General features: G+C 64.5%; 55 protein-coding genes. 40 read left to right on the top strand and 15 right to left on the bottom strand.

Annotated features, from left to right (window positions below):
• From AAHE99_RS23620 to AAHE99_RS23575, 10 genes are all read left to right on the top strand, one after another.
• A partial coding sequence (locus AAHE99_RS23620; protein ID WP_342119931.1) for an ammonium transporter occupies positions 1 to 1,344 on the top strand: 1,344 nt, incomplete at its 5' end.
• 152 nt (positions 1,345 to 1,496) lie between these two features.
• Positions 1,497 to 2,795, top strand: coding sequence for a glutamate--cysteine ligase (gene gshA / locus AAHE99_RS23615; protein ID WP_342119930.1), 1,299 nt, complete (start codon positions 1,497 to 1,499; stop codon positions 2,793 to 2,795).
• Between the two features lie 53 nt (positions 2,796 to 2,848).
• Positions 2,849 to 3,799: a glutathione synthase gene (gene gshB, locus AAHE99_RS23610; RefSeq protein ID WP_342119929.1), complete on the top strand. Its 951-nt coding sequence runs from the start codon at positions 2,849 to 2,851 to the stop codon at positions 3,797 to 3,799.
• Positions 3,800 to 3,801: 2 nt separating this feature from the next.
• On the top strand, positions 3,802 to 4,203 hold the full coding sequence (locus AAHE99_RS23605) for a PTS sugar transporter subunit IIA (protein WP_342119927.1): 402 nt from the start codon (positions 3,802 to 3,804) through the stop codon (positions 4,201 to 4,203).
• Between the two features lie 13 nt (positions 4,204 to 4,216).
• On the top strand, positions 4,217 to 4,486 hold the full coding sequence (locus AAHE99_RS23600; RefSeq protein WP_342119925.1) for an HPr family phosphocarrier protein: 270 nt from the start codon (positions 4,217 to 4,219) through the stop codon (positions 4,484 to 4,486).
• An 18-nt stretch (positions 4,487 to 4,504) separates the two neighbouring features.
• Positions 4,505 to 6,253, top strand: coding sequence for a phosphoenolpyruvate--protein phosphotransferase (ptsP, locus tag AAHE99_RS23595; protein WP_342119938.1), 1,749 nt, complete (start codon positions 4,505 to 4,507; stop codon positions 6,251 to 6,253).
• 20 nt (positions 6,254 to 6,273) lie between these two features.
• Positions 6,274 to 7,431: a homoserine O-succinyltransferase MetX gene (gene metX, locus AAHE99_RS23590; RefSeq protein ID WP_342119923.1), complete on the top strand. Its 1,158-nt coding sequence runs from the start codon at positions 6,274 to 6,276 to the stop codon at positions 7,429 to 7,431.
• On the top strand, positions 7,428 to 8,036 hold the full coding sequence (gene metW, locus AAHE99_RS23585; protein WP_342119921.1) for a methionine biosynthesis protein MetW: 609 nt from the start codon (positions 7,428 to 7,430) through the stop codon (positions 8,034 to 8,036). Before metX ends, metW begins: the two co-directional genes overlap by 4 nt.
• Positions 8,033 to 8,926 carry a M48 family metallopeptidase gene (locus AAHE99_RS23580; protein WP_342119919.1) on the top strand — a complete coding sequence of 298 codons (894 nt, stop codon included), beginning with the start codon at positions 8,033 to 8,035 and terminating at the stop codon, positions 8,924 to 8,926. The genes metW and AAHE99_RS23580 overlap by 4 nt, the downstream gene beginning before the upstream one ends.
• Position 8,927: 1 nt before the next feature.
• Positions 8,928 to 9,836, top strand: a complete 909-nt coding sequence (locus AAHE99_RS23575; RefSeq protein ID WP_342119918.1) for a pseudouridine synthase — start codon at positions 8,928 to 8,930, stop codon at positions 9,834 to 9,836.
• Positions 9,837 to 9,885: 49 nt separating this feature from the next.
• Here AAHE99_RS23575 and AAHE99_RS23570 read toward each other — a convergent pair whose 3' ends face one another.
• A complete protein-coding gene (locus tag AAHE99_RS23570) occupies positions 9,886 to 10,908 on the bottom strand; it encodes an AraC family transcriptional regulator (protein ID WP_342119916.1) in 1,023 nt (340 codons plus the stop codon).
• 91 nt (positions 10,909 to 10,999) lie between these two features.
• Here AAHE99_RS23570 and AAHE99_RS23565 point away from each other — a divergent pair, with 91 nt between their 5' ends.
• Positions 11,000 to 11,977, top strand: coding sequence for a 2Fe-2S iron-sulfur cluster binding domain-containing protein (locus AAHE99_RS23565; protein ID WP_342119913.1), 978 nt, complete (start codon positions 11,000 to 11,002; stop codon positions 11,975 to 11,977).
• Positions 11,974 to 13,110: an alkane 1-monooxygenase gene (locus tag AAHE99_RS23560; protein WP_342119910.1), complete on the top strand. Its 1,137-nt coding sequence runs from the start codon at positions 11,974 to 11,976 to the stop codon at positions 13,108 to 13,110. Before AAHE99_RS23565 ends, AAHE99_RS23560 begins: the two co-directional genes overlap by 4 nt.
• On the opposite strand, the gene AAHE99_RS23555 is transcribed toward AAHE99_RS23560, so the two are convergent.
• The 4 genes from AAHE99_RS23555 to AAHE99_RS23540 all read right to left on the bottom strand — a co-directional run bounded on the left by AAHE99_RS23555 (position 13,088) and on the right by AAHE99_RS23540 (position 15,752).
• Positions 13,088 to 13,489 (bottom strand): hypothetical protein, encoded by a 402-nt coding sequence (locus AAHE99_RS23555; RefSeq protein ID WP_342119909.1) that lies wholly within the window; start codon positions 13,487 to 13,489, stop codon positions 13,088 to 13,090. The two genes, AAHE99_RS23560 and AAHE99_RS23555, sit on opposite strands and share 23 nt — an antisense overlap.
• Positions 13,434 to 14,195 (bottom strand): DUF4386 domain-containing protein, encoded by a 762-nt coding sequence (locus AAHE99_RS23550; RefSeq protein ID WP_342119907.1) that lies wholly within the window; start codon positions 14,193 to 14,195, stop codon positions 13,434 to 13,436. The genes AAHE99_RS23555 and AAHE99_RS23550 overlap by 56 nt, the downstream gene beginning before the upstream one ends.
• 1 nt (position 14,196) lies before the next feature.
• Positions 14,197 to 14,820 carry a PEP-CTERM sorting domain-containing protein gene (locus AAHE99_RS23545; RefSeq protein WP_342119905.1) on the bottom strand — a complete coding sequence of 208 codons (624 nt, stop codon included), beginning with the start codon at positions 14,818 to 14,820 and terminating at the stop codon, positions 14,197 to 14,199.
• 161 nt (positions 14,821 to 14,981) lie between these two features.
• A complete protein-coding gene (locus AAHE99_RS23540; RefSeq protein WP_342119903.1) occupies positions 14,982 to 15,752 on the bottom strand; it encodes an exodeoxyribonuclease III in 771 nt (256 codons plus the stop codon).
• Positions 15,753 to 15,800: 48 nt separating this feature from the next.
• Here AAHE99_RS23540 and pyrE point away from each other — a divergent pair, with 48 nt between their 5' ends.
• The 6 genes from pyrE (at position 15,801) to AAHE99_RS23510 (ending at position 20,206) form a co-directional block, all read left to right on the top strand.
• Positions 15,801 to 16,457: an orotate phosphoribosyltransferase gene (gene pyrE, locus AAHE99_RS23535; RefSeq protein ID WP_342119900.1), complete on the top strand. Its 657-nt coding sequence runs from the start codon at positions 15,801 to 15,803 to the stop codon at positions 16,455 to 16,457.
• Positions 16,458 to 16,530: 73 nt separating this feature from the next.
• On the top strand, positions 16,531 to 16,905 hold the full coding sequence (locus AAHE99_RS23530) for a hypothetical protein (protein ID WP_342119897.1): 375 nt from the start codon (positions 16,531 to 16,533) through the stop codon (positions 16,903 to 16,905).
• Positions 16,905 to 17,105: a hypothetical protein gene (locus AAHE99_RS23525; RefSeq protein WP_342119895.1), complete on the top strand. Its 201-nt coding sequence runs from the start codon at positions 16,905 to 16,907 to the stop codon at positions 17,103 to 17,105. The genes AAHE99_RS23530 and AAHE99_RS23525 overlap by 1 nt, the downstream gene beginning before the upstream one ends.
• A 4-nt stretch (positions 17,106 to 17,109) precedes the next feature.
• Positions 17,110 to 17,874: a prolipoprotein diacylglyceryl transferase gene (locus AAHE99_RS23520; RefSeq protein ID WP_342119893.1), complete on the top strand. Its 765-nt coding sequence runs from the start codon at positions 17,110 to 17,112 to the stop codon at positions 17,872 to 17,874.
• A complete protein-coding gene (locus AAHE99_RS23515; protein WP_342119889.1) occupies positions 17,871 to 19,322 on the top strand; it encodes a radical SAM protein in 1,452 nt (483 codons plus the stop codon). The genes AAHE99_RS23520 and AAHE99_RS23515 overlap by 4 nt, the downstream gene beginning before the upstream one ends.
• On the top strand, positions 19,319 to 20,206 hold the full coding sequence (locus tag AAHE99_RS23510) for an alpha/beta fold hydrolase (RefSeq protein WP_342119887.1): 888 nt from the start codon (positions 19,319 to 19,321) through the stop codon (positions 20,204 to 20,206). The genes AAHE99_RS23515 and AAHE99_RS23510 overlap by 4 nt, the downstream gene beginning before the upstream one ends.
• On the opposite strand, the gene gatB is transcribed toward AAHE99_RS23510, so the two are convergent.
• Genes gatB through gatC form a run of 3 tightly spaced genes read right to left on the bottom strand, consistent with a single transcriptional unit; the run spans position 20,203 to position 23,465 of the window.
• On the bottom strand, positions 20,203 to 21,663 hold the full coding sequence (gene gatB / locus AAHE99_RS23505; protein ID WP_342119884.1) for an Asp-tRNA(Asn)/Glu-tRNA(Gln) amidotransferase subunit GatB: 1,461 nt from the start codon (positions 21,661 to 21,663) through the stop codon (positions 20,203 to 20,205). The genes AAHE99_RS23510 and gatB overlap by 4 nt on opposite strands.
• A gap of 14 nt (positions 21,664 to 21,677) precedes the next feature.
• Entirely contained in the window at positions 21,678 to 23,153 is a 1,476-nt protein-coding gene (gene gatA / locus AAHE99_RS23500) for an Asp-tRNA(Asn)/Glu-tRNA(Gln) amidotransferase subunit GatA (protein WP_342119881.1), read from the bottom strand.
• A 12-nt stretch (positions 23,154 to 23,165) separates the two neighbouring features.
• Positions 23,166 to 23,465, bottom strand: coding sequence for an Asp-tRNA(Asn)/Glu-tRNA(Gln) amidotransferase subunit GatC (gene gatC / locus AAHE99_RS23495; protein WP_342119879.1), 300 nt, complete (start codon positions 23,463 to 23,465; stop codon positions 23,166 to 23,168).
• Between the two features lie 239 nt (positions 23,466 to 23,704).
• Here gatC and AAHE99_RS23490 point away from each other — a divergent pair, with 239 nt between their 5' ends.
• From AAHE99_RS23490 to AAHE99_RS23465, 6 genes are read left to right on the top strand one after another with little or no spacing between them, the layout of a single operon-like run.
• Positions 23,705 to 24,748, top strand: a complete 1,044-nt coding sequence (locus AAHE99_RS23490) for a rod shape-determining protein (RefSeq protein WP_028102363.1) — start codon at positions 23,705 to 23,707, stop codon at positions 24,746 to 24,748.
• A 46-nt stretch (positions 24,749 to 24,794) separates the two neighbouring features.
• Complete coding sequence (mreC, locus tag AAHE99_RS23485; RefSeq protein ID WP_342119874.1) at positions 24,795 to 25,829, top strand: rod shape-determining protein MreC; 1,035 nt, start codon at positions 24,795 to 24,797, stop codon at positions 25,827 to 25,829.
• Complete coding sequence (mreD, locus tag AAHE99_RS23480) at positions 25,826 to 26,338, top strand: rod shape-determining protein MreD (RefSeq protein WP_342119873.1); 513 nt, start codon at positions 25,826 to 25,828, stop codon at positions 26,336 to 26,338. Before mreC ends, mreD begins: the two co-directional genes overlap by 4 nt.
• A 2-nt stretch (positions 26,339 to 26,340) precedes the next feature.
• Positions 26,341 to 28,407: a penicillin-binding protein 2 gene (gene mrdA / locus AAHE99_RS23475; protein WP_342119871.1), complete on the top strand. Its 2,067-nt coding sequence runs from the start codon at positions 26,341 to 26,343 to the stop codon at positions 28,405 to 28,407.
• Positions 28,408 to 28,416: 9 nt separating this feature from the next.
• Complete coding sequence (gene rodA, locus AAHE99_RS23470; RefSeq protein WP_342119870.1) at positions 28,417 to 29,532, top strand: rod shape-determining protein RodA; 1,116 nt, start codon at positions 28,417 to 28,419, stop codon at positions 29,530 to 29,532.
• Positions 29,529 to 30,491, top strand: a complete 963-nt coding sequence (locus AAHE99_RS23465; protein WP_342119868.1) for a septal ring lytic transglycosylase RlpA family protein — start codon at positions 29,529 to 29,531, stop codon at positions 30,489 to 30,491. Before rodA ends, AAHE99_RS23465 begins: the two co-directional genes overlap by 4 nt.
• On the opposite strand, the gene AAHE99_RS23460 is transcribed toward AAHE99_RS23465, so the two are convergent.
• Genes AAHE99_RS23460 through argS form a run of 7 tightly spaced genes read right to left on the bottom strand, consistent with a single transcriptional unit; the run spans position 30,478 to position 36,674 of the window.
• A complete protein-coding gene (locus AAHE99_RS23460) occupies positions 30,478 to 31,170 on the bottom strand; it encodes an SPOR domain-containing protein (RefSeq protein WP_342119865.1) in 693 nt (230 codons plus the stop codon). The genes AAHE99_RS23465 and AAHE99_RS23460 overlap by 14 nt on opposite strands.
• A gap of 16 nt (positions 31,171 to 31,186) precedes the next feature.
• Positions 31,187 to 31,987 (bottom strand): type III pantothenate kinase, encoded by an 801-nt coding sequence (locus AAHE99_RS23455; protein WP_342119862.1) that lies wholly within the window; start codon positions 31,985 to 31,987, stop codon positions 31,187 to 31,189.
• Positions 31,984 to 32,796, bottom strand: a complete 813-nt coding sequence (locus tag AAHE99_RS23450) for a biotin--[acetyl-CoA-carboxylase] ligase (protein WP_342119860.1) — start codon at positions 32,794 to 32,796, stop codon at positions 31,984 to 31,986. The genes AAHE99_RS23455 and AAHE99_RS23450 overlap by 4 nt, the downstream gene beginning before the upstream one ends.
• A complete protein-coding gene (locus AAHE99_RS23445) occupies positions 32,793 to 33,566 on the bottom strand; it encodes an SDR family oxidoreductase (RefSeq protein WP_342119858.1) in 774 nt (257 codons plus the stop codon). The genes AAHE99_RS23450 and AAHE99_RS23445 overlap by 4 nt, the downstream gene beginning before the upstream one ends.
• A 3-nt stretch (positions 33,567 to 33,569) precedes the next feature.
• Complete coding sequence (locus AAHE99_RS23440; RefSeq protein WP_342119856.1) at positions 33,570 to 34,241, bottom strand: thiol:disulfide interchange protein DsbA/DsbL; 672 nt, start codon at positions 34,239 to 34,241, stop codon at positions 33,570 to 33,572.
• Positions 34,242 to 34,253: 12 nt separating this feature from the next.
• Entirely contained in the window at positions 34,254 to 34,949 is a 696-nt protein-coding gene (locus tag AAHE99_RS23435; RefSeq protein WP_342119854.1) for an SPOR domain-containing protein, read from the bottom strand.
• A gap of 15 nt (positions 34,950 to 34,964) precedes the next feature.
• A complete protein-coding gene (argS, locus tag AAHE99_RS23430; RefSeq protein WP_342119851.1) occupies positions 34,965 to 36,674 on the bottom strand; it encodes an arginine--tRNA ligase in 1,710 nt (569 codons plus the stop codon).
• 206 nt (positions 36,675 to 36,880) lie between these two features.
• Here argS and rsmB point away from each other — a divergent pair, with 206 nt between their 5' ends.
• The 16 genes from rsmB (at position 36,881) to AAHE99_RS23350 (ending at position 55,912) form a co-directional block, all read left to right on the top strand.
• Positions 36,881 to 38,608 carry a 16S rRNA (cytosine(967)-C(5))-methyltransferase RsmB gene (gene rsmB / locus AAHE99_RS23425; protein WP_446728952.1) on the top strand — a complete coding sequence of 576 codons (1,728 nt, stop codon included), beginning with the start codon at positions 36,881 to 36,883 and terminating at the stop codon, positions 38,606 to 38,608.
• 82 nt (positions 38,609 to 38,690) lie between these two features.
• Entirely contained in the window at positions 38,691 to 39,206 is a 516-nt protein-coding gene (locus AAHE99_RS23420) for a DUF4390 domain-containing protein (protein ID WP_342119850.1), read from the top strand.
• Positions 39,207 to 41,492 carry a sensor histidine kinase gene (locus AAHE99_RS23415; protein ID WP_342119848.1) on the top strand — a complete coding sequence of 762 codons (2,286 nt, stop codon included), beginning with the start codon at positions 39,207 to 39,209 and terminating at the stop codon, positions 41,490 to 41,492. It begins immediately after the preceding gene.
• A 100-nt stretch (positions 41,493 to 41,592) separates the two neighbouring features.
• Entirely contained in the window at positions 41,593 to 42,309 is a 717-nt protein-coding gene (locus tag AAHE99_RS23410) for a response regulator (protein WP_342119845.1), read from the top strand.
• Entirely contained in the window at positions 42,306 to 42,674 is a 369-nt protein-coding gene (locus tag AAHE99_RS23405; protein WP_342119843.1) for a GTPase, read from the top strand. Before AAHE99_RS23410 ends, AAHE99_RS23405 begins: the two co-directional genes overlap by 4 nt.
• A gap of 69 nt (positions 42,675 to 42,743) precedes the next feature.
• Positions 42,744 to 43,001 carry a BTH_I0359 family protein gene (locus AAHE99_RS23400; protein ID WP_342119841.1) on the top strand — a complete coding sequence of 86 codons (258 nt, stop codon included), beginning with the start codon at positions 42,744 to 42,746 and terminating at the stop codon, positions 42,999 to 43,001.
• Positions 43,002 to 43,057: 56 nt separating this feature from the next.
• Entirely contained in the window at positions 43,058 to 44,797 is a 1,740-nt protein-coding gene (locus tag AAHE99_RS23395; RefSeq protein ID WP_342119839.1) for a GGDEF domain-containing protein, read from the top strand.
• A 12-nt stretch (positions 44,798 to 44,809) separates the two neighbouring features.
• Entirely contained in the window at positions 44,810 to 45,199 is a 390-nt protein-coding gene (locus AAHE99_RS23390; protein WP_342119837.1) for a YybH family protein, read from the top strand.
• Positions 45,199 to 45,585, top strand: coding sequence for a diguanylate cyclase (locus AAHE99_RS23385; protein WP_342119836.1), 387 nt, complete (start codon positions 45,199 to 45,201; stop codon positions 45,583 to 45,585). The genes AAHE99_RS23390 and AAHE99_RS23385 overlap by 1 nt, the downstream gene beginning before the upstream one ends.
• 167 nt (positions 45,586 to 45,752) lie before the next feature.
• Positions 45,753 to 46,415, top strand: a complete 663-nt coding sequence (locus AAHE99_RS23380) for a response regulator transcription factor (protein WP_342119835.1) — start codon at positions 45,753 to 45,755, stop codon at positions 46,413 to 46,415.
• A complete protein-coding gene (locus AAHE99_RS23375) occupies positions 46,415 to 47,749 on the top strand; it encodes a sensor histidine kinase (RefSeq protein WP_342119833.1) in 1,335 nt (444 codons plus the stop codon). Before AAHE99_RS23380 ends, AAHE99_RS23375 begins: the two co-directional genes overlap by 1 nt.
• 75 nt (positions 47,750 to 47,824) lie before the next feature.
• Positions 47,825 to 51,421, top strand: a complete 3,597-nt coding sequence (locus tag AAHE99_RS23370) for a choice-of-anchor L domain-containing protein (RefSeq protein WP_342119829.1) — start codon at positions 47,825 to 47,827, stop codon at positions 51,419 to 51,421.
• A 72-nt stretch (positions 51,422 to 51,493) separates the two neighbouring features.
• Positions 51,494 to 52,279: a class II glutamine amidotransferase gene (locus AAHE99_RS23365; RefSeq protein WP_342119827.1), complete on the top strand. Its 786-nt coding sequence runs from the start codon at positions 51,494 to 51,496 to the stop codon at positions 52,277 to 52,279.
• A 55-nt stretch (positions 52,280 to 52,334) separates the two neighbouring features.
• A complete protein-coding gene (locus AAHE99_RS23360) occupies positions 52,335 to 53,618 on the top strand; it encodes an EAL and HDOD domain-containing protein (protein ID WP_342119825.1) in 1,284 nt (427 codons plus the stop codon).
• An 80-nt stretch (positions 53,619 to 53,698) separates the two neighbouring features.
• A complete protein-coding gene (locus tag AAHE99_RS23355; protein WP_342119823.1) occupies positions 53,699 to 54,613 on the top strand; it encodes an ABC transporter ATP-binding protein in 915 nt (304 codons plus the stop codon).
• A gap of 9 nt (positions 54,614 to 54,622) precedes the next feature.
• A complete protein-coding gene (locus tag AAHE99_RS23350) occupies positions 54,623 to 55,912 on the top strand; it encodes an ABC transporter permease (protein WP_342119821.1) in 1,290 nt (429 codons plus the stop codon).
• Positions 55,913 to 55,950 lie beyond the last annotated feature (38 nt).

The raw sequence follows: 55,950 nt of genomic DNA, 5'->3' as shown, positions 1-55,950 counted from the left end.
CCAGCCGCCGCGCCGGCGCCGGTCGCACAGAAGGGCGACACCGCCTGGATGTTCGTGGCGACCCTGCTGGTGATCATGATGACCATCCCGGGCCTGGCCCTGTTCTACGGCGGCCTGGTACGCTCAAAGAACATGCTGTCGGTGCTGCTGCAGGTGTTCTTCGTCTTTGCGCTGATCATTGTGCTGTGGTGCCTGTACGGCTACTCGCTCGCCTTCACCGAAGGTAATGCCTTCTTCGGTGGCTTTGGCCGCGCGCTGCTGGCCGGCATTTACGACCCGGCCAAAGGCTTTGCCATGGCTGCCACCTTCAGCAAGGGCGTGGTGATTCCGGAGTTCATCTTCGTCGCCTTCCAGGGTACCTTCGCCGCGATTACCTGCGGCCTGATCGTGGGTGCTTTCGCCGAGCGCGTACGTTTCTCCGCCGTGCTGGCCTTCATGGTGCTGTGGTTCACCTTCAGCTACCTGCCGATCGCCCACATGGTCTGGTTCTGGACCGGTCCTGACGCGATCACCGACGCCGCTACCGCCGCCACCGAGGGCGCCAAGGCTGGCTTCATCTTCCAGAAAGGCGCGCTGGACTTCGCCGGCGGCACCGTGGTGCACATCAACGCCGCAATTGCTGGCCTGGTGGGCGCCATCATGATCGGCAAGCGCGTCGGCTACGGCCGCGACTCCATGGCGCCGCACTCGCTGACCATGACCATGATCGGCGCATCGCTGCTGTGGGTGGGCTGGTTCGGCTTCAACGCCGGCTCCGCGCTGGAAGCGGGCGACATCGCCGCACTGGCCTTCGTCAACACCCTGCTGGCAACTGCCTGCGCTACCGTGTCGTGGGTGTTCGGCGAATGGATCGCCAAGGGCAAGCCATCCATGCTGGGCGCAGCGTCCGGCGCGGTGGCCGGCCTGGTGGCGATCACCCCGGCGGCCGGCTTCGTCGGCCCGATGGGTGCACTCGCAATCGGCCTGCTGGCTGGTATCGTCTGCCTGTGGGGTGTGAACGGCCTGAAGCGCCTGATCGGCGCCGATGACTCGCTGGATGTGTTCGGCGTGCACGGCGTGGGCGGTATCCTGGGCGCGGTGCTGACCGGCGTGTTCGCAGCGCCATCGCTGGGCGGCCAGGGCATTTTCGACTACGTTGCCAACAAGGCAAGCCCTGACTACTCGATCGGCGGCCAGGTGATCACCCAGCTGACCGCTGTGGGCATCACCATCGTCTGGTCGGCAGTGGTGGCTTTCGTTGCCTACAAGCTGGTCGACATCGTGATCGGCCTGCGCGTACCGGAAGAGGAAGAGCGCGAAGGCCTGGATATCACCAGCCACGGCGAATCCGCTTACCACGCATAAACATTTGTCCACATTTGTTCCTGACCCCAGGACGGACAAAAGTTGCTGAAAGCGCCCTGCGGGGCGCTTTTTTTGTTCAAAAGTATCTTTTATTTGCGAGTTTTGCCCCAAAATGGAGAGTCTGCGAATACCAACATAAGCAAGGAAGCAACATGGTGCCCCACCTCGTCACGGCCCTGACCGGGCCGTTACTGGATCTTGAAGAAAAGATCATTGCCGCTACCCCAGCCATCGAACGGTGGTTCCGCCTGGAATGGCAGGAGCATACGCCGCCGTTCTATGCCTCGGTGGACTTGCGCAATGCCGGCTATAAGCTGGCGCCGGTGGATACCAACCTGTTCCCGGGCGGCTTCCACTTCCTGGCCAATGAAATGGCGCCGCTGTCGGTGCAGGCGGCCATGGCGGCGATCGATAAATACTGCCCGGATGCGCGCAACCTGCTGCTGATCCCGGAGGTGAAGCCGCGCCATCCAACCTATTTCCAGGGCGTCTCGAAGCTGATGCAGATTTTCCGCCAGACCGGGCTGCATGTGCGCCTGGGCTCGCTGGACCCGTCGGTGACCCAGCCAACGCCGCTGGCGCTGCCTGACGGCAATATGCTGGTGGTGGAGCCGCTGGTGCGTTCGCCCAATGGCCGCCGCCTGGGGCTGAAGGATTTCGATCCTTGCACCATCCTGCTGAATAACGACCTGTCGGCCGGGATTCCGGACATCCTGACCAACCTGCATGAGCAAAGCCTGCTGCCGCCGCTGCACGCGGGCTGGGCGATGCGCCGCAAGTCCAACCACTTCAACGCCTACGATGAGGTGGCGAAGAAGTTCGGCAAGCTGATCGGGGTCGATCCGTGGATGGTCAATCCTTTCCACGCCAAGTGCGGCGGGGTGGACCTGGCGACCGGCGAGGGGCAGGAGTGCCTGGCTTCTTCGGTGGATGCGGTGCTGGCCAAGATCCGCAAGAAGTACAAGGAATATGGCATCAAGGAGAAACCGTTTGTCATCATCAAGCCGGATGCTGGTACTTATGGCAAGGGCATCATCACCATCCGCGATGCGGCGCAGCTGAAGGAGCTGTCCGAGGAGCAGCGCGCGCGCATGACGGTGATCAAGGATGGCAAGGCGGTGACCGACCTGAATATCCAGGAGGGCGTGCCGACCTTTGAAAGCATCAAGGAGGCGTTCGCGGAGCCGGTGGTGTATATGATCGACCGCTACGTGGTGGGCGGCTTCTACCGGGTGCATGGCGAGAAGGGGGCGGACCAGAACCTGAACGCGCCGGGCTCGCAGTTCGTGCCGCTGGCGTTCGCGCAGCAGCATGCGGTGCCGGATGTGAAGGCCAAGCCGGGGACGGCGGCGCCGAACCGGTTCTACGTCTACGGCGTGGTGGCGCGGCTGGCACTGCTGGCGGCTTCGCTGGAGATGGAGCGGACGGACCCCGATCCGGAGGTCTACTAAACGCCCGCGCCGCAGATCGGCTAGAATCAGTTGTTACATTTTTGGACTAATCCATGAAAATCGCCTTCCTTGCCGACCCGCTGTCCAGCTTCAAGATCTACAAGGACTCCACTTTCGCCATGATGGCGGAGGCGGCGCTCCGGGGGCATGAGGTGTATGCCTTCCAGCAGCGCCACATGGCGCTCAAGGAAGGCAAGGTCACGGCCCATGTCGCGCGCATCCACCTGACCGGCGATGCGCACGCCTGGTACAAGGCCGACCCGTCGGAGGACACCAGCCTGGCCGCCTTCGACGCGGTGATCCAGCGCAAGGATCCGCCGTTCGACATGGAATATGTCTACGGCACCTACCTGCTGCAGCTGGCGGAAAAGCAGGGCGCTAAGGTGTTCAACAAGCCTTCCGCCGTCCGCGACCACAATGAAAAGCTGTCGATCGCCCAGTTTTCGCAATTCACTGCGCCAACCCTGGTCACCAGCGACGAAACCCGCCTGCGCGACTTCCAGGCCGAACACGGCGACGTGATCCTGAAGCCGCTGGACGGCATGGGCGGCGCCGGCATCTTCCGCGTGAAGGCCGATGGCCTGAACCTGGGCTCCATCATCGAGACCCTGACCCAGCTCGGCACCCGCACCATCATGGCGCAGCGCTACATCCCGGACATCGTCAAGGGTGACAAGCGCATCCTGCTGATCGACGGCAAACCGGTGCCATTCGCCCTGGCGCGTATCCCGCAGGCCGGTGAAGTGCGCGGCAACCTGGCCGCCGGCGGCACCGGCGTGGCGCAGCCGCTGTCGCAGCGCGATCGCGAAATCGCCGAGGCGCTGGGTCCGGAATTGGCCTCGCGCGGCCTGTTGCTGGTAGGATTAGACGTGATCGGCGATTACCTCACCGAGGTAAACGTCACCAGCCCGACCTGCTTCCAGGAGATCACGCAGCAGACAGGCTTCCAGGTCGCGTCCATGTTCATCGACGCGGTGGAAGCACGGGCCGGCAAGCAAGGATAAACATGGTAGGCATTTTATTGATGACACATGCGCCGCTGGGCCAGGCTTTCCTGGCTGCCGCTGCGCACGTGTTCCGGGCCCCGGTCGAAAAGCTGGAGGCGATCGATGTGGTGGCGGACCAGGACCTGAACGAGGTGCAGCAGCTGGCGAGTGAGGCGATCAAGCGGCTCGACAGCGGCTCCGGCGTGCTGGTCATGACCGATATCAAAGGCGGCACGCCCGCCAATTGTTGCAACAAACTGGCCGATGCGGGCCAGGTCGAGGTGGTTGCGGGCATCAGCCTGCCGATGCTGCTGCGCGCCATCACCTACCGTACCGATACGCTGGATGTAGTAGTGGAAATGGCTTTGGCCGGCGCCCAGAATGGCGCCGTCAAGGTGGAGAATCGTATCCGAGTCAACTAAACAAAACTAAAACATGATTCAGCAAGAACTTGAAATTATCAACAAGCTCGGATTGCATGCACGTGCTTCTGCAAAATTCACCCAGCTGGCCGCGAAGTTCCAGAGCGATGTCTGGCTGTCGCGTAACGGCCGCCGTATCAACGCCAAGTCCATCATGGGCGTGATGATGCTGGCGGCGGGCAAGGGCGCCAAAGTCCTGCTGGAAGCGGACGGCCCCGATGAACAGGATTGCATCAACGCACTGGCCGCACTGGTCAACGACAAGTTCGGCGAAGGCGAGTAAATGCGGGACGGCAGCCCGATGGCATCGTTCTCCCTCCACGGCATTCCGGTATCGCGTGGCATCGCGATTGGCCGCGCGCACATCCTTGCGCCGGCGGCGCTCGACGTCAAACATTACCTGATCGCCGAGGAGCATGTGGAAGCGGAGGTGCGCCGTCTGCAGGACGCGCTGGCGGCCGTGCACCGCGAACTGCAAACGCTGTGGAATGAGCTGCCGAAGGATGCGCCGACGGAGCTGGGCGCGTTCATCGATGTGCACGCGCTGATCCTGTCGGACCCCATGATTTCCGAAGCGCCGCTGGACATCATCCGCAGCCGCCACTACAACGCCGAATGGGCGCTGCTGACCCAGATCGATGAGCTGTCGGCGCAATTCGACGAAATCGAAGACCCTTACCTGCGCGAGCGCAAGGCCGACATCCAGCAGGTGGCCGAGCGGGTGCTGAAAGTCCTGATGGGCAGCGAACCGCTGCTGCCAAAGCAGGGCGAGCTCGAAGGCGATGAATTCCTGGCCCAGATGATCGTGGTGGCCCACGATATTTCGCCGGCCGATATGCTGAAGTTCCGCGACCGTTCCTTCATCGGCTTCGTGACCGATGTGGGCGGCCAGAACTCGCACACCGCCATCGTGGCCCGTTCGCTCGACATTCCGGCGGCAGTCGGCATGTCGCAGGCATCGACCCTGATCCAGCAGGACGACTGGGTGATCATCGACGGCGATGCCGGCGTGGTGATCGTTACCCCAAGCGCCCAGGTGCTGGAACAGTACCGCGAGCGCCAACTGGCGGCAATGCGCGCCCGTAAGAAGCTGGGCAAGCTGAAAAAGACCCCGGCCATCACCAGGGACGGCCAGGCGATCGCGCTGATGGCCAACATCGAGCTGCCGGACGATTGCGAGCATGCGATGGAATCCGGCGCCAACGGCGTGGGCCTGTTCCGTTCCGAATTCCTGTTCATGGGCCGCGACGGCAGCATGCCGAGCGAGGATGAGCAATACGAGCAGTACCGCCGTGCCGTGGTGGCGATGAAGGGCCGCCCGGTCACCATCCGTACCCTGGATATCGGCGCCGACAAGCCGCTGGACCAGATGGAGCACACGGCGCTGAACCCGGCACTGGGCCTGCGCGCGATCCGCTATTGCCTGGCCGAGCCGCAGATCTTCCTGACCCAGCTGCGCGCCATCCTGCGCGCTTCGGTGCATGGCAATGTGCGCATCCTGATCCCGATGATGGCGCACGCCTTCGAAATCGAGCAGTCGCTGGCCATGATCAAGCGCGCCAAGGCGCAGCTGGACGAGGCTGGGGAGAAGTACGACCCGAATGTGAAGGTCGGCGCCATGATCGAAATTCCGGCCGCCGCGCTGGCGCTGCCGATGTTCGTGAAGAAGATGGATTTCCTGTCCATCGGCACCAATGACCTGATCCAGTACACGCTGGCGATCGACCGCGTCGACTACGAAGTGGCGCACTTATACAACCCGCTGCACCCGGCCATCCTGCAACTGATCTCGATGACCATCGCTGCCGGCCACAAAGCCGGTATCGAAGTCGCGGTGTGCGGCGAAATGGCGGGCGATACCAAGCTGACCCGCCTGCTGCTGGGCATGGGCTTGCGCGAATTCTCGATGCACCCATCGCAGCTGCTGTCGGTCAAACAGGAAATACTGAATAGCGACCTGGGGCTGATTGCCCCGCAAATGCGCAAGATCATGCGCAGCATGGACCCTGACACCATCGCCGATGCGGTCATTGCCCTGCAAGCCCTGTAATACCAACTTCTTTTAAAAATATGCCTTCGATTGGAATCGTCTCGCCGCAGACCATGCATTTTGCGGAACCCCTTCAGCTACAGAGCGGAGCGTCCCTGCGCGACTATATGCTGATGTACGAGACCTACGGCACGCTGAATGCCGACAAGTCGAATGCGGTGCTGGTGTGCCATGCGCTGAACGCCTCGCACCACGTGGCGGGCTATTACGCGGACAACCCGAAGAATGTGGGCTGGTGGGACAATATGGTCGGTCCCGGCAAGCCGCTGGATACCGACAAGTTCTTCGTCATCGGCGTCAATAACCTGGGCTCCTGCTTCGGTTCCACCGGCCCGATGCACATCAACCCGGAAACGGGCAAGCCGTACGGCGCCGCCTTCCCGGTGGTGACGGTGGAAGACTGGGTGGCCGCACAGGCGCGCCTGGCCGACCAGCTGGGCATCCAGCAGTTCGCGGCGGTGATGGGCGGCTCGCTGGGCGGCATGCAGGCGCTGGCCTGGTCGATCATGTACCCTGAGCGCCTGCGCCATTGCCTGGTGATCGCCTCCACGCCGAAGCTGTCGGCGCAGAATATCGCCTTCAACGACGTGGCGCGCCAGGCCATCCTGTCCGATCCGGACTACCATGGCGGCGACTTCTACGAGCACAGCGCAGTGCCGAAGAACGGCCTGAAAGTGGCGCGCATGATCGGCCATATCACCTACCTGTCCGATGACGATATGGCGGAGAAATTCGGCCGCAAGCTGCGCGATATGGCGGCCAGCGGCGGCGACTACAAGTTCGGCTTCGGCATCGATTTCGAGATCGAGTCCTACCTGCGCTACCAGGGCGACAAGTTCGCGGAATACTTCGACGCCAACACCTACCTGCTGATCACCAAGGCGCTCGACTATTTCGACCCGGCGCGCAAGTTCGACGGCGACCTGACCAAGACTCTGGCCTGTACCAAGGCCAAGTTCTTCCTGGCTTCCTTCACCACCGACTGGCGCTTCTCGCCGGAGCGCAGCCGCGAGATCGTGCAGGCGCTGCTGGCCAACCGCCGCGAAGTGACCTACGCCGAGATCGACGCGCCGCACGGCCACGACGCCTTCCTGCTTGAGGATTCGCGCTATATGAACATGGTGCGCGCCTACTACGAGCAAGTGTGGAAAGAAACGAACAAGGAACAAGCAGCATGAATTTCGCAGAACTGAGCAGCGCACGTCCCGACCTGGCCTTCATTGCGCACTGGGTGCCCGAAGGCGCGCACGTGCTGGACGTGGGCTGCGGCGACGGCGTGATGATGGATTACCTGCAGACCGACAAGCGCTGCACCGGCTATGGCCTGGAGCTGGCGGACGACCAGGTGCTGGCATCGACCCAGCGCGGCGTGCGCGTGATCCAGCAGGACTTTGAGAATGGCCTGGGCATCTTCGGCGACAATTCCTTCGATACGGTGCTGTGCCTGTCCTCGCTGCAGATGATGAAGCATGTGGAGGAGCTGCTGCGCGATATCGTGCGCGTGGGACGCGAGGCCATTGTGTCCTTCCCGAATTTTGCCTATTGGCCACACCGTGTGGCGCTGCTGCAGGGCCGCATGCCGGTCTCCAAGTCCCTGCCATACCAATGGCACGACACGCCTAACGTACGTTGCGCTACCATTTACGATTTCCGCGAACTGGCGGAAGAGGTGGGGCTGGAAGTGATCGAATGCGTGGCGCTGGCGGAGGGGAAGACGGTTTCCGTGCTGCCAAACCTGCGCGGCGACCTGGCCGTATTCCGTCTGCGTAAGAGGACATCATGAAATTCAAGCACACTATCCTTGCACTGTCGCTGGCGCTGGCCGCCGGCAGTGCTGCTGCGCAACAGCCGGCGCAGATGAATCCCAATGCCGACGGCATCCCCGTCACCAAGCTTTCCAAGCTGCGCGTCTTCGCGGACGAGCAGCAGATGGACGAGCAGTCCAAGCTGCAATACTCGCAACTGCTGAAAGAGGCGCAGCAGAAGGAGGCACTGGTGCCCGAGAGCGACCTGCAGGTCAAGCGCCTGCGCGCCATTGCCGCCCGTATCGTGCCGCATGCGCAGCGCTGGAACCCGGCTGCGGCGAACTGGAAGTGGGAAGTCAACCTGCTCAACTCCGAGCAGGTGAATGCCTTCTGCATGCCGGGCGGCCGCATCGCCTTCTTCAGCGGCATCCTGACCAAGCTGAATCTGACCGACGACGAAGTCGCGATGGTCATGGGCCACGAAATCGCCCACGCCCTGCGCGAGCATGCGCGCAAACGCGCCGTGCAATCGACTGCCGTGTCGATCGCGAGCAAGCTGGGTGGCGCGGTGCTGTCGCAATACCTGGGCATCGACCCGCGCTTGACCGATGCCGCTGCCAACGTGGGCGGCCAGCTGACGGTGATGAAGTTCTCGCGCGGCGATGAAACCGAATCCGACCTGGTCGGCATCGACCTGGCGGCGCGCGCCGGCTTCGACCCGCGCGCCGGCGTGGCGCTGTGGCAAAAGATGGGCGCCGTCAATGCGGCGCAGCCGATGGAATTCCTATCCACCCACCCGAGCGGCAATTCGCGCATCCAGGATATGCAGAAGCAGATGCCGCTGGTGCTGCCGGTGTACGCCCGCGTGCGCGGCCTGAATGTGAACAAGCTGCCGCCTTACCAGACTTCTCCGCTGCCCAAGTCCTGATATGCCGCGCCCGAAGCAAGCCCCGAGCGCGCCGCCATTGCCGATGCGCGATGGCGTCACGCCCAGCTACCTGTGGCTGCCGGAGGGCGACTGGCCGGACATGATCACCTTCATGTCCGCCAACTATCCCGCCGTGACGGAAGCGCAGTGGCGCGAGCGCATGGCGCGCGGCGATGTGGTGGATGGCAAGGGTGTGCCGGTGCAGCCGGGATCGCGCTATGTGCGCGGCGCCCGCATCTGGTACTACCGTGAGCTGGAGCACGAATTCCATATCCCGTTTGAAGAAGAAGTGCTGCACCAGGACGAGCATATCGTGGTGGTGGACAAGCCGCACTTCTTGCCGACCATCCCGTCCGGCCGCTTCGTCAAGGAGACGCTGCTGGTGCGCGTGCGGCAGAAGCTTGGCATCGAGGACCTGGTGCCGATCCACCGCCTGGACCGCGAGACGGCCGGCCTGGTGATCTTCTCCTGCAACGCGCGCAGCCGCGGCGATTACCAGTCGCTGTTCCAGAAGCGTCTGGTGCAGAAGGAGTATGAGGCGCTGGCCGGCCCGCTGGCGGGGCGCGAGTACCCCTTTGTCTACCGCAGCCGCATGGTGGAGGGGGACAAGTTCTTCACCATGAAGGAAGAACCGGGCGAGCCGAATTCGGAAACCATGATCGACGTGATCGAGCAGCGCGGCGAGCATGTGCTGTACCGCCTGTGGCCGCACACCGGGCGCCAGCACCAGCTGCGCGTCCACCTGTCCTCGCTCGGCATTCCAATCGTGAACGACGTCTTCTATCCCGTCGCCTTGCCGTGCAAGCAGGACGACGTCTCATCGCCGCTCAAATTGCTGGCCAAAGCCATCGGCTTCCCCGATCCGCTGACCGGGGAGTGGCGCTACTTCGAAAGCAAACGTACGCTTTAACTGACCGCCACCTGCCGGCCGGCAGGTTGAGCGCTAAACTCTCCCATGGCTACAGGCGCGCCGTATCGCTATAGGCCGATGGCGGCACGCCTTCCCAGCGCTTGAAGGCCCGGCGGAAGTTGGCGATCTCGGTGTAGCCCAGCGCATAGGCGATTTCCTGCACGCTCAGTTTTCCCGTCTTCAGATGTTCGCAGGCCAGCCGGTGGCGCACCTGGTCCAGCAATTGCTGGAACGAGGTTCCTTCGTCCAGCAGGCGCCGGTGCAGGGTGCGCGGGGTGCAATTGAACAGGCGCGCCGTTACCTGCAACGATGGGAACTGGCCAGGGTTTTCCAGCATGCTGCGGCGGATACGCGCCGATAGCGACTCCGGTTGGCGCAAGCGGTCGAATTCGCGCTGGCACATGGCGGCGGCTTCGCTGAACGTGGTGGGATCGGCCAGCTTGAGCGGCTGGTCCACCACCGCGAGCGGCAATTCAAAGCCGGTCCAGGCCTGGCCGTAGCGCACTTCGCACTGGAGCAGGTCGCGCGCCAGTGCCGCATAGGATGGCTCGGAAAAATCGAAGCCGACGTAACTCGCGTGGCGCGCACCGGCGATGAAATCCAGCAGGTTCTTGACCGTCAGCGTCACCGCTTCCATCACCAGTCCATGGATGGCGCCCAGCGGCAGTGCGCTTTCAATCCGGACGCGCAGCATGCCACTGCGCCCGCTGCCGCTCTCGCTGTGGCTGATGCTGACCAGCGGCGTGCGCAGCGCGACAAAGCGGCCCAGCATTTCAACGGTCTGGCGCAGGGTGGGACTGCTCATCGCGGCCAGGCCCAATACGCCGTGGGTATTGATTGGCAGGCGTGCCCCGACCAGCAGCCCGATTGCCGGTTCGCCGGAAGCGGCGACCGCATCCTCCAGCAAAGCGTAGTAGGCGGGGAAAGGCAACGTGACCGAGGTGTCGCTGAGCTGGTCCGGCTTCAGTTGATGGCGCGCCAGCCAGGCAGTGATATCGACGCCGCAACTGGAAAGCTGGTCGGCAATCTGGCGCAGGTAGTAGACGGGAAATTGCAGCGTGTGCGTGGTCATGCGCCGATTGTCAATAAATGACCCCTGCTTGTCAATCGCGGCCCTGCTGCTGTCATGCCGCGCCGCCTAGACTGGCCTCATGTTGACCTTCATGCGAAAAAAGCGCCCCCTGACGGCGCACATCAACGGCCACGCCATTGGCGTCGAGCCGAAAGAGACCCTGCTGCAGGCTGCCTTGCGCGCCGGGGTGGCGTTCCCGCACAGCTGCCGGGTGGGCAGTTGCACCAGCTGCAAATGCCGTCTGCTGTCGGGCGAAGTGCGTGAGCTGACCGATGCCGCTTATGTGCTCGGCGGCGAGAGGGGCAGCATCCTCGCCTGCCAGAGCGTGCCGCTGAGCGACGTGGCGGTCGAGGTGGACCTGTCGCGTGCCACGCTGCGGCGCGAAGTGGGCGGGCGCGTGGTCGGCCAGCGCCGCCTGACCCACGACATCACGGAACTCAGCATCCAGTTGGACGATACCTTGCACTACAAGGCGGGCCAGTTTGCCGAGCTGTCGTTCGCCGCGCTGCCGGGCGTGCGGCGCAGTTATTCCTTCGCCACGCCGATGCGGGCGGACAGCCAGGTGGTGTTCTACATCCGCCGCGTGCCCGGCGGCCAGCTGTCGACCATGGCCAACGAGGCTCCGCTGCTGGGGCAGCGCGTCAGCGTGCATGGCCCGGCGGGCGATTTCTGGTTGCGGCCCGGCCTGGAGCCGGCGCTGATGGTGGCAGGCGGCAGCGGTTTGGCGCCCATCCTCGCCATGCTGCGCCAGGCGCTTGAGGACCGCGCCACACCGCCGGTCACGCTGCTGTTCGGCGTGCGCGGGGCGCACGACCTGTATGCGCAGGACGAGATCCTGGCGCTGGCGGACGCGTGGCCGGCGCCGTTCCGCTACCAGCCGGTGGTCAGCGTAGAACGCGGCACGCTGGTGCACGCCGCAGGCGCGGCGCTGTCCGCCGACACGCGCGCCTATTTGTGCGGCCCACCGGGCATGGTGGACAGCGCGGCCGAACGCTTGCAGGCGCATGGCCTGGCCGCTGACCGCATCCACGCGGACCGTTTTTTAACCCAACGAGAATTGGCTTCATGAACCTCTTCCACTACCTCAAATATCTCCTGTTCCACCTGGTCGGATTGTTTGCCGCCGTGACCTTGCTGGCTGGCGGCAGCTGGATCGGCACCGGTTTGCTGGCGGTGCTGGCGCTATATGTTCTGGGCGATATCGTGGGCGGCGACGACACCTCGACGCCACGGCTGCGCGCGCACTGGTTGCTGACGGCGCAGCTTTGGCTGGCATTGCAGCTGCTGGCGCTGATCGTCTTCATCTCGATATGGACGGTGTGCAGCGCAGACCCGCTGGGCTTTGGCGTCTGGCTATCGCAGGCCAGCGGCTACGATGTACTGGCGGCGCGCGCCGCGACCTCGGACTGGCAGCGCATCGCTGCGGTGGTGCAGACCGGTTTGATGATCGGCATGGTCGGCACCATCCCCGGGCACGAGCTGACGCACCGCACCCAAGATCCGTTCTCGATGCTGGTGGGGCGCTGGCTGCTGGCGTTCAGCTTCGATACGGTGTTTGCGATCGAGCATGTGTACGGCCACCACCGCTACGTGTCGACCACCCTCGATCCGGCGACGGCGCCGCGCGGCCGCAATGTGTACCGGCACATCCTGGTGTCCACGGTGCGCGGCAATATCAGCGCATGGCAGATTGAGGCGCGCCGCCTGGCGCGGCGCGGGCATGCACTGTTCGGCTGGCGCAATGCGTTCATTCGCGGGCATGCGATGAGCGCAGCGCTGGTGGCGTTGGCGTGGGCCATGGGCGGCGCCCGGGCGGCGCTGTACTTCACGCTGTGCGCCTTGATGGGCAAGGCGATGCTGGAGATCGTGAACTATATGGAGCACTACGGGCTGGTGCGCGACCCGAACACGCCGGTGCAGCCGCGCCACTCGTGGAATACCAATCGCCGCGTCAGTTCCTGGGCCATGTTCAACCTGACGCGCCATTCACATCATCATGCCAATGCGAACGTGCATTACCAGGACTTGAACCCGTTCCCTGAAGCGCCGATGATGGTCAGCGGCTACCTCGGCACCATGATGCTGACGCTGGTGCCGCCGCTATGGCATCGCTTGATGGCTCCCAAGCTCGAGGCCTGGGACCGGCATTACGCCACCGATGCCGAACGCGCGCTGGCGCTCAGTGCGATGGCGCGGATTTAGGACTGTATTTCGAGCCGGCGGGGGCCCAGAACAGCGGGCCTTTCGGCGAGATTTGCAGGTTGTCGGCGAGGCCGTGCTTTTTCAGTTCGCGACGCAGGCCTTCCACGCCGTCTTCGCTCTCGATGATGAAAGCTTCATCGATGACGTCGCCGTAGTGGCGGTTGGTGGTTTCCACCGCCAGGTCGGCCAGGTCGCCGTCGGCCTCGATGCTCCACAGATGGACATCCTCGTCTTCGGCGAAGGTCTTGAAGCGCCAGGTGCCTTTTTCAGTCTGCACGAACTGGATCGTGTCGAACTGTTCGTCGGTGGCTTCCGACTCTTCGTCATTGATGTAGCTGCTCTTGATGCTCAGCAGGAAAAGTACCAGGACTGATTTCATTTTTACTTCCGTGCGATTTTGTATCGCTATTATAGGCGCCCATGATGCAGAGCCACAGGCAAGTGCCGATCTCGCCAAGCGAGGCCGGGATGGACAGCAGGTCCGCGCCGGGCAGGGCGGCAAAGTCGGCCACCAGGATGTGGCCGAACGCCTCCAAGGCGTAGCCCGCGCTGCCCACCATCAGCAGGATGCCGAGCAGTTTGGGCAGGATGCCGGATTTAAAAACGAGATAGCCGAAAGGCGCCAGCCACAGGCTCCAGAACACCTGGTTCAGGATCATGCCCTTGCTGTAGGCCTTCAGCGACAGCATGACTTGCTGCGCCAGGACGTCCGGTGCGATGCCGCGCAGGTAGCCGGCGTCGCTGATCAGGTTCAGCACTTCGAGGCGGTGGCCGACGTTGGCAAAGGAGAGCGGCACGCTGGCCACCGCCAGCGCCACCATCACGCTCGCCGCGCCGCGGCCATAGGGACTGAGAAGCCGGTAAAGCGCCAGCGGCAGCAGCAGGAAGGCGAGATAGCACACCAGGCTGGCCGCAATGCCGGCGCGGTACAACCCTTCCTGGGCGATGATGCTGGCCATGGCGGCAGCTGGATCGCTGCCGATCTTCAGCTGCGCCGGCACGTACATCAGCGCGAAGATGCCGGCGACAACCACCACCAGATACAGCAAGCCGGCGGTGCGCGCCAGGCGCTTGGCCGGGTGCATCTCAGGCGGTTTTTTGTTTGCGGCGCATTGCTGCCAAGCCGGCGAAGCCGAGGCCCAGCAAGGTCAGCGAACCTGGCTCCGGCACGTCGCGTGTTGGCACGTTGTCGAAGGCGATGTTGTCGACGACCTCGATCAGGTCGATAGCGGCGCCTGCGGCATCCCCATACCAGAAGACCGCGCTGTTGAAGTTGGCGCCGGAGAAGGCGATCGACTGGTCGGACAGGTCGTTGAGGTTCACCTGCACGCTGACCAGGCCAACCGAAGTGGCCCCATCGAACAGTTCAAGCCAGGCGCGGGCGCTTGCCGAAGCATATTCCGGATCATCATTGCCGAAGATCAGGCTCAGCGAATTGACGGTCGAGTCGAAGGTCATGCGCAGTTGGCTGGCGTCGTCCCAATTGACCGCCAGGGCGCGCGTCCCGATGGCCTGGTGGCTGAGGATTTGGAGCTCCGCATTGACGGTATCGAAGAAATGGACGCCGGGATCCGATGCCGAAGTAAAGCCGTTTCCAACAAACCCCATCGCGTCGGATTCGAAATTGATGAAACCCGCCGCGGCTGGTTGGCTTACAAGCAACATCATGGCCGCCACTACGGCGCCAAAACTCGACTGGAAGATGCGCATATTTCCCTCGTGAATTATGTTTGGACGAACGAACATATTGCTGAGGTAGCTTAAGCAAAGTACATGCCACGAAAATTCATTCAATGAATTCAATGACATACCAAGCTTGCCATGCGCATGCCGACGAGTAATGTAAAGTTACTCGACGATATCCGGAATGATTATGGGTGGTAGTCGATGATCAGCGGCGCGTGGTCGGAGAACTTCACTTCCTTGTAGACCGACACGGCGTGCGCCTTGGCGGCGATGCCTGGGGTAGCGACGTGGTAGTCAATACGCCAGCCCACGTTCTTGGCATAAGCCTGGCCGCGGTTGGACCACCAGGTGTACTGCTCTTCGCGCGGGTCGAGGCCGCGGTGCACGTCAACGTAGCCGACTTCATCGAACAGCTTGGTCATCCAGGCGCGTTCTTCCGGCAGGAAGCCGGAGTTCTTCAGGTTGCCCTTCCAGTTTTTCAGGTCGATCTCTTTGTGGGCGATGTTCCAGTCGCCGCAGATCACGAATTCGCGGCCTTCGGCGCGCAGCTGCTGCAGGTGCGGCAGGAACAGGTCCATGAAGCGGAACTTGGCCAGCTGGCGTTCCTCGGACGAGGAGCCGGAAGGGCAGTACACCGAAATCACCGTCAGGTTGCCGAAATCGGCGCGCACATAGCGGCCCTCGGCGTCGAATTCTTCGCTGCCAAAGCCGATCATCACGCGGTCCGGCGCCACTTTGCTGTAGATGCCGGTGCCGGAGTAGCCCTTCTTCTCAGCGTAGTGGAAGTGGCCGTGGTAACCGTGCGGGTTGAGGAATTCCTCCGTCATGTCCGCTGCCTGCGCTTTCAGTTCCTGCACGCAGATGATGTCGGCGTCGATTGTGCCCATCCAGTTGAAAAAGCCCTTCTTGGCGGCGGAGCGGATACCGTTCAGGTTCGCGGAAATGATTTTTGGCATAGGTGTTCCGGTTAAAATACTGGCACTTTGAACAAAGATGGGTGCACTATGAGCAATTTGAGGCAAGAGTTTATCGCGTTTTCCGTACAGGCGGGAGTGCTGAAATTCGGCGAGTTTACGACTAAAGCAGGGCGCCAATCGCCCTATTTCTTCAACGCCGGCCTGTTCCACGACGGCGCCACCCTGGCCAAGCTGGCCGACTTCTACGCCCAGACCCTGCTGGACTCCGGCGTGCAGTTCGACATGCTGTTTGGCCCGGCCTACAAGGGCATCACCCTGGCATCCGCCACCTCGATGGCGCTGGCCGGCAAGGGCCGCAACACCTCCTTCGCCTACAACCGCAAGGAAGCCAAGGACCACGGCGAAGGCGGTACCCTGGTCGGCGCCAAGCTGACTGGCAAGGTTGTCATCATTGACGACGTGATTTCGGCCGGTACCTCGGTGCGCGAATCGGTGGAAATGATCCGCAACGCCGGCGCCGAGCCGTGCGCGGTGCTGATCGCGCTGGACCGCATGGAGCGCGGCGGCAAGGATGGCCAGATGTCCGAACTGTCGGCGGTGCAGGAAGTCAGCAAGAACTACGGCATTCCGGTGATCTCGATCGGCAACCTGTCCGACCTGTTCACCTACCTGTCGGCCGACCCGTCGCTTGCACCATACAAGGACGCGGTAGCCGCCTACCGTAGCAAGTACGGCGTGGAATAAACGCGACTGGCGGCCGCGCCGCCTTGTGCTAGACTGGTGATTGCTTCCTTACAACATTAAAACGAGGAAAGTAATGAACATTGCAACGCTCAAGGTGAACGGCGACGAGGCCGCTGTGGCCGATGTGCGGGACGGGCTCCCCAGCGAGCCCGAAAGCGACTGGAAGAAGGGCGACATCAGCCCGACCGGCCGCACCCGCATCGACCACGGCTTTTACGTCACGCTGGGCACGGACCCCAATCCGGATACCCTGATGCGCCATATCCGCGCCTACCTGCACGAATGCCAGGCGCGCGGCATTACCTTCGACGTGGCGCCGATCCAGGCGGAACTGCGCGTTGCCTTTGTTTCCGCCGCGCCCGAGCAGGGCTCTTCCACCCTCGATTTCACGCTGGCCGACCTCACGCTGTTGCTGGAGATGGGCATTGCGCTGAGCATTTCCTCCTGATGCGTACGCTGATCCGGCTGGCACTCAGCGCCGTTTGCCTGTTCTTCATGGTGGGGTTTGGCCTGTGCGGCCTGGCCGGTGTCGCCATCAGCTTTGAGAGCCGGGTCGAGCCGGGTTTGCTGGCGCTGGCGGCGGTCGGGCTGGGCATCGCGGCCGTTTGCGGCTTTGCCGTGTACCGCATCTGGAACCCCAAGTCCTGACGTGTTGAGCATTCCCGTCCTGTCGGCTGGCTCTGCGCAGCTGGTCCACCTTTTTGCGGAATGGGGCGCCATTGGCGTGGGCGTCCAGCTGTACCGCTGGCAGCGCCGGCGCACCGGGCAGGACGGCGTGCTGCAGGCGGGAAGCTTCCCCGTATTCATCGGCTGCATCCTCGGCGCGGGGATCGGCAACAAGCTGGCGTTCTGGATCGAGTGGCCGCAGCTGTGGGCCACGCACGGCGGGCAGCTGGCGGCTTGGGCGTCGGGCCAGTCTATCGTCGGCGGCCTGGTGGGTGGCCTGCTCGGCGTGGAGCTTGCCAAGAAGCTGGCGGGCATCCGTCATTCGACCGGCGACCTGTTCATCCTGCCGCTGGTTGCCGGTACTGTGCTGGGACGCATCGGTTGCCTGCTGGCGGGCCTGCACGATGGCACCTATGGCCTGCCCAGCAGCTTGCCGTGGGCGCTGGACTTCGGCGACGGGATCCCGCGCCACCCGACCCAGGTCTACGACATGTTGTTCGTCCTGGCCTGGGGCGGCGCGATCCTGCACCGGCTGCCGCGCATGGCGCATGCGCCGGGCCTGGCCTTCAAATTTTATCTGGCTGGCTACCTGGCCTGGCGCCTGGCGGTGGACAGCATCAAGCCGCTGCCTTACAACTATGGCGCGGGCCTGGGCGGCATCCAGCTGATCTGCATCGCCGTGCTGGCGTGCTACCTGCCGCTGCTGGTGGCGCAATGCGTGCGCGCTGCGCGCGTCAAGGAATCGACATGAGCCGCAAGACCCGTCCCTACCTGTTCTACGACACCACCACCTCGGTGTGCTCGGAATGCCTGCACCCGGTAGAAGCCAAGATCCTGTTCAAGGACGGCAAGGTCTTCATGGACAAGTGGTGCGGCGCGCACGGCGCCGAACGCGTGCTGGTCAGCGACGATGTCGAGTACTACCGCCTGTGCCGAGAAGTCTTCGTCAAACATCCCGAGATGCCGCAGCAGTTCAACACGAAGATGGAATATGGCTGCCCCTACGATTGCGGCCTGTGCCCGGACCATATGCAGCACTCCTGCCTGTCGGTGGTGGAGATCACCGATAACTGCAACCTGAATTGCCCGGTGTGCTACGCGGAGAGCGGCACGCACCGCGAGCGGCATCGCCCGCTGCAGGAAGTGCTGCGCATGCTGGATGCCGTCGTCGCCAATGAGGGCGAGGCGGATGTGATGCAGTTGTCCGGCGGCGAGCCGACGCTGCACCCGCAGTTCTGGGACATCATGGATGCCGCCAAAGCGCGGCCGATCCGCCACGTCATGGTCAATACCAACGGCATCGTGCTGGCGCAGGACAAGGCCTTTGTGCAGCGCCTGGCCGGCTACGCGCCGGGCGTGGAAGTCTATTTGCAGTTCGATTCCCGGCGCGGTGAGGTGCACCGTGAACTGCGCGGTGCGGACTTGTCGCGCATCCGCCGCCAAGCGTTGGATAACCTGAACGAAGCCGGCCTGTCGACCACCCTGGTGGTGACGCTGAAGAAAGGCTTGAACGACGGCGAGATCGGCGACATCATCGACTTCGCCATGACCCAGCCCTGCGTGCGCGGCGTGACGCTGCAGCCGATCCAGGATGCGGGCAGGGTGGAGAATTATGATCCGCGCCTGCACCGCCTGACGGTGTCGGAAATCCGCCGCAAGATTGCCGAGCAATCCTCGCTGTTTACATTGCAGGACGTGGTGCCGGTGCCCTGCAATCCAGACACGCTGGCGATGGCCTATGCGGTCAAGGTGGGCGGCAGCGCGGTGCCGCTGACGCGCTACATGGACCCGCAAACCCTGGTGGAGGGCAGCGCCAACACCATCGTGTATGAGCATGACCGCAACGTGAAGGACCAGGTATTCAAGCTGTTCTCCACCAACCATTCGCCGGAATCGCAGGCGAATTGCCTGTCGGAGCTGATGTGCTGCCTACCGCTGGTCAGCGCGCCGTCGGAACTGCGTTATGACAATGTGTTCAGGGTGCTGATCGTGCAGTTCATGGACGCCTATTCGCTGGATGTGCGGGCATTGAAAAAGTCCTGCATCCACTTTGCCCAGCCGGACGGCAAGCTGGTGCCGTTTGAGAGCTACAATCTGCTGTACCGCGACAGCCGCCGGCTGGACACCATCCGTGCCAGCATTGCCCAACAATTCGCGCAGCGCAAGGGCGCGCGCACCATTCCTATCGAGGCCGCATGAACCGTTTTTCCGAAGACCGCTTCGCTACCTTCAAAGGCCGCCATGGCGCGGAACGCAAGATCCATATCTGGGAGCCGGCCCAGTCGCCGGCGGGCGTGCTGCTGGCCATCCACGGCGGCCTGGCGCATGCGGGCGACTATGTGACGCCGGCGCTGTACTTCAAGCAGCACCGCTTTGCCACCGTGGCCTTCGACCTGTGCGGGCATGAGAATGCGCGGCGGGTGGATATCCCGGATTTCGCTGTCTTCCTGGAAGAGGTGGAGCTGTTCCTGCACTGGGTCAAGCAGCATTACCAAGGCGTGCCGGTGTTCATCATGGGACATTCGATGGGTTCACTGATTGCCACCCGCTTCGGACTGGAGCGGCTGGAACGCGATCCGCTGGTGCAGGGCTTTGTGCTGTCGTCGCCGTATTACGTGAATGCGATCAAGGTGCCGGCGCTGCTGGAGAAGATGTCGGGCGTGCTGGCCAAGCTGGCGCCGACCATGAAGGTGCCGATGGCTTCCATGACGGATGTGCTGACGCACGATAAGGCGATCACGGCGCGCCACTACGCGGACGAGGCGGACAATGTACGTGCGAGCGAGTGCACGGTGCGCTTCGGCGTGACGCTGCAGAATGCGCAGAAGGGACTGGCGGAGAAGATGCCGACCTGGCGCTGGCCGTTATACGCAGTGGTGGCGGGGGATGACAAACTGGCCGACCCGAAGGCGACGCTGGATTTGCTGGCGATGATCGATCCCAAGCTGCTGGAATGCCATGTGCAGCACGAGAACTATCACGAGAACTTCAATGAGGTGAACCGCGAGGAGATCTTTGCGGACATCTTGCGCTGGATGTGTGGACGCCTGCAGGCGTCCACACAAGCCACGACGGCGGCTTAACCAGCCAGTTTCTTCTTCAGCAGCTCGGTCAGCTGGGCCGGGTTGGCCTTGCCTTTCGAGGCCTTCATCGCCTGGCCGATCAGGGCGTTGATGGCCGCTTCCTTGCCGGCGCGGTACTGTTCAACGGACTTCTCGTTGTTGGCCAGTACTTCGTTGACGATGGCTTCCAATGCGCCGGTATCGGAGATCTGCTTCAGGCCCTTCTGCTCGATGATCACATCGACCAGGTTCGGGTCTTCCGACTTGGCTTCCCACATCGCGCCGAATACTTCCTTGGCGATCTTGTTGGAGATGGTGCCGTCGGCGATGCGCTTCAGCATGCCGGCCAGCTGCGCAGGCAGCACAGGCGCTTCGGTGATCTCCACGCCTTCGCGGTTCAGGGTCGACGACACGTCGCCCATCAGCCAGTTGGCGGCGGCTTTGGCGTTTTCCTTGCCGGCTGCGGCAACCACGGCTTCGAAGTAGGTGGCCATGCCTTTGGAGGCGGTCAGCACCAGCGAATCGTATTCCGGCAGCTTGTACTCTTCCACGAAGCGCGCGCGCATCACGGCTGGCAGTTCCGGCATCGAGGCTTTCACGCGCTCGATCCAGTCGGCGCCGATGGTCAGCGGCGGCAGGTCCGGGTCAGGGAAGTAGCGGTAATCCTGCGCGTCTTCCTTGGAGCGCATTTCGCGGGTGACCTTCTTGTCCGGATCGTACAAGCGGGTCGCTTGCACAACCTTGCCGCCGTCTTCGATCAGCTCGATCTGGCGCGCCACTTCCACGTGCACCGCTTCTTCGATGAAGCGGAAGGAGTTCAGGTTCTTGATCTCGCAGCGGGTGCCGAATTCCTTCTGGCCTTTCGGTCGCACCGACACGTTGATGTCGCAGCGGAAGGAGCCTTCCTGCATATTGCCGTCGCAGATGCCCAGCCACATCACCAGGCCGTGCAGGGCCTTGCAGTAAGCCACGGCTTCGGCAGCGGAGCGGATCTCCGGCTCGGACACGATTTCCAGCAGCGGGGTACCGGCGCGGTTCAGGTCAATGCCCGACATGCCGTGGTAGTCCTCGTGCAGCGACTTGCCGGCGTCTTCTTCCAGGTGGGCACGGGTCAGGTTCACGGTCTTGGTGACGAACTGGCCGTCCTTCTCGTAGCCGAAGGTCAGCTGGCCGCCTTGCACCACCGGGTCTTCGAACTGCGAGATCTGGTAGCCCTTCGGCAGGTCAGGGTAGAAGTAGTTCTTGCGGGCGAAGATCGACTGCGGGGCGACTTTCGCGCCCACGGCCAGGCCGAAGCGGATCGCGCGGTCGACGGCTTGCTTGTTCATCACCGGCAGCACGCCTGGCAGCGCCAGGTCAACCGGGCTGGCCTGGGTGTTTGGTTCGGCGCCGAACTTGGTCGGCGAGCCGCTGAAAATTTTGGATTCGGTAGTGAGCTGTACGTGGTTCTCAATACCGATGACGACTTCCCATTCCATATTCTTATTCCTTATCAGATGCCGGTCGGGGCACGTTTATGCCAGTCAGTCGCTTGCTGGAACTGGTGGGCCACATTCAGCAGCTTCGCTTCAGCGAAGTAGTTGCCGATGATTTGCAGGCCGACCGGGCGGTTGGCGTTCTTTTCGCCTTCGCCGAAACCGCAAGGGATGGACATGCCAGGCAGGCCGGCCAGGCTGGTGGACAGGGTGAAGATGTCGGCCAGGTAGTTCGCTACCGGATCGTCGGCCTTCGAGCCCAGGTCCCAAGCTACGGTTGGCGCCACTGGGCCCATGATCACGTCGCACTGGCTGCCCAGCACATTGGCGAAATCCTGCACGATCTTGCGGCGGATCTTCTGCGCTTTCAGGTAGTAGGCGTCGTAGTAGCCGTGGCACAGGATGTAGGTGCCGACCATGATGCGGCGCTGCACTTCCACGCCGAAACCTTCGGCGCGGCTCTTCTTGTACATGTCCTGCAGGTCCTTGTAGCCTTCGGCGCGGTGGCCGTAGCGCACGCCGTCGAAGCGCGACAGGTTGGACGAGGCTTCGGCCGGGGCGATCATGTAGTAGGCGGGGATCGACAGCGCGGTGTTCGGCAGCGAGATGTCGACCAGGGTCGCGCCCAGTTCGACGAACTTGGCCAGCGCGGCGCGCACGGCCTTTTCCACGTCGGCGGCGATGCCTTCGCCGAAGTATTCCTTCGGTACGCCGATGCGCAGGCCGTTCAAGGGCTTGTCCAGGTCGCGGCTGTAGTCTTCCGCCACATTGCCTTGCTCAGGCGTCAGGCTGGTGGAGTCGCGTTCGTCGAAACCGGTGATGGCGGACAGCAGCAGCGCGCAGTCTTCCGCGGTTTGCGCCATCGGGCCTGCCTGGTCCAGCGAGGAGGCGTAAGCGATCATGCCGAAGCGCGATGCGCGGCCGTAGGTTGGCTTGATGCCGGTGATGCCGCAGAAAGCGGCTGGCTGGCGGATCGAGCCGCCGGTGTCGGTGCCGGTGGCGGCTGGCGCCAGGCGCGCAGCCACGGCGGCCGCGGAACCGCCGGAGGAGCCGCCCGGGATGGCAGTCTTGTCCCACGGGTTTTTCACGGCGCCGAAGGCCGAGTTCTCGTTGGCCGAGCCCATGGCGAATTCGTCGCAGTTCAGCTTACCCAGGGTGACCATGCCGGCGTCCAGCAGCTTTTGCACGACGGTGGCGTCGAACGGGCTGATGTAGTTGGCCAGCATCTTCGAACCGGCGGTTGCGCGCCAGCCTTTGGTGACGAAGATGTCCTTGTGGGCGATCGGCACGCCGGTCAGCGGCGTGGCGGTGCCGGCGGCGATGCGGCGGTCGGCTTCTTCCGCCTGGGCCAGCGTCAGCGCGCGGTCCACGTGCAGGAAGGCGTTCAGGTCGCTTTTTTCAATACGGTCCAGGAAGTGGTTCGCCAGTTGGACGGCGCTGACTTCCTTCTTTTGCAGCAGATCGGACAGCTCTTTAATCGTTTTGTTGTGCATTTCTTGTCTCGCTTATTCGATCACTTTTGGCACCAGGTACAGGCCATCTTCAGTCTTCGGCGCCACTTGCTGGTATTCCTCGCGGCGATTCGGCTCGGTGGCCGCGTCTTCACGCAGGCGCAGGGCGACCTGCATGGCATTGGCCAGCGGGTGGGACAGCGGGGCGACGCCCTCGACATCCACAGCCTGCATTTGCTCGGCCAGCGCGAAAATGCCATTCAGCTTGTCCAGCATATCGGCGGAATGGGCTTCGTCCATCTCCAACTGGGCCAGTTTGGCGATGCGGTTAACGTCGTTCAGTGTCAGGGACATGGGATTGTCAGAAAGATAATTTATTGAATTGATTGCCTATCACCAGTTAAATCGCAGCTAACACCGCATATTTCAACGGTTGCATACGCGCACAATAGAGTGGATTTAGGGCAAATATCCTGTAGATTATAAGGTACAATCGCGGGTTAATGCGCTGCTGGTGCTGAATGCCCGCCCGGCTGCATTTGACCGGATACCCCATAAAACGAATTTTGCGCATTGCGCCCTACAGGACACACATGTTTGGTTTTTTACGTCGCTATATTTCGTCTGACCTGGCCATCGACCTGGGCACGGCGAACACCCTGATTTACGTCCGCGGTTCCGGCATCGTGCTGGATGAGCCATCGGTGGTTGCAATCCGCCAGGAAGGCGGCCCGAACGGCAAGAAAACGATCCAGGCCGTTGGTAAAGAAGCAAAACAGATGCTGGGTAAAGTACCTGGCAACATCGAGGCGATCCGCCCGATGAAGGACGGCGTGATCGCCGACTTCACCGTCACCGAGCAGATGCTGAAGCAGTTCATCCGCATGGTGCACGACTCCAAATTCTTCCGCCCATCGCCACGCATCATCATTTGCGTACCGTGCGGTTCGACCCAGGTTGAGCGCCGTGCGATCCGTGAATCGGCACTGGGCGCCGGCGCTTCGCAGGTGTACCTGATCGAAGAGCCGATGGCTGCGGCAATCGGCGCCGGCCTGCCGGTCTCCGACGCAACCGGCTCGATGGTGGTCGACATCGGCGGCGGCACCACCGAGGTGGGCATCATCTCGCTGGGCGGCATGGTGTACAAAGGCTCCGTGCGCGTGGGCGGCGACAAGTTCGACGAAGCGATCGTCAACTACATCCGCCGCAACTACGGCATGCTGATCGGCGAACAGACCGCCGAAGCGATCAAGAAGGCCATCGGCTCCGCCTTCCCTGGCTCCGAAGTCAAGGAAATGGAAGTCAAGGGCCGTAACCTGTCGGAAGGTATCCCGCGCTCGTTCACGATCTCCTCGAATGAGATCCTGGAAGCGCTGACCGACCCGCTGAACAACATCGTCTCCGCCGTCAAGAACGCGCTGGAACAGACCCCGCCGGAACTGGGTGCGGACATCGCCGAAAAAGGCATGATGCTGACCGGCGGCGGCGCGCTGCTGCGCGACCTGGACCGCCTGCTGATGGAAGAAACCGGCCTGCCGGTGCTGGTGGCAGAAGATCCGCTGACCTGCGTGGTGCGCGGCTCCGGCCTGGCGCTGGAGCGCATGGACCAGCTGGGGTCCATCTTCTCCTACGAGTAAGGTTGAACAAAAGGGCAGCGCGAGCTGCCCTTGTTAATTGGAAGACATGGAATACAGTCCACCGCCACTGTTCAAGCAAGGCGCGTCCGCCCGTTTCAAGATGATGGTGTTCGCGTGCATTTCGATTGCGCTGCTGTTGGCCGACTCGCGCATGAACGCGCTGTCGGCAGTGCGGCAGGGCGTCGGCATTGTGCTTTATCCGCTGCAGAAGGTCGCCCTGCTGCCGCGCGATGCGATGTATGGCATGGGGGAGTACTTCTCCACCCTGTCCAAGCTGGAGAAGCAGGTCAGCCTGCTGCAACAGCAGCAGATCGCATCGTCCCAGGCCTTGCAGCAGGCGCAGCTCTACCAGGCTGAGAACAACCAGCTGCGCAAGCTGCTGGATGCGCAGCAGCGCGTGCCGGGCAAATCGCAGCTGGCCGAAATCCTGTACGAAGCGCGCGATGTGTTCACGCGCAAAGTGATCCTGAACCGCGGCACCCAGAATGGCGTGACCACCGGCTTGCCGGTGATCGATAACCAGGGCGTGGTGGGGCAGGTGACGCGCGTGTTCCCGTACACCTCGGAAGTCACGCTGCTGACCGATAAGGAGCAGGCGATTCCGGTGCAGATCCTGCGCAACGGCCTGCGTTCGGTGGCGGTTGGCCGTGGCCAGTCCGGCAACCTGGACCTGCGGTTCATGGCGCCGACTGCCGACGTGGTGGTGGGCGATATCCTGATTACCTCCGGTATCGATGGCGTCTATCCGGCCGGCCTGGCTGTGGCGCGCGTGGTGCAGGTGGAAAGCAATGCTTCCGGCGCCTTTGGCCGCGTGGTGTGCGCGCCGCTGGCCGGCATCGAGCGCAATACCGCGCTGCTGATCCTGATGTCGCTGCCGGATATGCCGCCGCGCCCTCCGGAGGAGGAGCCGGTGACCAAGCCGTCCAAGAAGAAGGCCAAGGAAGCGGCTGAGAAGGCTGCCGCCGCCGCGCCAGCCGCAGCTGCGCCGGCACACGCGCCGCAGGGCGCTGCGCCGGCCGGCATGACGCCGACGCTTAGCACGCCGCCGGCTGCGCCGGCACCGAAGGAGGCGACCCGATGAACCGTCCACAATACATCCTGCTGCCCGTCAGCCCGCTGTTCATCGCCTTCAGCCTGTTTTGCGCCGTGCTGCTCAATATGCTGCCCTGGGGCCGCTTTATCGCCGCGCCGGACTTCGTGGCGCTGACCCTGGTGTTCTGGGGCGTGCACCAGCCGCGCAAGGTCGGCATCGGCACCGCCTTCTGCCTCGGCCTGCTGATGGACGTGCACGACGCCTCGCTGCTGGGCGAGAACGCGTTGTCGTACACGCTGCTGTCCTACTTCGCCATCATGCTGCACCGCCGGATCCTGTGGTTCCGCGTCAGCACGCAGATCCTGCACGTGCTGCCGCTGCTGCTACTGGCGCAAACCGTGCAGATGCTGGTGCGCTTCATGGTGGCCGGCAAATTCCCCGGCTGGTTCTTCTTCATCGAAAGCCTGGTAGCCGCGCTGCTGTGGCCACTGGCCACCATGCTGTTGCTGGCGCCGCAGCGCCGCGCCGTGGATAAAGACCACACCCGCCCGATCTGAGCATGACCGAGTTTAAGAATACAGAGCAAGACCTGCACCGCTTCCGGGTGCGACTGTCCGTGTTGGGCGGACTGGTGTTCTTCTGCTTCTCGCTGCTGCTGGCGCGTTTCATCTGGCTGCAGGTGATCAAGCACAGCGACTACATCGCCAAGGCCGAAGACAACCGCATCGCCGTGGTGCCGATCGTGCCGAACCGGGGCCTGATCCTGGACCGCAACGGCGTGGTGCTGGCGCGGAACTACTCGGCCATCACGCTGGAGATCACGCCGTCCAAACTAGCGCAGCCGCTGGAAGAGGTGATCGACGAACTGGCCAAGCTGGTGGCGATCGAGCCGAAAGACCGCCGCCGCTTCAAGAAGCTGATGGAGGAATCCAAGAGCTTCACCAGCATCCCGCTGCGCAGCCGCCTGACTGATGAAGAGGTGGCGCGCTTCGCGGCCCAACGCTTCCGCTTCCCGGGCGTGGATATCCAGGCCCGCCTGTTCCGCCAGTACCCGCTGGGTGAGGTGGCCTCGCACGTGATCGGCTACATCGGCCGCATCAACCAGGCCGAAGCCAAGGCGTTGGAAGGCACCGAATACGAAGCCAATTACAACGGCACCGAACATATCGGCAAGGAAGGCCTGGAAAAGAGCTACGAACGCCAGCTGCACGGCATTACCGGCTACGAGGAAGTGGAGAAGACCGCCGGCGGCCGCGCCATCCGCACGTTGTCGCGCACTCCCGCCACGCCGGGCTCCAACCTGATCCTGTCGATCGATATCGAACTGCAGAAAATCGCCGAGGAGGCTTTCGGCGAATACCGTGGCGCGCTGGTGGCGATCGAGCCGACCACCGGCGACGTGCTGGCCTATGTCTCGCGCCCCGGTTATGACCCCAACCTGTTCGTGGACGGCATCGACTCGCAAAGCTGGAACGAGCTCAATACCTCGCTCGACAAGCCGCTGATGAACCGCCCGCTGTCCGGCACCTACGCGCCCGGCTCCACCTTCAAGCCTTTCATGGCGCTGGCGGCGCTGGAAACCGGCAAGCGCACCACCAGCCAGGCGATCCACGACCCGGGTTTCTTCTACCTCGGCTCGCACAAGTTCCGCGACGACGTGGTCGGCGGCCACGGCACGGTGGATATGCGCAAGTCGATCGTGGTGTCCTGCAATACCTACTACTACATCCTGGGCCGCGACATGGGGATCGATCTGATCCACGACTTCATGAAGCCTTTCGGTTTCGGCCAGCTGACCGGCATCGACCTGGAAAACGAGAAGAAGGGCGTGCTGCCGTCGCAGGAATGGAAGCGCTCGCGTTTCAAGAAGAACCCGCAGGCCGGCAAGTGGGTTGGCGGCGACACGATTTCCGTCTCCAACGGCTCCGGCTACAACAACTACACGCCGCTGCAGGTGGCGCACGCGGTGGCCAACCTGGCCAATAACGGCGTGGTGATGAAGCCGCACCTGGTCAAGATCATCGAAGACGGCGGCACGCGCAAGCGCGCGCTGACCGTGCCGAAGGAAAGCTACCGCATCCCGCTCAAGCAGGAAAACATCGACTTCATCAAGGAGGCGATGGTGGGCGTGACCACTGAACCGGGCGCCACCGGCTACCGCGCTTTCCTCAACGCTGGCTATACCGTGGGTGGCAAGACCGGTACCGCGCAGGTGGTGGCGATCAAGGCCAACGAGAAGTACAACGCCGCCAAGATCGACGAGCGCCTGCGCGACAACGCCTGGTTCACCGCCTTCGCACCGGCCGACAAGCCCAAGATCGTGCTGGCGCTGATTGTGGAGAACGCCGGTTTCGGCGGCACGTCGGCAGCCCCGATCGCGCGTAAAGTGCTGGACTATTGGCTGCTGGGCAAGCGCCCGACCGAAAAAGAAACGACCAAGGTGCCGAAGGAAGACGCGGTCACCGTTCCGCTGGAAGACCTGCCGGCGGAAGACGTGGAAGCCGCCGCCGAACGCCGCGCGCAGCAGCAGGGCGATGCGGGCCAGCCGGCACCGCAGGCGCCAGCACCCGCGCCCGCCCCGGCGGACCAGAAGCCGCCGGCGGCACCGCCGCGCAAGAGAGATTAAGGAGGCAGCATGCCTATCAATGAAAGGCGTTCACTGTGGCGGCGCATGCGCCCCTATGTGACCGTGTTTGACGCACCGCTGATGCTGGTCATCGTGTTGCTGTTGTCGACCAGCCTGGTCGCGCTGTATTCGGCCAGTATCGGCATTCCCGGCAAGATTGAGGACCAGCTGCGCAATATCGCCATGTCCTTCTTCGTGATGTGGGTGGTGGCGAACATCTCGCCGCAGAACATGATGCGCATTGCGCTGCCGGCCTATGTGGTGACGGTGTCGCTGCTGGTGGCGGTGGCGCTGTTCGGCACCATCAAGCTGGGCGCGCGACGCTGGCTGAACCTGGGCTTCGCGCAGATCCAGCCGTCTGAATTCGCCAAGATCGCGGTGCCGCTGATGCTGGCCTGGTACTTCCAGCAGCGCCACGGCCAGTTGCGCTGGACCGCCTACGCACTGGGCGCCGCATTGCTGATGGTGCCGGTGTTCCTGATCGCCCGCCAGCCCGACCTCGGCACGGCGCTGCTGGTGGTGGCGGCCGGCGCCTGCGTGATCTTCCTGGCCGGCCTGTCCTGGAAAGCCATCGTGGCGCTGGGTGCGGTGGGCGCGGCCTGCCTGCCGGTCGCCTGGTCGATGATGCACGACTATCAGCGCGAACGCATCATGACGCTGATCGACCCGACTTCCGACCCGCTGGGCAAGGGCTTCCACATCCTGCAGTCGACCATTGCCATCGGCTCGGGCGGCATTACCGGCAAGGGCTGGACGCAAGGCACCCAGGCCCACCTGGAATTCATCCCAGAACGCACCACCGACTTTATCTTCGCCGTGTATTCGGAGGAGTTCGGCCTGATCGGCAACCTGATCCTGATGGTGCTTTACCTGATGCTGATCGGGCGCGGCCTGATGATCGCCTCCGGCGCACCGAACCTGTTCACGCGCTTGCTGGCCGGCGCCATTACCATGATTTTTTTCACCTATGCCTTCGTCAATATGGGCATGGTGAGCGGCATCCTGCCGGTGGTTGGCGTACCGCTGCCGTTCATGAGCTATGGCGGCACGGCGCTGCTGACCCTGGGCCTGGCGTCCGGCATCCTGATGTCGATCCAGCGCCATAGAAAGCTGGTGCAGACATGATGCGCGCATTCCGCCTGCTGCCGCTGGCCGCCGCCGCAATGCTGGCCGCCTGCGGCACCACGAGCACGACGAGCGATTCCCCGCAGCGCACGCCGCCGGCGCCGATCACCAGCAAGCCGCAGCCGGGCATCCCCGTGCTGCCGGCCGCCGGTTCGGGGCGCGGCGCCTATTACCAGGATGACGGCCCGGGCGAGAATCCGCCACCGGGACTGCTAGAGACGCCGGATGCGGAGGTGCGCAACGATCCGCTGCGGCCAGGCTCCAACAAACCCTACGTAGTGTTCGGCAAGACCTACACGCCGATCGCGCTCGGTTCGGACTTCAAGCAGCGCGGCATGGGCACCTGGTACGGCAAGAAATTCCACGGCCAGCGCACCTCGTCCGGTGAGCTGTACGATATGTACAAGATGACAGCGGCGCATCCGACGCTGCCGATCCCGTCCTACGCGCGGGTGACCAATATCGGCAATGGCAACTCGGTAGTGGTGCGCATCAACGACCGCGGCCCGTTTCATTCCTCGCGCATTATCGACGTGTCCTACACGGCGGCGCTCAAGCTTGGCCTGCTCGTGAACGGCAGCAGCCAGCTGGAAGTGGTACACCTGCCGCCAGCCGAAATCGACCGCATGATCGCTGCCCGCAAGTCAGGTGCCATGCCCAAGGCCGCGCCGATGCTGGTTTCCTCCGACGGCGACAGCCGGGCGCGCGCGACGCTGGCAGGCGGCGCACCGGCGCCTGGCTTCTACCTGCAACTGGGTTCCTACACGCGTGCCGACGGCGCGGACGGACTGCGCAAGCGCCTGGAATCGACCGACGCCGGCCTCACGCTGGACGTTGAGCAAGCCGGCAAGTTCTACCGCCTGTTCGCGGGTCCCTACGCCACGCGCGAAGAGGCGCAGGCAGCGGGCAAAGCGCTGCCATCAAGCCTGAAGCTGAAGCCGATCGTTATCGAACGTTAGTGCAGGAACGGGTTTCCTGCTCAGGGAATTTGGCGACGATCTTGTCGATGCGGGACTTGGTTTCCTCGCTGATGTCGCGGAACTGGTAGATCAGCTGCTTGCTGCCGGTGTAGCGCGGCGCCACGCGGGCGCTTTGCACGCCCTGCTTGTTCAATGCCGCCAGCTGCGCCTGGGCTGCCGCTTCGGTGCGGAATACGCCCAGCGAAATCCCCCAGCGCAGAGGCGAGCTGTCATTCAACACGAAGAAGTTGTTCACGCCCAGGTTGCGCAACTCGTCCGCCTTCTTCTCGGCGGCGGCGCGGCTGCCTTGCGGCGGGATATGCACGATGTAGCTCGAAACTTCCTGGCCCGGCAAGTTGCGGCGCTGCTGGCGGTCGCCCAGTTCCAGCGGCGCCAGGCGGTCTTCAAATTTGCGCGCCTCGGCCAGCAGGAAGTTGCCCGCTTCCAGGCAGGCGATGGCCGCAGGCTCGTCGCGCGGCACCGGCGGTGGCGGCGCGATGGCGGCGGCAGCCGCTTCGGCCTTGCTCGCGTTGATCAGCTGCAGCTTGTCGACGTTCTGCTGCTTCTGCAGGCGCGCCGGTTCGTGCTCATTGCCGCTGAACTGGCCGAGGTAGCCCTTACCGTACGCGAACAGCGCGGCATTGGCGGCAACGAGCAGGGCGAAGATCAATTTCAGCACGGGTACTCCATCCGGGTCAGGCGCTGCGCAGTACGGCGTGCAGGCCAATCATTACAATATTTTCGACATGGCGGTGCGGTACGGGGACCGCTGGCGCGATATACGGCGCGGCGCCGCCGGAAATAATACATTCTACGGCCTGGTGCAGCTCAAATGCGCGTTCGACCGCACCGGCTTGCGCGGCCAGGCAGCCAGTCAGGATGGCGTCATCGGTGTTGTTGGCGAAGCCTTCCGGCAGCTTGCCCGGCTTGATCTGCGGCAGCTGGGCGGTGTTTTTCGCCAGGCTGCTGGCCATCAGGCCCAGGCCGGGCAGGATCATGCCGCCCAGGAAGGTGCCGTCGGCCGTGATGGCATCGATGGTGGTCGCGGTGCCGCAGTTGGCCACCACGATAGCCTTGCCCGGCGCCAGCGCGTGCGCGCCAATGGCCGCCGCAAACCGGTCGCACCCAAGCTGCGCAGGATTACGGTAGGCGTTGCGCACGCCCGCGCGCAGTGGCACCGAGGCGAACCATTCGATGGCTTGCGGCGAGATGCCCAGCTGCGGCGCCGCCAGCCAGCCCGCCAACATGTCGCGCACCGCCTGCCCCGCCACATTGGCGATCAGCACCCGCCCAATCGCGCCCACCGCCGAGCCCGTGTCCCCCATGGGGTCACACCCCAGACGGGACACGGCCTCAGCCAGCGCGGGGGGGAGGTCGGCGGCGTCGGCGTGCATGTGGGCGCCTTGGGCGTGCCAGTCGCCGAGGGCGGCGCCGGGGGCGGCGAGGGCCCATTTGATGCGGGTGTTGCCGGCGTCGATCAGCAGGTCGTAATTCATGGTGCGAGCCTCAGCGAAACATCACCCGACAGCACGGCGACACGGCCGGCCGGGGTGTCGAGCAGCAGGCGGCCCTGGTCGTCGACGCCGGCAGCCAGGCCTTCCTGCTGGACTTCGCCCTGGTCCAGCAGCCGCACCGGCTGGCCGCGCCAGGCTTGCAGCGCATTCCAGCGTTCGGTGAAGGCGGCGAAGCCGGTGTCGTCGAATTCGGCCAGCACCGCGCACAGGCGGCTAAGCAGCTGCGCCAGCAAGGTGTTGCGGTCCATCTGCGCCAGCCAGGGCGCGGAAGATACTTCGCGTCCGATGGCGGCTTCCAGTTCGTCCGGCATCAGCAGATTCATGCCGCAGCCGATCACCGCCCAGATCGCGCCGTCCGGGGCGGACTGGGTCTCGACCAGGATGCCGGCCAGTTTGGCGCCGTCTTTCAGTACATCGTTCGGCCATTTCAGCTGCACTGGCACGCCAAGGCCGGCCAGGGTTTCGGCAACCGCCACGCCGACAGCCAGCGGCAAGCCGACCATGCGATGCAGCGGCGCGCGGAACGGCCACGCAACCGAGAAGGTCAGCGAAGCGCCTGGCGCCGACAGCCAGCTGCGGCCTGCGCGGCCACGGCCGGCGGTTTGCAGCTCGGCGACGCGCAGCACCGGGCCGCGCAGCATCGGACCACGTGGCCCGGCAGCGGAAGGCACACGTGCCAGCAGGTCGGCGTTGGTCGAGCCGGTTTCGGCCACGACTTCGATGGCGACATGCGAAGCGCTGGCCGCAACCTGCGCGTGAATGGCCTCGGCGGCGAGGGGAGATGCGTTCATTGCGAACCCTTGCGCGCCTTGTGCGGCGCCTTGGCGAAAGCCATGTCGTACAGCCAGTTCGGCAGCATCCGCAGCATGCGTGCGAGCACGCCCATCTGCCACGGGATCACGCGGTAGCTGGCGCCGCGCTCAATGCTGCGCGCGGCAGAGGCCGCGAAATCGGCGGGCGGCATCAGGAACGGCATGGCGTACTTGTTCTTCTGCGTCATCGGCGTATCGATATAGCCCGGCGCGATGGTCACCACCTTGACCCCGCTGCCGCGCAATTCAACCCGCAGCGATTCGCAGTAGGTACGTACCGCCGCCTTCGACGCGCTGTAAGCGCCGCCGCCCGGCAGACCGCGCACGCCCGCCACGCTGCCGATACCGACCAGGCGCGCCGGCGTGCCCTGCGCGCGCATGGCGGCCACGAAGGGCGCAAAGGTCGCGACGGTAGCCGTGACATTGGTAGCGATAATGGATGCAAACACCGGCAAGTCGTCCGCCTGTTCGGTGATGGTGCCGTGGGAAATGCCCGCGCTGGCGATGACGATATCGCAGCCGCCGGCATAAGCCAGGAACGATTCAGCCGCCGCGCGCACTGCAGCGTGGTCGGTCACGTCGGCCGGATAGGCGCGGTGCAGCCCAGGATTGGGCAAGGAGGCGACCAGCGCCGCAAGGGAATCGCCGCGGCGCGCCAGCAGGCCAAGCGTGCAGCCTTGGGCTGCGTAATACGCCGCCAAAGCCGCGCCGATGCCGCTGGAAGCGCCGGTGATGAAGACGCGCTTCAAGGCTTACTTCTTCTCCGCCTTGGCTTTGGCGACCAGGAAGTCCAGCACCTGCAGCGCATTGGCATGCAGTCCCGCCTCATCGTCCGGCAAAGGATTGACGCGCTTATTCGCTTCGGCAGGGGAGGTCATGTACTTGCCATCGACGAACAGCATCGGCCAGTAATCGACCCGGTAATCGCCCATCATGCGGTCAGCGCGGCGCACCATGGCCGCCACACCCATGCCGTTATAGGTTTCCGCGAATTTGTTCTTGTCGATGCCGCGGCTGGCGGCCCAGTCGATCACCGCCGCATCACTGCGCAGCGGGTTGTTATCGACGTGCATGGCGTCGAACACCTTCTGGTGGTTCTGTTCCAGCAGTCCCAGGGCCGACAGCGAGAAGAACAGCTTTTGCTGCGGCAGCACGTTGGGCCCTTTGCTCACGTGTACGCGCTTGAAGACGATATTGTCGCCCTGTTTTTTGACCCAGGCCGCCAGCGCCGGTTCCAGCGCGTAGCAGTGAGGGCAGTAATAGGCGAAGAACTCGATGACCTCCACCTTCTTGCCGGTGTCGGTCTTCTGCGGTTCGATCAGCACGACGTATTCTTCACCGGCAGCCGGTGCGGCGGGCGATGCGCCGGCGCCGATTGCAAAGCTGCACATGGCCGCAGCCAGGATCTGCTTGAAGAGTTTCATCGTGCTGCCCCTTTATTTCTGGTTGCGGACGACGGCGACGTCGATACCGTTCTCGGACAGCTTGGCGCGCACCTTGTTCATGGCTTCCACCTGGGTGAAAGGACCCATGCGCACGCGGTGCAGCACGCCGGCATCGGTGCTGCGGTCGGACACGCTGGCCTCAAAGCCCAGCAGGGCCAGTTTGGCGCGGGTGTTTTCCGCATCGGCAGCTTCGCGGAAGGCGCCGGCCTGCAGGTAGTACACGAACTTCTCTTCGCCCGGCAGCGCTGGCGTTGGCGCCGCCGCTTGCGCCGGCGGTGCGGCGCTGTTGACTGGCGGCGGGGCGGCAGGGGAGGTGGCGGCCGGCGCCGGGGCTGGTGCCGCCGGCTTGGCCGGAGCATGGCCTTGCGACTGGATGGTATCCACCACCTTCTGCAGTTCGTCGGCCGGCGGCGGCTTCACCGCATCGCGTTCGAACTCGCTGTTGGCCTTGCGCACGGCGTCCTTGCTGCCGTACATCGGCTTGTTCGGATCGGCGATCTGGCCGGATGCTTCATCGGCCGGCTTGCCGTTCTTGCCCGGGCTGCGCTCGGAGAACGGGGACTGGCCCTTGGTGATCATCAGCGCGACCACGACCGCGATGACCAGGCCGATAACCAGGCCGATGACGATGCCAACCAGGGTGTTGCCTTGTTGCGAACGCAAGCTGCGCAGGGAGCGAAATGCCATGTGGTCCTTACATCCTTACATTTGGTTAGGAGCGGATACGCCGATCAGCGCCAGGCCGTTGCGCAGCACCTGGCGGGTGGCGACCATCAGCGCCACGCGGGCCAGCTTGGTGGCTTCGTCTTCCACCAGTACTTTTTCGGCGAAGTAGAACGAGTGCAGCGCTGCAGCCAGGTCGCGCAGGTAGAAGGCTACCTGGTGCGGGCCCAGTTCGGCCTGGGCGCGGGCCAGTACTTCAGGGTACTGGGCCAGTGCGGCCAGCAGGGTGGCTTCGGTCGGCGCGGTCAGCGGCGACAGGTCGACGTTGGCCACGGTGGCTTCGTCGCCGCCCCAGTTTTCCAGCATGCGGCAGATACGCGCGTGGGCGTACTGCACGTAGTAGACCGGGTTTTCGTCCGAGGTCTTGAGCGCGACGTCGACGTCGAACACGAATTCGGTGTCGGCTTTACGCGAGATCAGGAAGAAGCGCACTGCGTCGCGGCCCTTGGTGATGTCGCCGCCGCCGGACCATTCGATCAGGTCGCGCACGGTGACGTAGGAGCCGGCGCGCTTGGAGATCTTCACCTCGGCGCCGTCTTTCATGACGGTGACCATCTTGTGCAGCACGTAGTCAGGGAAGCCTTGCGGGATGCCCAGGCCGACGGCTTGCAGGCCGGCGCGTACGCGGGCGATGGTGCCGTGGTGGTCGGAGCCCTGCACGTTGATGGCCTGGGTGAAGCCGCGCTGGAACTTGACGATGTGGTAGGCGACGTCCGGCACGAAGTAGGTGTAGCCGCCGTCGGTCTTGCGCATCACGCGGTCCTTGTCGTCGCCGTAGTCGGTAGTGCGCAGCCACAGGGCGCCGCCGTCTTCGTAGGTGTGGCCGTTGGCGACCAGCGCTTCCACGGCTTTCTCCACCTTGCCGTCGGAGTACAGCGAGGATTCCAGGTAGTAGTTGTCGAACTTGACGCCGAAGGCTTGCAGGTCGATGTCCTGCTCGTTGCGCAGGTAGGTCACTGCGAAGGCGCGGATGTTTTCGATGTCTTCCACGTCGCCCGAACCGGTGACCGGCTGGCCGTCGGAGGCGGACACGGTCTTTTTGGCCAGGAAGTCGGCGGCGATGTCGGCGATGTAGTCGCCGTTGTAGGCCGATTCAGGCCATTCGGCGTCGCCCGGCTTGAAGCCTTTGGCGCGGCACTGGACCGAGGTGGCCAGGGTCTGGATCTGCACGCCGGCGTCGTTGTAGTAGAACTCGCGGGTGACCTTGGCGCCTTGCGCTTCGAACAGGGAGGACAGGGCGTCGCCCAGGGCCGCCTGGCGGCCGTGGCCTACGTGCAGCGGGCCGGTCGGGTTGGCGGAGACGAATTCGATGATGACGTTCTTGCCGGCCAGCGCTTCGCTCTGGCCGAAGGCGGCGCCTTGCTGCAGCACGGTCTTCACGACGGACTGCTTGGCGGCGTCGGTCACGCGCAGGTTGATGAAGCCTGGGCCGGCGATTTCCGCGGCGGCCACCAGCTGCTTGCCGGCTGGGTTTTCCTGCAGGGCGGTGACGATCTTTTGCGCCAGTTCGCGCGGGTTCATTTTCAGCTGCTTGGCCAGCTGCATGGCGATATTGCAGGCCACGTCGCCGTGGCTGGCGTCGCGTGGGCGTTCCAGCACTACGTTGGCTTTAACGTCGGAACCTTCCAGGATAGGGTTCAGGGCGGCCTGGAACAGGGAAATGATCTCTTGCTTTTGTTGGGCGAGCATGTGGATGGCTGGGCGGCGCTTGGCCTGCCTCTATATAAACGTCTGAAAGTGGGACATTATACTTGTTTGCCAGAGCGGGTAAATCGGGTCAAAACAAGGGGTTACGGGTGCCATCCCGGTTACAATCGTGGTTTTCACAGATTTTCCGCGAATAGACGGCCTCCCCGGCCGCTCCGCCGGCTGGCGGGCGCGATGACAGGATTGCAATGACTAAGAAAGAGCGCCCAACTTTATCCCTCAAACCTTCGGCGAAACCGGCGAAACCGGCTGCGCCGGCTGGCAAGGCGCCTCGTACGGGCGGGGAGGGTGCCAAGGGTGGCGCACGCGCTGCCGGCCCACGCCAGGGAGGCGAGGGTGGCTTCGGCCCGCGCGGCGACCGCGAATTGCGCGGCGAGGGTGGCCAGCGTGGCTTCGGGCGTCGGGAAGGCGCCGAGTTCCGCAATGATTCGCGTTCGGAGCACGGCAAGCGCGGCGACCGCGATACTCGCGGTGAGGGCGCCGCTTCCGGCTCGCCTTGGGGCGCGCGCAAGCCCGCGGCATCCGGGGCAGGCGCGCCATCGCGCGCTCCTGCAGGCAAGCCAGCCGTGCGCGAAAGCCACCACCGCGACCTGAAACCGCGGGTCCAGACCGATTTCAAGGCAGACCTGAAACAGGACTCCCTGGCATTTGCCATGCTGGGCGCCGCCAGCGCCGTGGTGCAAGTCCAGCAAGGCGTAGCGCTGCCGCAAGCGTTGGCTGGCATTTTTGCTAACAACAACGCCACCCCGCAAGCCCGCGGCGCAATCCAGGACATCAGCTACCGCGCCATGCGCCAGCTGGCCCTGAGCGAGATGCTGATCAGCTTCATGGCGGAAAAAGCGCCGGACCCGATGGTGGCAGCCCTGCTGTCGGTGGCGCTGCCGCTGATCGTGCCAGCCGACGGCAGCCCAGCACCATACGAAGCCTTCACCGTGGTCGACCAGGCAGTCACCGCCGCAGGTTCCCACCCGGACACCGCGCGCGCGAAAAACATGGTCAACGCCCTGCTGCGCCGCTTCCTGCGCGAGAAAGACGTGCTGATGGAAGAAGCGCTGGAGCATCCAGAGGCCAAATACAACTACCCGCAATGGTGGATCGACGCCGTCATCACCGCCTATCCAAAACAATGGCAGGAGCTGCTGGCCGCCGGCAATGAAGCCCCGCCATTGACCCTGCGCGTCAACGTGCGCCGCACCAGCGCGCAGGACTACCTGGCGCGCCTGGCCGCGGAAGGCATTGAAGCGCAGCAGATCGGCCCATCCGCGATCCGCCTGGCCAAGCCGGTCCCGGTCCAGCAAATCCCAGGCTTCGCAGAAGGCGACGTCTCGGTGCAGGACGCCGGCGCCCAGCTGGCAGCCCCGCTGCTGGATGTACAAAATGGCATGCGCGTGCTCGACGCCTGCGCCGCCCCCGGCGGCAAGACCTGCCACATCCTGGAACTGGCCGATGTCAATTTGACAGCGCTGGACGCCGATCCAAAGCGCCTGCAACGCGTGCAGGAAAACCTGGACCGCCTGCAATTGCAGGCAACCCTGCAGCCCGCTGAAGCGCAAACCGACGCCTGGTGGGACGGCCAGCAGTACGACCGTATCCTGGCCGACGTGCCCTGCACCGCCTCCGGCATCGTGCGCCGCCACCCGGATATCCGCTGGCTGCGCCGCAAGAGCGACACCCGTCAACTTGCAACACTTTCGTCGCAAATTCTCGACAATCTTTGGAAAATGCTCGCCCCCGGTGGTAAATTGCTGTTCGTGACATGTTCGTTGTGGCCGCAGGAGTCCGAGGCGCAGGCGGCCGCTTTCGCGGTGCGCAACCGCGCCACCCGCCTCGATGCACCCGGCCAATTGCTGCCTTTGGGCGGCGCCGAGCAGGATCACGATGGATTGTTCTACGCATTGTTCCGGAAAGATGCGTGACCCTTTGACGAGCACCAGGCAAGTGATCCAAAGATTTTTTCGACTCCTTTGCTGGCAGTTGCTGTTAACGCTTGCGTGTGCGTTGCCGCACGCCGCCCGTGCCTCCGATGAATCGGTGGAGATCACGCGCGCCTATATCGAAGCGGCGGAAGAGGGCTACCGCCTGTCCGCCAACTATTCCTTTGAGCTGAGCCACGGCCTGGAAGACGCCGTGCAGTCCGGCGTCTCGCTGCACTTCACCACTGAAATCAGCTTCACCCGCCCGCGCTGGTACTGGTTCGACGAAAAAGCCGTCACCGCCAAGCGCACCCACAAACTGTGGTACGACGTGCTGACCCGCCAGTACCACGTCAAGATCATCGGCTCGGTGGCGCAGCCTTTCGCCACGCTGGACGAAGCACTGTTTTTCATCCGCCGTCCTACCCGCTGGGTAGTGGCACCGCGCGGCGCCCTGGAGGTGGGCAAAACGTATAACGTGACCCTGCGCATGGGCATGGACAAGGATTACCTGCCCAAGCCGATCCAGGTGAATGCCTTCAACAACAGCGAGTGGCGCCTGGCGTCCAACAAAAAAACCTTCCAGTACAGGGCTGAGTAAGTGAAGTCTGCCCTCAGGTACCTGTTTGTCGTCGCCGGCGCGATTTGCAGCATCCTGCTGTTCCTGCTGGCCTCCGCGTCCGACAACTCCGGCTTCTTCGACCGCTATTACGGCTGGCTGCTTGGCCTGAACGCCTCCGTCGCGGTGGCGCTGGTGCTGCTGGTCGGCGTGTCCCTGTTCCGTCTTTATTCGCGCTACAAGAGCGGCAAGTTCGGCTCCAAGCTGATGACAAGGCTGGTGGTGCTGTTTGCCGCCATCGGCGTGCTGCCCGGGCTGGTGATCTTCCTGGTGTCGGTGCAGTTCGTGTCGCACTCCATCGATTCCTGGTTCAACGTCCGGGTCGAGGAGGCGCTGGACGCGGGCCTGGACCTGGGCCGCTCCGCGCTGGACGAATCGCTGGCCGAACTGGAAGCCCAGGCGCGCGGCACCGTGCGCCAGCTGGCGGAAGACCCGTTCTATGCCGCCCCGGCCACGCTGGCGCGCTTCGTGCGCCGCCACCCCGGCACGCAGAGCGCCATCATTGTCGACGCCGACGGCGGCCTGATTGTTTCCGCCATGGGCGAGCGCCGCGTCAACCTGTCGGCCGACCTGCCAAGCGCCGCCATGCTGAACAAGGCCAAGGAAGACCCTTCCTATGCCGCCTACGAAGGCGGCGGCGAGCTGCGCGACGACCGCGTCGGCGCGCCGCCGCCGGCGCCGCCGGACGCCAACAGCGTGCTGCGCCTGCGCGTGCTGATGGCCATTCCCGATCCGGTGCAGCCGTCCGGCGCGCACCTGGCGCCGCGCTACCTGCAGATCATCCAGGCCGTGCCGCAGAAGCTGGCCAGCAACGGCGAAATGCTGCGCACCGCCTTCTCCGAATACAAGGAGCGCTACGTGGCGCGCCAGGGCCTGCGCAAGATGTACACCGAGACGCTGACCCTGACCCTGCTGCTGGCGGTGTTCGGCGCGATTGCCGCCGCCTTCCTGATCGCGAACGACCTGGCGCAGCCGCTGCTGCTGCTGGCCGAAGGTACCCGCGCCGTGGCAGAGGGCGACCTGTCGCCGCGCCCGATCGTCGCCAGCTCGGACGAACTGGGCACGCTGACCCAATCCTTCAACACCATGACGCGCCAGCTGTCCGAAGCGCGCAGCGCGGTGGAGCGCAACCGCATCGCGCTGCAGAACGCCAAGGCCCACCTGGAATCGGTGCTGGCGAACATGTCGGCGGGGGTGATGGTGCTCGACTCCGAATTCCGCCTGGTCACCTGCAACGACTCGGTCGAGCGCATCCTGCAGCACGCCGGCGTGACCCTGATCGGCCAGCCGCTGGCCCAGGTCGAAGGCATGCAGGAATTCGCCGCCGCCATCATCAACGCCTTCTCGGCGCAGAGCGCGCAGACCGCCGCCGGCCGCAACGTGGCGCGCCTGCACTGGCAGCGCCAGATCGAGATCCCGCGCCCGCCCGGCAGTGCCGACGAAAATGAACTGATCCTGCTGACGCGCGGCTCGCGCCTGCCGCTGGAAACCGGCGCCGGCTACATCGTCGTGTTCGACGATATCACCGACGTGATCTCAGCCCAGCGCTCGATCGCCTGGGGCGAAGTAGCGCGCCGCCTGGCCCACGAAATCAAGAACCCGCTGACGCCTATCCAGCTGTCGGCGGAACGCCTGCAAATGAAGCTTGAATCCAAGCTGTCCGGCCCCGATGTGGAATTGCTCAACAAAGCCTCCACCACCATCGTCAACCAGGTCTCCGCCATGAAACGCATGGTGGACGACTTCCGCGATTACGCCCGCACCCCGCCTGCCGTGCTGCAGCCGCTGGACCTGAACTCGCTGGTCGAGGAGATCCTGCACCTGTACATCAGCGGGGAGGGCAACGACATCATCCACGCCCACCTGGCGCCGGCCCTGCCCATGGTGATGGGCGACGAGACCCAATTGCGCCAGGTGATCCACAACCTGCTGCAAAATGCGCAGGACGCGCTGCAGGAGCATCCGCCTGCCGACGCCGAGCCGCGCATCGACGTGGTCACGGAGGGCATCATCTACCAGAGCGCGGACGGCGGCACCCGTATTGCGGTGCGCCTTTCGATCTCGGACAATGGCCCCGGCTTCATGCCTAAAATCCTGGCAAACGCCTTTGAACCGTACGTGACTTCGAAGGCGAAGGGCACCGGTTTGGGCCTGGCGATGGTGAAAAAAATTATCGAGGAACACGGGGGCAGGATCGATATCCAGAACCGTGACGATAGAAGTGGTGCCTCGGTGCTAATTTTGCTGTTAAAGTTGGCGCCGGTGTAGTTGGCATAATATTGTTGAACTAATAAAATCAATGTCGCGCCGACAGGTATAGAATGCCTGCGTAGAAAGCGATAAAAAAGAGGGAAGGGGCAAGGGATACATGGCAAACATTCTGGTAGTAGATGATGAAATGGGCATCCGGGAGTTGCTCTCGGAAATCCTGGGCGACGAAGGCCACGCGGTCACGCTGGCGGAAAACGCCCAGCAGGCACGCCAGGCACGTGCCGCCGGGGCGCCCGACCTGGTCTTGCTCGACATCTGGATGCCCGACACGGACGGCGTTACGCTGCTGAAGGAATGGCAGCGCGATGGCTTGCTGACCATGCCGGTGATCATGATGTCCGGCCACGCCACCATCGATACCGCGGTGGAGGCAACGCGCATCGGCGCTCTGAACTTCCTGGAGAAGCCGATTGCGATGCAAAAGCTGCTGAAGGCGGTGCAGGCTGGCCTGAGCCGCGCCCAGGAAGCCGTGCGCGCGCCGGTGATGGCGGCGCGTCCGGTAATGCCGGCGCCGGCCGAGGAAAGCAGCGGCTTTGGCCAGGCGCAGGTGGCGCAGCAGCCGGTGACCCATAACCTGGGCATGGCGCGTGCGGTCAATGGCGACAACCCGATCTTCAACCTGTCGTTCGACCTGCCGCTGCGCGAAGCGCGCGACGCGTTCGAGCGCATGTACTTCGAACACCACCTGGGCCGCGAAGGCGGCAGCATGACCCGCGTGGCCGAGAAGACCGGGCTGGAACGCACCCACCTGTACCGCAAGCTGAAACAACTGGGCGTGGAGCCCGGCAAGCTGTCCAAGAAGAACCAGGCTTGACCCCGACCACGCTGGTAACAGGAGCAACGGCCGCGGCGCGTGAGAACGCGATCGCGGCCGTTTTGTCGCCTGGCGTTCCCACGGCCATCATCCTGGAAGGTTTGGCCGACGGCAATTCCCCTTTGGTGTATGATGAAAGTGACCCTCCGGCATGGCAGCCGCAGGTGCTGCGCATCGCTCCCGGCTGCCTATGCTGCGCCGGTAACCTGGTTTTGCGTGTTACATTGAATCGTCTCTTGCGCCGTCCCCCGGCGCAGCTCTTTATCAGCCTGGCGGACGCCACCCATGTCGACCGCCTGCGCGCCATGCTTGCCGCGGCTCCTTACGACGCCCTGCTGCGCCTGGAGCCCGAACTGGCCGTATGAACTGGCCGCTTGAATTCGGCGGACCACAGCCCCATCTCGGTTTGGTAACGGAACTGTGAAGGAAGCCATATGAATCTCATATACAACAGCGAGCAATACAGTGTGGTCGAATTTGGCGCGGACCGTAGCCTGGAAGCCTTGCGCTTCGGCGGTTACGAGATCGTCGACAAAGGCGGCAAACGCGAAATCTTCATTGCCGGAGTCATGGCACAGACCTTCCGCCGCGATGTTAACGAATTGATTGCCAGCGAGCCGACCATCGAGGAGATCGACGATTTCCTGGGCAGTTACGAAGCGCTGATGAGCCAGCCCGTGCTGTTGCACTAAGTTCACAGTACCCTTCCTAGGGGCAAGACCTTGCCCCACAATGGGCGGCCATGAAAATGCTGCCCATTCTCCTCCTCGCCCTGGCGTCCGCCCCGGCCAGGGCTGACGCCCCAATGCCCGATCCCGCTGCCGCCGCCCGCTTTGCCCAGGGCGAAAACTGCATGGAGCTGGCTGCCGTCGATCCCGCCGCCGCCCGTGAGCGCGTGCGCCAGCTGCAGCCGGGCGCCAAGCCCGACCTGGCGCTGCACCTGCGCATTTGCGATGGCTATGCGGAAGAGCGGGCGGGCCGCAACGAGCAGGCGCTGGTCCAGTACGAGGCCGCGGTCAGCGAGGCGCGCACCCGCAGCCTGCAGCGTTTGCTGGCGCTGGCGCTGGCCTTGCGCGGGGAGCAGAACGGCTTGCGCGGCCTGTACGCCGCTGCCATCTCCGACCTGAAGGAAGCCTACCAGCTGGAACTGGAAGTCGGTACGCCGGCCCGCCAGGTCTATGCGCTGGGCGCGATTGCCAACCTGTACGCCGACCGCAACGTCAAAGACTATGACAATGCCCTGGCCCATTACCGCAAAGTGCTGGCGGCCAACGAGGCTGCCGGCAACGTGCAGGGACAGGCGACGGACCTGTTCAACATCGGCTCGACGCTGGAAAGCCAGGGAAAGCTGGACGAGGCGCTGCAATACCTGCAGCGCGCGCTGGAGCTGGACCGCAAGCGCGGCGTAAACGAAGACATCGCCTTCGACGAAAAGGCGGTCGCGGTGGTGCTGTCCAAGCTGGGGCGCCACGAAGATGCGCTACGGCTGCTGGGCGACGTCGAGCGGCGCTACGGCAAGGACGCCGCTCCGGACGACCTGGCGGCATTCCGCCTGTCGCGCGGCGTGGCGCTGAAACGCGCCGGGCGCTATGCCCAGGCCTTGCCCGATATCGACGCCGCGCGCGCATTCTTCCTGTCGCAAAACAACCTGCGCTTCCTGGAAACGATCCACGACGAAAGGGCGCAAGTGCTGGCTGCGCTGGGCGACTGGCGCGAAGCCTTCAATGCGCGCGGCGACTACCAGGTGGTGCGCCAGAAGCTGCAGGACCAGCTACTGGACGAACGCACGACGCGCCTGCGCGTGCTGTTTGACTCCGAACAGAAACAGCGCCAGAACGAGGTGCTGGCGCGCGAGAACGAGCTGGCCCAGCGTGAGCTGCGCAGCGCGGAATCGGCGCGGCACTGGCAACTGGCGGCCTTGCTGCTGGCGCTGGGCGGCATTGGCGCCCTGGCGCTGCTGATGTCGCGCCAGGTCAAGCTGGCGCGCACCATGCGCGAGCTGGCCCTCACCGACGAGCTGACGCGCCTGCCGAACCGGCGCCACTTCCTGGCGCTGGCGGAAGCCGCGCTGGCCCATGCCCAGCAAAGCGGCGGCACGCTGGCGATGGCGGGACTGGACATCGACTTCTTCAAGAAGGTCAACGACACCTACGGCCACGCGGCGGGCGACGTGCTGCTGCAGCGGGTGGCGCATGCCTTGCGCCAGGCGATACGCCCGAGCGATACCGTGGGCCGCATGGGGGGCGAAGAATTCAGCGCCTTGTTGCGCGATGCCGCGCCGGACCAGGCGCGCGAAATCGCCGAGCGGATGCGCGCCGCCGTCCAGGCACTCGATTGCAGCGATATTGCGCCGGACTTGAAGCCGACCATCAGTATTGGCTTGTCGCAACTCTCGGCCAGGGGTGATCGGCTTGACAGTTTGTGCAAGCGGGCCGACGATGCGCTGTACCGCGCCAAGGAAAATGGCCGCAACCGTGTTGAAAGCTGAAGGAGAGACCAGATGGCAGCTGAACGAAGCGAAATTCACGACTTTATGGAGACGTGGATCAAGGCCGTCAACGCCGGCGATATTGCCCGCTTGCTCACCATGGTGACGGACGATGTAGTGCTGGTCGGTCCGGGCGGCGCGCCGTTCGGCAGGGAAGTCTTCGAGGCCACGTTCACCGGGGCGCACAAGGAGCTCGTGATCAATTGCGCCAGTGAAGTGGATGATGTGGTGATTGCGGGCGACGTCGCCTATTCCGTGTGCCACGACAGCCTGAGCGTGACGCCGCGCGCGGGCGGTGCGGCGACGCGGCTGGCAGGGCACCGGGTGACGGTTTACCGCAAGGGTGCCGACGGCCGCTGGCGGCTGGCCCGCGACGCGCATACCCTGCAGCCGGTGACGTAATGCCAGCCGTCGGATTCAGCCACTACAACCTGCGCGCGCCGCGCGCGCTGCTCGACGAATTGCGCGATTTTTATCGCGATGTGGTCGGCCTGGAAGTCGGCCCGCGTCCGCCATTCCGCAGTTTCGGCTACTGGCTGTACGCCGGCCCGGAAGCCGTGCTGCATCTGTCCGAGGCCGGCCCGGCGGAAGTGCGCCCGGCCCACAGTGCAGGCACCTTTGACCACGCGGCTTTCCGCTGCACCGGCCACCCGTCCTATGAGCGCGAACTGGCGCGGCGCGGCATCGTGTTCCGCACCGCAGTGGTGCCGGAAACGCGGGTGCTGCAGATTTTCTTCCAGGACCCGGCAGGCAACGGCGTTGAGCTCAACTTTGCGGAGGAGTCTTGAATGCCGATGGGTTGCGGGAGCCGCACGAACTTGCTCTAAGGTAAGGCCTGTCACCTTGCGCCTGCGGCGCCAACCGCAGCGCGATTTGATCCAGCGCATGGATTTGTCGCGTCAGCGCGCCGATAGTCGAAGCCAGCGGCCCACCGGTGGGGCCGCGGGGAGGCGGCGTGAAAATCCTGGTGGCGGAAGACGATGGCGAACTGGCGCGGCGCTTGCGCGATGACCTGACCCAGCGCGGCTATGCGGTCGACCTGGCCGGCAATGGGGTCGATGCGGAATACCTGGCGACCGAATGGTCCTATGACGCGGTGGTGCTGGACCTGGGCTTGCCACAGCGCCCCGGCCTGGAGGTGCTGCGCCATTGGCGCGCACGCGGCAATAGCGTGCCGGTGCTGATCCTGACGGCGCGCGACTCCTGGCGCGACAAGGTGGATGGCTTGCAGGCCGGCGCCGACGACTACCTGGCCAAGCCGTTCCATGTTGAAGAGCTGGCGGCGCGGCTGGGGGCGCTGATCCGGCGCGCGCATGCCCAGGCCGGCGGCACGGTGACGGCGGGCGGCCTGGCGCTGGACGAGGGCAAGCAGGCGGTGCTGGCGCATGGCCGCCTGGTGCCGCTGTCGGGCGTCGAATTCCGCCTGCTGCGCTACTTCATGCTGCATCCGGGCCAGGTGCTGTCGAAAACCCATTTGAGCGAGCACGTCTACGACAACGATGCCGAGCATGACAGCAATGTGCTGGAAGTGCACGTCAACCATTTGCGCAACAAGCTCGGCCCCGCTTGCATCACCACCCGCCGCGGCCAGGGCTATGTGTTCGGGGCGGAGCGGTAATGCGCTCGCTGTTGGCGGCCCTGGTGGCTGGCTTGCTGCTCAGCCTGGCGGCAGTATTCGCCGTGCAGCGCTCGCTGACCGGGGCCGCGCTGGAAACGGTGATGCGCGACTACATCGCCGGCGAGCTGGCGCAGGACGCTGATGAGCTGTGGGGCGGCCTGACCGTGGTGCCGGACGGCGGGCCGCAATTGGCGATCACCCATTTCGATCCGGTCTTCCTGTCGCGCTCATCGGGGCGCTATTTCCAGATCATGGTGGCGGGCAAGCCGCTGCTGCGCTCGCCCTCGCTGGGCGGCGACACGCTGGCGGTGGCGCCGCTGGCCGCCGGCGAGCGCCAGCTTGCCACGGTGCCCGGCCCGCAGGGGCAGGCGCTGCTGCAAAGCAGTAGCGGCTACCAGTTCCAGGGCCGTGCCGTGACGATTGCCATTGCCAGCGACTTGCGCCCGCTGGAGCAGGCCTTCGGCGCGCTGATGCAGCGCTATACCCGGGTGTCGCTGGCCATGTTTGCGCTGCTGGTGGTGCTGCAGGTGGGGATTGTGCGCTGGGCGCTGGCGCCGCTGCGGCGGGTGCAGGTCGATGTGGGGCGGCTCGAGCGCGGCGAGATCGAGCAACTGGGCGAGCGGGTGCCGGCCGAAGTGCGGCCGCTGGTGCGGGAAGTGAATCGTCTGCTGGCGCTGCTCACCCAGCGCTTGAAGCGCTCGCGCGAGGCGCTGGGCAACCTGGCGCATGCCTTGAAAACGCCGTTGTCGGTGCTGACCCATATGGCAGACGACGAACGCGTGCGGCACGACCCGCAACTGGGGCCAAAGCTGGCGGCCCAGGTGCAATTGCTGCGCCAGCGCATCGACAGCGAATTGCGGCGCGCACGCGTGGCCGGCGGCCGCAGCACCGGCGCGGCGCTGGACCTGGGCGCCGAACTGGCGGCGCTGTGCGCCACGCTGCGCAAGCTGTACCGCGAGCGCGGGCTGGACATCCGCTGCGAGGTGGCGCCGGGCCTGCAATTTCACGGCGACCGCGAAGACTTGCTCGAATTGTGCGGCAACCTGCTGGACAACGCCTGCCAATGGGCGCACCGGCGCGTGCTGCTCAGCGGGCGCGGTGGCGCCCCCTTGCAACTGACGGTGGAGGACGACGGCCCCGGCTGCGCCGAGGCCGACCTGGCGCGCCTGGCCCAGCGCGGCGTGCGGCTGGACGAATCGGTGGCCGGCTCCGGCCTCGGCCTGGCGATTGCGGCCGGCATTGTGGCCTCCTATGGCGGCACGCTGCGCTTTGGCCGCTCGCCTGCGCTGGGCGGTTTCCAGGCCAGTGTGAGCCTGCCGCCACCTTCAGCTTGAGTTCATGTTGCGTTCGTATAGTCGGTGCTGACGGTGCGCCACGGTGGCGCCAAAGCACAGACGAAGGGACTCATCATGGCTATCTTTACACCTTATGCGGGTACTGCCGGCACCACGCTGGCTAATGCCCTGCTGGCACCCAATGCCGGCATCCAGATCAACCCAGCCTCGATCGCGGTGCAGGCCAGCGGGCCGGCGGCGGTCAACTACTACGACGGTTCGCTGGCGGCGCTCGGCATCGGCGCCGGCCTGCTGCTGACTTCGGGCACTACGCCGGGCACCAGCAACAGCCAGACCTGGTTCGGCACCGACAATGCCGGCGCCGGCGACGCCGATATCGATGCCGTGGTCAATACGGTATTCCAGACCCAGTCCTACGACGCCACCACGCTGTCGTTCGACTTTACCGTGAGCGACCCGAACGCCAGCTCGATCAGTTTCGACCTGGTGTTCGGTTCCGACGAATTCCCGGAATGGGTCGACCAGTTCGTCGATTCGGCGGTGGTAATGGTCAACGGCGTCAATTACGCGCTGTTCAATCATGACCCGAATCACCCCTTGTCGGTGGTCAGTGCCAACCTGGCGGCCGGCTATTTCCAGGACAATGCGGGCGGCGTGCTGCCCATCGAGTACGACGGTGTCAGCCACGTGCTGAAGATCGTGGCGCCGATCAATGCCGGCGCCAGCAACCATATCAAGATCGGCATCGCCGACACCGGCGACCATATTTACGACAGCGGCGTGTTCCTCGCCAACTTGTCGGCCGGCGCCATTCCCGGTTCAGGCGTGGTGTCCAGCACCGGCGGCGGCAGCAGCGGCAACGACAGCTGCACCGGCAGCGCCAAGGATGAATACTTCGACCTGCAGGCCGGCGACGACACGGTGTATGCCGGCGGCGGCGACGATATCGTGGTCGCCGGCAGCGGCAACGACGATGTGTATGGCGGCAGCGGCAACGACCAGCTGAAAGGCGATGCCGGCGACGACCTGCTGGACGGCGGCGCCGATAGCGACACCGCCGTGTTTGCCGGCAGCAAGGATGGGTATGCCATCAGCTTCAATGCCGCCAGCGGCCAGTACAGCGTGACGTCGGCCGCGGAAGGCAGCGACCTGCTGTCGGCGGTGGAGTTCGCCCAGTTCAGCGATGGCTTGTGGAGCCTGGGCGCCGATGGCAGCGTCGCGCCGACCAGCAGCGGCGGCCCGCAGCCGCCCGCCAATGCGCCAGGCACCCTGTTCCTGAGCGGGATCGGCAGCCAGGGCCAGACCCTGAGCGCCACGGTGTCCGATGCCGATGGCGTGGCGCCCGGCACGCTGTCCTACCAGTGGTTTGCCGACGGCGTCGCGCTGGCGGAATCCGGCGCCACGCTGGCCGTCGGTGCGGCGCTGGTGGGGGCGAACATTACCGTCGCGGCCAGCTATGTGGACCTGGCCGGCCAGGCCGCCACCCTGCAAAGCGCGGCCAAGTACATCAACCCGCCGGTCGATGGCGACTTTGCGATCACGCTGCTGCAACTGGTGGCGCCGGCCGGCGCCAGCGTGATGAATCCGCTGACCACACTGCTGCAAGACGCGATCGGGCTGGGCGCCAGCCCGAACGAGGCCAGCATGCTGGTGAAGGCGACACTGGGCCTGGCGTCCGGGCTCGACTTGCTGCATTACGATGCCTGGGCTGCGCTGCAGGCCAACCCCGCCGACAGCGCGGCGCTGGCGGTCGAGAAGCGCATGGTGCAGGTCGCGGTGCTGACGTCGCTGGGCGGCGACGAGAGCGGCATGGCGCTGGCGCAAGCCATGCTGCTGGCGCATAGCCAGAACACGGTACTGGACCTGGCGGACGAGGCGCAGATTGCCAGCTTGCTGGGGCTGGACCCGGCCAATCCGCTGGTGCATGAAATCTGGGACCGCAATGACACCATCAAGGATGCCGGCAGTGTCGCGGCGATCGAAGCGATCTGGCTGGATGTGCAAAGCGGCCTGGATGTCGTGCTGTCGCCCAGCATCGGCAGCTTGAGCGTGGCGCTGAATCAGGCGCCGGTCGGCAGCCCGGCGGCGGTGCTGGCCGCGGGCCAGGCCGGCAGCGACTATGTGATCAGCGCCGCCGTGCTGCTGCAAGGCTTCAGCGATCCGGATGGTGACCCGCTGCAGGTCAGTAACCTGGCCAGCGATGGCCATGGCACCCTGCACGACAATGGCGACGGCAGCTGGACCTTCGTGCCGGCGCCGGGCTATGCCGGACCGGTCGAGCTGACTTACCAGGTGCAGGACCCGTCCGGCGCCGTGCTCGACGCCAGCCAGTTGTTCGTGCTGGCCGCCGCCCCGGCGCCGGTCAACCACGCGCCGAGCGGCAGCGTGAGCATCAGCGGCACGCCGCTGCAAGGACAGCTGTTGAGCGCCGGCAGCACGCTGGCCGACGCCGATGGCCTGGGCACGTTCAGCTACCAGTGGTTTGCCGACGGCCAGGCGATTGCCGGCGCCAGCGGCAGCACCCTGGCGCTGGCCGAAGCGCAGGTGGGGCAGGCCATTGCGGTGCAGGTCAGCTATACCGATGGCCTGGGCTTTGCCGAAGCGGTGACCAGTGCCGCCACGGCAGCGGTGGCTAACCTGAACGACGCACCAAGCGGCAGCGTCAGTCTTGGCGGCCTGGCGCAGCAAGGCCAGACGCTGAGCGCCAGCCACACGCTGGCCGATGCCGACGGCCTGGGCGCCGTGGCCTACCAATGGCTGGCCGACGGCAACGCCATCGCCAATGCCAGCGGCGCCAGCCTGCTCCTGAACAGCGCGCTGGTCGGCAAGTCGATCCAGGTAGTGGCCAGCTATACCGACGGCCACGGCACGCTGGAGAGCGTCAGCAGCGCCGCCAGTGCCGTCGTGGCGGGCTACCAGCAAGGCAGCGCCGGCGCCGACACGCTGAGCGGCACGGCCTACGCCGACCTGCTGTACGGCCTGGGCGGCAACGACACGCTGGCCAGCGATGGCGGCAACGATATGCTGGACGGCGGCAGCGGCGCCGACACCATGCTGGGCGGCGCCGGCGACGACCGGTACGTAGTCGATGACGCCGGCGACAAGGTGCTGGAAACCGTGAGCGCCAAGAGCAAGCTCGATGCCGGCGGCGTGGACACGGTACAGAGCAGCATCAGCTACACCCTGGGCAGCTACCTGGAGCAGCTGGTGCTGAGCGGCAGCGCGGCCCTGAACGGCACTGGTAATGGGCTGGCTAACCAGTTGTACGGGAATGCGGGCGCCAACTACCTGTCCGGCCTGGCCGGCAATGACGTGCTGCGTGGCGGCGAGGGGGCCGATACGCTGGCCGGCGGGGCTGGCAACGACTGGCTGGAAGGCGGCGCCGGGGCCGATCTCTTCCGCTTCGACAGTACCCCGCTCAGTGCCAGCAACAACCTGGACACCATTGCCGACTTCCAGGCCGGCGTCGACATGATCCAGCTGGAGAATGCGGTGTTCAAGAAACTGGCGGTGGGCGTGCCCCTGGCCGCGGCCAACTTCCGCGCCAGCGCCGACGGCCTGGCTGCCGACAGCAACGACTACATCCTGTACAACACCAGCAGCGGTGCCTTGTACTACGATGCGGATGGCAGCGGCAAGGGGGCGGCCGTGCAATTCGCCCAGCTGGTTGGCGCGCCGTCCTTGTCCGCTGCGGATCTGGGGGCAGTTTGAGGCGCGGGACATGACAAAGCCGGCGCGCTGGTGTGTAATGGAGGGGTTGTCCCGAATGAGAACCCCTCCAGCATGTGTCAGCTTCTTGCCATGAACTGCAATGTCCCGACCGACATTGTGTTCAGTTTCACCGGTTTCGCCCTGCGCGGCGGCCACACCGATACCCATCATGACGGCTGGGGCATCGCCTTTTTCGAAGGCGCCGGCGTGCGCCATTTCGTCGACCATCAGGCCGCCATCCATTCGCCGATCGCGGAGTTGATCAAGAATTACCCGATCAAGTCCAAGAACGTGATCGCCCACATCCGCAAGGCTACGCAGGGCGAGGTGATGCTGGAAAACTGCCACCCTTTCGTGCGCGAGCTGTGGGGCCGCTACTGGGTGTTTGCCCACAACGGCGACCTGAAGGAGTTCGCGCCGGTGCTGCACGGGCCATTCCGCCCGGTCGGCACCACCGACAGTGAACAGGCGTTTTGCCTGATCCTGCAGGAACTGAGCGAACGCTTTGGCGATACCTGCCCGCCGCTGCCGATGCTGCGCGCGCAGGTGGAAAAGACGGTGCGCAGCATCGCCGCCCACGGCACCTTCAACATGATGCTGTCCGACGGCCGCGCGCTCTTTGCGCATTGCTCGACCCATTTGCACTACATCGTGCGCCAGCATCCGTTCGACAAGGCCAAGCTGTCGGACGAAGACCTGAGCGTGGACTTCTCCCAGGTGACCACGCCGAATGACCGGGTGGCGGTGATCGTGACCCAGCCATTGACTACTAATGAGCAATGGACTCCTTTCACTCCGGGCGAGATGAAATGCTTTGTGGACGGCCTGCCGCAGAAACGGGACTTCGAGCAAATTTAGACAGACATGGGAAAGATTTGATGTCAAAATTACAGGACACGTCAGGAATTTCCCTATGATCGACCTTTCCAGCAATGATGCGGCCTCCCAGAGCCTGAAAGTGCGCGAGTTCTATCTGGGCCGGCAGCCGATCTTGGACCGGAACCAGGCCCTGTTTGGCTATGAGTTGCTTTTTCGCAACGCCCCGGTAGGTCCTGCCAACATCAACACCACCCCGATTTCCGCTACCGCAGCCGTGGTGGCGCACGCTGCCCAGCTGGGCATGGAGCGCACCATCGGCGACGCCATCGGCTTCGTCAATGTGGATGCCGACGCCATCCTGAGCGATATCTTCGGCTTCCTGCCGCGCGAAAAGCTGGTGCTGGAAGTGAGCGGCGCCGCCGAAATGGCGCCGAACGTGGTGGCGCGCATGTCGGAACTGGTCAGCCACGGTTTCCGCTTCTCGCTGGACGACATCAATCCCGAATCGGCGCAGCTGGCGAGCGTGCTGCCGATGGTGGAGTACGTGAAGCTGTCGATGCGCGATATGCCGCTTGACGGCCTGGTCAAGCTGGCGCCGCGCTTCAAGCAGGACGGCAAGAAGCTGGTGGCCAGCAAGGTCGAGAACCGCGACGAATTCAAGAACTGCCTGGACCTGGGCTGCGATTACTTCCAGGGCTATTACTTCGCCAAGCCGGTGATCATGAGCGGCAAGAAGCTGTCGCCGTCTCAAATGGCGGTGATGGAGCTGATGACCCTCGTGACGTCGGAAGCGGATAACACGGAGATCGAGCGCGCCATCAAGAAGGACGTGTCGCTGGCGCTGAACCTGCTGCGCCTGGTGAACACGCCGGCGGTCGGCGCGCGCCAGCGCATCGATTCCCTGAGCCAGGCGGTGCATATCCTGGGCCGCCGCCAGCTGCAGCGCTGGCTGCAGATCATGCTGTATGCGGAGCCGGGCAAGCGCGGCCACTCGATGACACCGTTGCTGATGCTGGCCACCACGCGCGGCCGCCTGCTGGAGCTGCTGGCCACCAAGCTGCGCCCGGCGCACCGCCATGTGGCCGATATCGCGTTCACGGTCGGTATCATGTCGCTGATGGATACGCTGTTCGGCATTCCGATGCAGGAAATCCTGGCGCAGATCCCAATGGGCGACGAAGTCGGCGAGGCGCTGGTGTTCCGCGGCGGCTTTTTCGGCGACCTGCTCAAGCTGGCCGAGTGCATCGAGCGGCTGGAAGATATGGACAGCCGCATCCTGCCGGCCCTGGCGGAACTGGCCATCTCCACCGAAGAACTGGTGGAGCTGGAGATGTCGGCATTCGAATGGAGTGACAACGTGGTGCGCTACGCCCTGTGAAGGCGCAGGCACCGGCAGCGGCGCCGCAGATGCGGCGCCGTTTTTTTTGTGGAGGGGAATAAGTGTTAAGTGTCAGCGGCTTGAGTAAGTCTTTCGGGGAACGGCGCGCGGTCGACGGCGTGTCGTTCAAGGTGCAGCGCGGGCAGACGGTCGGCCTGCTGGGGCCTAATGGTGCCGGCAAGTCCACCACCGTAAGCATGATCTGCGGTTTGATCCACGCCGATAGCGGCAGCGTCACGCTGGACGGCGAACCTGTAGGGCAGGGCGCCAGCGCGGCCAAGTTCAAGCTTGGCCTGGTGCCGCAAGACCTGGCTTTGTACGAGGAGCTGCCGGCCATCGAGAACCTGAAGCTGTTCGGCGCGCTGTATGGCCTGAAGGGCGCAGCGCTGAACCAGCGCGCGCGGGAAGTGCTGGCGCTGGTCGGCCTGTCGGACCGCGCCAAGGACAAGCCATCCACCTTCTCCGGCGGCATGAAGCGGCGCTTGAACATCGCCGCCGCGCTGCTGCACGATCCCCAGCTGCTGATCCTGGACGAGCCGACCGTCGGCGTCGATCCGCAAAGCCGCAACGCCATCTTCGACACGCTGGAAGCGCTCAAGGCGCAGGGCCGTTCGCTGATCTACACCAGCCACTACATGGAAGAAGTGGAACGCCTGGCCGACCATATCGTGATCATCGACCACGGCAAGGTGCTGGCCGATGCGGCGCCGGCCGATCTGTATCGCCGCTTGCCGGCGCAAGCCGCGCTGCAAGTCGAGCTGGCGGGTGGCGCAGCCAGCGACGCGCTGGTAGCAGCACTGGCCGGCCTGCCCGGCGTGGCGGGTGTGCGCCATGACGGCGCGGCGCTCGACATCAGCCTGCATGGCAGCGCGCATGCCGCACCCGTGCTGCGCTGGCTGGACGAGCAGGGCCACGCGCTGGCCCATTTCGCCACCGCCCGCACCAAACTGGAAGACATCTTCCTCACCCTGACCGGCCGCACCCTGCGCGATTAAGGAATACCGATGACAGCAATTTTCGCAATGATCCGCAAGGACCTGATTCTGTACCTGAGCGACAAGCGCGCGCTGATGCTTAACCTGCTGATGCCAATCGTGCTGGCGGCCTTCTTCGGCTCCCTGTTCGGCGGCGCCGGCAGCGGCAACAACAGCAAGATCGAGATCGGCCTGGTGCAGGAAGACACCAGCCTGATCGGCCAAAAGATCGGCGCCGCGCTGAAAGCCGACGCCACCCTGACGATCCATGAATTGAGCAAGCAGGAAGCGCAGGACAAAGTCCGCGGCGGCAAGCTGATGGTGGCGGTGGTGATTCCGGCCGGCTTCGGCGATGCGGCCGGCCAGTCGCTGTTCCAGCCCGGCAGCAAGCCGGAACTGCCGCTGTTTTATGATCCTTCGCAATCGACCGTGCTGGCGATGGTGAAGGGCCTGCTGACCCAGCATGTGATGCAGGCCGTGACGGGCGAGGTAATGGGCGGTGCGTCGGGCAGCAAATTCACTGAAACGAGCCTGAAGAACCTGGAAAGCGTGCCCGAGGGGGAAGACAAGGCGGCGCTGGCCGGCTTGCTGGGCAGCTTGAAGAAGTACCAGGAGCACGAGGCGGCCAAGGCGGGCAGCAGCGAGCGCACCGTCGCTACCGGCGGCGGCGCGCTGGCGGTGCCGTTCACCACCAAAGACGAGGCCTTGAGCTCGGGGCCGAAGTACAACGGCTATGCGCACGCGTTCGCAGGCATGGGCGTGCAGTTCATCCTGTTCATGGGGATTGATGTGGGCATCGGCATCCTGCTGGCGCGCCGCATGGGGATCTGGAACCGCCTGCTGGCGGCGCCGATCACGATGACGCAGGTGCTGGTGTCGCGTGCCTTGTCGGGCGCGCTGATTGCCGCAGCCTTGATGGTGGCGATCTTTGCCTGTGCAATGCTGATCTTCAAGGTGCAGATCACCAATGTGCCGGGCTTTATGCTGGTGGTGGTGGCGTTTGCGCTGATGACGGCTTCGTTCGGGCTGCTGATCGCGGCGTTCGGCAAGACGCCGGAGGCGGCGCGCGGCCTGGCGACCTTTGCGACCTTGATCCTGGTGATGCTGGGTGGGGCCTGGGTGCCGACGTTCGTGTTCCCGGCCTGGGTGCAGCAGGTAACCCTGGTGGTGCCGACGCGCTGGGCCGTTGACGGGCTGGATGCCATGACCTGGCGCGGGCTGGGGATGGATGTGGCGTTGCAGACTGCGGGTGTGCAGCTGGCGTTTGCGGCGGTGTTTGCCGCGCTGGCGATCTGGCGCTTCCGCGCCCAAAACCGGTAAGCCGGTGGGCGGCCCCCCGGGGGGGGGCCCCGGGGGCG

Origin of the sequence: Pseudoduganella sp. OTU4001 (assembly GCF_038440195.1) — a bacterium.
In the GTDB taxonomy this organism is placed as follows: Bacteria; Pseudomonadota; Gammaproteobacteria; order Burkholderiales; family Burkholderiaceae_D; genus Rugamonas.
This window is presented reverse-complemented; position numbering and strand designations above follow the sequence as displayed.

Bases quoted from the DNA above. Each gene is read 5' to 3' on its own strand.
- gshA (WP_342119930.1), top strand. From the start codon at position 1,497: ATGGTGCCCCACCTCGTCACGGCCCTGACCGGGCCGTTACTGGATCTT.
- gshB (WP_342119929.1), top strand. From the start codon at position 2,849: ATGAAAATCGCCTTCCTTGCCGACCCGCTGTCCAGCTTCAAGATCTAC.
- AAHE99_RS23605 (WP_342119927.1), top strand. From the start codon at position 3,802: ATGGTAGGCATTTTATTGATGACACATGCGCCGCTGGGCCAGGCTTTC.
- AAHE99_RS23600 (WP_342119925.1), top strand. From the start codon at position 4,217: ATGATTCAGCAAGAACTTGAAATTATCAACAAGCTCGGATTGCATGCA.
- ptsP (WP_342119938.1), top strand. From the start codon at position 4,505: ATGGCATCGTTCTCCCTCCACGGCATTCCGGTATCGCGTGGCATCGCG.
- metX (WP_342119923.1), top strand. From the start codon at position 6,274: ATGCCTTCGATTGGAATCGTCTCGCCGCAGACCATGCATTTTGCGGAA.
- metW (WP_342119921.1), top strand. From the start codon at position 7,428: ATGAATTTCGCAGAACTGAGCAGCGCACGTCCCGACCTGGCCTTCATT.
- AAHE99_RS23580 (WP_342119919.1), top strand. From the start codon at position 8,033: ATGAAATTCAAGCACACTATCCTTGCACTGTCGCTGGCGCTGGCCGCC.
- AAHE99_RS23575 (WP_342119918.1), top strand. From the start codon at position 8,928: ATGCCGCGCCCGAAGCAAGCCCCGAGCGCGCCGCCATTGCCGATGCGC.
- AAHE99_RS23570 (WP_342119916.1), bottom strand. From the start codon at position 10,908: ATGACCACGCACACGCTGCAATTTCCCGTCTACTACCTGCGCCAGATT.
- AAHE99_RS23565 (WP_342119913.1), top strand. From the start codon at position 11,000: ATGCGAAAAAAGCGCCCCCTGACGGCGCACATCAACGGCCACGCCATT.
- AAHE99_RS23560 (WP_342119910.1), top strand. From the start codon at position 11,974: ATGAACCTCTTCCACTACCTCAAATATCTCCTGTTCCACCTGGTCGGA.
- AAHE99_RS23555 (WP_342119909.1), bottom strand. From the start codon at position 13,489: ATGAAATCAGTCCTGGTACTTTTCCTGCTGAGCATCAAGAGCAGCTAC.
- AAHE99_RS23550 (WP_342119907.1), bottom strand. From the start codon at position 14,195: ATGCACCCGGCCAAGCGCCTGGCGCGCACCGCCGGCTTGCTGTATCTG.
- AAHE99_RS23545 (WP_342119905.1), bottom strand. From the start codon at position 14,820: ATGCGCATCTTCCAGTCGAGTTTTGGCGCCGTAGTGGCGGCCATGATG.
- AAHE99_RS23540 (WP_342119903.1), bottom strand. From the start codon at position 15,752: ATGCCAAAAATCATTTCCGCGAACCTGAACGGTATCCGCTCCGCCGCC.
- pyrE (WP_342119900.1), top strand. From the start codon at position 15,801: ATGAGCAATTTGAGGCAAGAGTTTATCGCGTTTTCCGTACAGGCGGGA.
- AAHE99_RS23530 (WP_342119897.1), top strand. From the start codon at position 16,531: ATGAACATTGCAACGCTCAAGGTGAACGGCGACGAGGCCGCTGTGGCC.
- AAHE99_RS23525 (WP_342119895.1), top strand. From the start codon at position 16,905: ATGCGTACGCTGATCCGGCTGGCACTCAGCGCCGTTTGCCTGTTCTTC.
- AAHE99_RS23515 (WP_342119889.1), top strand. From the start codon at position 17,871: ATGAGCCGCAAGACCCGTCCCTACCTGTTCTACGACACCACCACCTCG.
- AAHE99_RS23510 (WP_342119887.1), top strand. From the start codon at position 19,319: ATGAACCGTTTTTCCGAAGACCGCTTCGCTACCTTCAAAGGCCGCCAT.
- gatB (WP_342119884.1), bottom strand. From the start codon at position 21,663: ATGGAATGGGAAGTCGTCATCGGTATTGAGAACCACGTACAGCTCACT.
- gatA (WP_342119881.1), bottom strand. From the start codon at position 23,153: ATGCACAACAAAACGATTAAAGAGCTGTCCGATCTGCTGCAAAAGAAG.
- gatC (WP_342119879.1), bottom strand. From the start codon at position 23,465: ATGTCCCTGACACTGAACGACGTTAACCGCATCGCCAAACTGGCCCAG.
- AAHE99_RS23490 (WP_028102363.1), top strand. From the start codon at position 23,705: ATGTTTGGTTTTTTACGTCGCTATATTTCGTCTGACCTGGCCATCGAC.
- mreC (WP_342119874.1), top strand. From the start codon at position 24,795: ATGGAATACAGTCCACCGCCACTGTTCAAGCAAGGCGCGTCCGCCCGT.
- mreD (WP_342119873.1), top strand. From the start codon at position 25,826: ATGAACCGTCCACAATACATCCTGCTGCCCGTCAGCCCGCTGTTCATC.
- mrdA (WP_342119871.1), top strand. From the start codon at position 26,341: ATGACCGAGTTTAAGAATACAGAGCAAGACCTGCACCGCTTCCGGGTG.
- rodA (WP_342119870.1), top strand. From the start codon at position 28,417: ATGCCTATCAATGAAAGGCGTTCACTGTGGCGGCGCATGCGCCCCTAT.
- AAHE99_RS23465 (WP_342119868.1), top strand. From the start codon at position 29,529: ATGATGCGCGCATTCCGCCTGCTGCCGCTGGCCGCCGCCGCAATGCTG.
- AAHE99_RS23455 (WP_342119862.1), bottom strand. From the start codon at position 31,987: ATGAATTACGACCTGCTGATCGACGCCGGCAACACCCGCATCAAATGG.
- AAHE99_RS23450 (WP_342119860.1), bottom strand. From the start codon at position 32,796: ATGAACGCATCTCCCCTCGCCGCCGAGGCCATTCACGCGCAGGTTGCG.
- AAHE99_RS23440 (WP_342119856.1), bottom strand. From the start codon at position 34,241: ATGAAACTCTTCAAGCAGATCCTGGCTGCGGCCATGTGCAGCTTTGCA.
- AAHE99_RS23435 (WP_342119854.1), bottom strand. From the start codon at position 34,949: ATGGCATTTCGCTCCCTGCGCAGCTTGCGTTCGCAACAAGGCAACACC.
- argS (WP_342119851.1), bottom strand. From the start codon at position 36,674: ATGCTCGCCCAACAAAAGCAAGAGATCATTTCCCTGTTCCAGGCCGCC.
- rsmB (WP_446728952.1), top strand. From the start codon at position 36,881: ATGACTAAGAAAGAGCGCCCAACTTTATCCCTCAAACCTTCGGCGAAA.
- AAHE99_RS23410 (WP_342119845.1), top strand. From the start codon at position 41,593: ATGGCAAACATTCTGGTAGTAGATGATGAAATGGGCATCCGGGAGTTG.
- AAHE99_RS23400 (WP_342119841.1), top strand. From the start codon at position 42,744: ATGAATCTCATATACAACAGCGAGCAATACAGTGTGGTCGAATTTGGC.
- AAHE99_RS23395 (WP_342119839.1), top strand. From the start codon at position 43,058: ATGCTGCCCATTCTCCTCCTCGCCCTGGCGTCCGCCCCGGCCAGGGCT.
- AAHE99_RS23390 (WP_342119837.1), top strand. From the start codon at position 44,810: ATGGCAGCTGAACGAAGCGAAATTCACGACTTTATGGAGACGTGGATC.
- AAHE99_RS23385 (WP_342119836.1), top strand. From the start codon at position 45,199: ATGCCAGCCGTCGGATTCAGCCACTACAACCTGCGCGCGCCGCGCGCG.
- AAHE99_RS23375 (WP_342119833.1), top strand. From the start codon at position 46,415: ATGCGCTCGCTGTTGGCGGCCCTGGTGGCTGGCTTGCTGCTCAGCCTG.
- AAHE99_RS23370 (WP_342119829.1), top strand. From the start codon at position 47,825: ATGGCTATCTTTACACCTTATGCGGGTACTGCCGGCACCACGCTGGCT.
- AAHE99_RS23365 (WP_342119827.1), top strand. From the start codon at position 51,494: ATGTGTCAGCTTCTTGCCATGAACTGCAATGTCCCGACCGACATTGTG.
- AAHE99_RS23360 (WP_342119825.1), top strand. From the start codon at position 52,335: ATGATCGACCTTTCCAGCAATGATGCGGCCTCCCAGAGCCTGAAAGTG.
- AAHE99_RS23350 (WP_342119821.1), top strand. From the start codon at position 54,623: ATGACAGCAATTTTCGCAATGATCCGCAAGGACCTGATTCTGTACCTG.